This window comes from Rahnella sp. BIGb0603 (genome assembly GCF_024808755.1).
Lineage (GTDB): Bacteria > Pseudomonadota > Gammaproteobacteria > Enterobacterales > Enterobacteriaceae > Rahnella > Rahnella contaminans.
This window is the reverse complement of the sequence record NZ_JANUEX010000013.1, coordinates 57,672-115,342: the sequence shown is the minus strand read 5'-3', so window position 1 is coordinate 115,342 and position 57,671 is coordinate 57,672. Positions and strand designations below refer to the sequence as shown.

The window sequence follows — 57,671 nt, the reverse complement described above, 5'->3', positions numbered from 1 at the left end:
AAACCCGCATGCGTCAGGGTTTCTACGAAAGAAACCAATGCCAGCTGTTCTCCGGCGACGCCAGTTTTGTCGATGCCAATACCATCAACATCCGCTACGCCGATAATACGCACGAACAAATCACCGCCGACAACATCGTGATTGCCTGTGGTTCGCGCCCTTACCGTCCGGCCAATGTCGATTTTGGTCATCCGCGCATTTATGACAGCGACCTGATCCTCGAACTGAGCCATGAACCCCGCCACGTCATCATTTATGGCGCGGGCGTTATCGGCTGCGAATATGCCTCTATCTTCCGTGGTCTGAACGTAAAAGTGGACTTAATCAACACCCGTGACCGGTTGCTATCTTTCCTCGATCAGGAAATGTCAGACGCGTTGTCTTATCACTTCTGGAATAACGGTGTGGTTATCCGCCACAACGAAGAATTCGAGATGATTGAAGGCGTGGAAGACGGCGTGATCATGCACCTGAAATCCGGTAAGAAAGTGAAAGCTGACGCGCTGTTGTACGCTAACGGACGCACCGGTAACACTGACAAACTGGGTCTGGAAAATATTGGTCTGGAAGCCGACAGCCGCGGTTTGCTCAAAGTAAACAGCATGTATCAGACGGCTTTGTCGCATATTTATGCCGTCGGCGACGTCATTGGCTATCCGAGTCTGGCTTCAGCGGCTTACGATCAGGGCCGCATTGCCGCACAGGCGATGATTCAGGGCGAAGCGAAAGTGCATCTGATCGAAAACATTCCGACCGGCATTTATACCATTCCTGAAATCAGCTCCGTCGGCAAAACCGAGCAGGAACTGACGTCCATGAAGGTACCTTACGAAGTGGGCCGCGCGCAGTTTAAGCATCTGGCACGCGCGCAAATCGCCGGAATGAATGTGGGGAGCCTCAAGCTGCTGTTCCATCGTGATACCAAAGAAATTCTGGGTATTCACTGCTTTGGAGAGCGCGCTGCCGAGATTATTCACATCGGCCAGGCAATCATGGAACAGAAAGGCGAAGGCAATACTATCGAGTATTTCGTTAATACCACCTTCAACTATCCGACCATGGCAGAAGCTTATCGCGTAGCGGCACTGAACGGATTAAACCGCCTTTTTTAAGCCCGCGGCTTTATCCATATAAGGTTGCATGTGCTCTTTGATGGCTTCAGCCAGTTGTTCATAGCGCCCACGCAGTGGCGAACCGGGACGATATACCAGCGCGATCGTGCGACGGGGTTCCGGTTTGTCACACGTCAGATACGTGACGCCATCGCGGCTGCGCTCATTCGGCACGGCCAGCGAAGGCAGCAAGGTAATGCCACTTCCCGCCGCTACCATATTACGCAGCGTTTCCAGACTGGTTGCGCGGAAATGCGTATCTTCGTCCGCCCCTGCCTGGAAGCAAAAACCGAGCGCCTGATCGCGCAGACAATGTCCGTCTTCCAGCATCAGCAGTTTTTCACCCGCCAGATCTGCCATCGCCACGCGATCGCGTGATGCCCACGGATGATCGTCGTAGATCGCCAGTTTCATCGGCTCATCAAACAGCGGCACTTCAATAAAAGCTTCGCTCTCTTTGACCAGCGCCAGAATTGCGCAATCGAGTTTTCCGCTGTCGAGCTGAGCCAGCAACTGATGGGTTTGCGCTTCGTGCAGATACATTTCGAGTTTAGGGAATGTTTTATGCAGTGAAGGAATGATTTGCGGCAACAGATAAGGCCCGACGGTAGGAATTAGCCCGATATGCATCGGCCCGGACATCGCTTCGCCCTGCTGGCTGGCCATCTCTTTGAGGACTTTCACTTCACGCAGCACCGTGCGCGCCTGATCCACCAGCAGTAAACCGGCTTGTGTGAACAGCACCTTACGACTGGTTCTTTCAAGCAGCATCACGCCCAGTTCATCTTCCAGCTTACGGATTTGCCCGCTTAACGTCGGCTGGCTGACATGGCAGGAATCTGCTGCACGACGAAAATGGCGGAACTCTGCCAGTGCCACAAGATACTCTAAATCACGAATGTTCATTTTTCCTCCAGTCCCTATAAGGCAATGCGATAGCCGATAACGATAGATAAGATAGCAATCAACGATTATATCTATCAACCATTATCGTGAATAATGCCTTCCAACGAAATGGCAATGCCGAAAATAATTCATATTCTATCGATTAATTAAGAGGTTATTCATGTTTGCAAGCCAGGAAGGGAAACACGTACCGCACGTTACTTTTCACACCCGCCAGGGCGATCAGTGGGTAGATCTCAGCACCGATGAATTGTTCAAAAACAAAACAGTGATTGTCTTTTCACTGCCGGGTGCATTTACCCCGACCTGTTCTTCAAGCCATCTGCCGCGTTACAATGAACTGGCACCGGTGTTCAGACAACACGGCGTCGACAGCATTCTGTGCGTCTCTGTTAACGACACGTTCGTCATGAATGCCTGGAAATCAGAACAGAAGGCATCGAACATTACCTTTATTCCGGACGGCAATGGTGAATTCACCAAAGGCATGGACATGCTGGTCGAGAAAGCGGATTTAGGTTTCGGCCCGCGTTCATGGCGTTATTCCATGCTGGTACGTAACGGCGTGGTCGAGAAAATGTTCGTTGAGCCAAACAAGCCGGGCGACCCGTTTGAAGTGTCAGATGCAGACACAATGCTGAAATACCTGGCACCCGAATACAAAGTGCAGGAATCGGTTTCCGTATTCACCAAACCGGGCTGCCCGTTCTGTGCCAAAGCCAAACAGATGTTGCAGGAACGCGGTATTCAGTATGAAGAAATCGTACTGGGCAAAGACGCCACCACCGTCAGCCTGCGCGCTGTCACCGGCCGCGCGACCGTGCCGCAAGTCTTTATTGGTGGGCGCCACATCGGCGGAAGCGACGATCTGGACGTTTACCTGCATTCAGAAACACAAGAAGTGTGCGAAGTTGCACAATAAGCTTCACCGGAACCAGCTGTAAGAAGTAAGACGATAATCCCTGCATTACCAACAAAAAAGCAAAGTTAGACTACGTGAACTTTCGGCGGGCTTAGTGCCCGCCATTTTTTGTTTCTGCGATCTCAGCCCGTTTTTTCCCGACCTTCTCCTGCAACACTTTGCGGTCAATTTATTCCGTATGGCAGGACGATGACGGCGCAAAAGCCCCGCACAAAAATCACTCAGCAGGATGTCGCGCGTCTGGCAGGCGTTTCCGTTGCTGCGGTTTCGCTGGTGCTTGGCGGCAAAGGACGGATATCCCCCGAAGGCGTGGAGCGTATTTATCAGGCCATCGATCAGCTCGGTTACCGTTTACCGGCCACACCGTCAGTCGCACCTTTCACACGAACGGGCATTCTGCTTTCACCAGATTGCGCTTTCGCCGCCGGTTTACTCCCCGAATTGTCCTGTGCGCTGCAACAAACCGGCTTCACACTTATCCCGGGCTACGCAGACACCTCAACGCTTCTGGAGCACGCCGCGCAGCTTCTGGCGCAGGACGTGCGCGGGATTTTCGTCTGCGGGAAATTACTCAATGCGCAGCCTGATACGCTGAAAGCCCTGCATGCGCGGGCGACGGCGCGGCATGTGGCGCTGACCGGCGTCGGCACGCATTTCCATACCGGTCCGCTCGCGACAATTCATCCCGACAATGCGCTGGCCGCACACATGGCAACGGACGCGTTACTTCAACAACAGCACCTGAATATTGGTTATCTCGGCGGGGAAAATCATTCGCTGGTTCGCGCCGAGCGGCTGGGCGGCCTTTCGCTCGCGCTCGGGAAAGCCGGTCTGGCGTTTTCCGCATCGTTAAGTCAGCCCTGTGCAGCGACATTTGACGACAGCTTCCGCGCAGTCACTCAGCTCATTAAACAAAGCCCCAAAATTTCCGCGATCCTTTGCGACAACCCGACGGTATTACTGGCCGCGCATCACGCGCTGGCCGAAGGTTTGCAAACCTCCCGATGGCGGCTGTTCTCGCGGCGCATCGCTCTGGCTGGTTTCGGCGAGTGCGAACATTCCCTGAAACTGGCTTTGCCTCTGGTTGCCACACGTCATACCGAGATGGCGACACGGGCAGTGGAATGCCTGCATGCGCAACTGGCCGGAGAGTCATTATTGCCTGACGACCCGCGTCTGAAGGTATCTCCGGCGTTTCTCGCTTCTGCTTAAAAAAACCGGCGAAAAATTTTACCCGTTTTATTTATCAATTCTGAACCCTGCCTTTTGACGGTTTTTCCGCCAGCCCCAATGCTGTGAGCATTGTTTTTCGGATGGTTAACGTCAATGACTGACTTCGCAGCGCATGCCCGGGATCGGGCGCAGCATTTTCTCACCTTACTCGCCCAGTGGGTGGCGATCCCTTCGCCGTTCGACGCTGCCAGCCTACAGCCGGATGCGCCTTTTGGCCGCGGCGTTGCCGACGCGCTCAGCTGGTGGCAAAAACTCGGCGACGACGCCGGGCTGAACACACTCAATGTCGACAACCACGCCGTGCATATTGAATACGGCAGCGGCGAGGAAATCGTGTATGTCTTTGGTCACGCTGACGTGGTTCCCGCCGGTGACGGCTGGCATTTTCCGCCGTATCAGCTCTCGCGGCTGGGCGACAATCTGATCGGTCGCGGCGTCGTGGATGACAAAGGCCCGATGATTGCCGCCTGGCTGGCGCTGGATATTCTGCGTGAACTAAATCTTCCTCTCTCACGCCGCATCCGGCTGGTGGCGGGCGGCAACGAAGAGAGTGGTTTCCGCTGCATTCGCCGCTATTTTGAATCGCAGCCGCAACCTGCTTTTGCTTTTACGCCGGACGGAAAATTCCCGGTGATTTACGGCGAAAAAGGCTCTTTGCTGGTCACGCTGACGTCCCCGGTTGAACAGCCTGGTTTGACCGTGTCCTGCGGCAGCGTGCTGAACACCATCCCTGACGTCGCCCGGCTGAACGGATTGTCGCTCTCCTCTGGCGGCTGGACGTTATCCGACGGTTTTACGTTGCTGGCCGAACCGGGACAAATTAATCACTGGCAGCTTTATGGTCGCGGCGGACACTCCTCAAAACCGGAGACCTGCCTTAATCCGATTGCCGGTGCCGCGCAACTACTTCATCAACGTTTCAGCGCACGCTGGACACAACAACTTTGCGAAATCACCGCGCCAGAAACCGGCCAGAGCGGCATGCAATTCGCGCTGAATACGCCGGGAGAATGCGGTCAGATCCTGCTGGTTCCCGTCGTACTGAACATCAAAAACGGGATGGTGTCGCTGACGCTGAACGTCCGTTATCCCGAAAACCTGACCCCGGAATACATCGCTGAACGGCTTACGCTCTGGAATCTCAGCTGGCCCGACAGCCGCATCAGCATTGAGCCGGTCAAATCACCGAGCCTTTATCCGCCGGACAGCGCGCTGGTGAAGACGTTGCACGAGATTTACACCCGTCATACCGGCGATACAAACCACCCGTCGCGCACCACCGGCGCAGGCAGTTACGCCAGCGCAATGCAAAACGCGGTGATTTTTGGCTGCGAATTTCCCGACGGCTCTTCCGGCAATACACACGGCGCGGACGAATACGGCAGCCTGAGCCGTTTTATCAGCGCCATCGGCATCTACGCCGAAGCCCTTTACCGGCTGGCAAATCTGCCCGCCGCTCCTTCCGATAACACGAGGTAATTCACGATGTCTGCAAAAAAACTGATTGCGCTGTGCGCCTGCCCGATGGGTCTTGCTCATACCTTTATGGCAGCCGAAGCCATTGAAGTCGCCGCCCGCCAGCGCGGTTATGACGTGAAAATTGAAACCCAGGGTGCCGACGGTATTCAGAACGAACTGACGGCAGAAGATATCGCGCAGGCCACAGTCATCATCCATGCCACCGGTATTACGCCGCAAAATATCGAGCGTTTTAACGGCGTCGAAGTGTATGAAGTTGAACTGAAAGATGCGGTGAAAAATGCCGGCGGACTGATTGATGAGATTGAGGCCGATCAGGCTCAGTGATCCCACTTTTGCTTTTTTAAGCGCGAGGAGTTTTCCGTGGCGATAAGAAAAAGAGTCATTAATACCGGTCACAGTCAGGCATCCGACACACCGCCTGCGGGGCCTGCAGGCAAAGGCCAGAGCCATGCCTGGAAAGAATTTAGCAAACACATCATGACCGGTATTTCCTACATGATCCCGGTGCTGATCATGGGCGGTCTGATTGGCGCGCTGTCGCAAATCATTCCTTATGTTTTTCTGGGAATGTCGCCGGACGAATCCATTATGGGGGCACTCAACAGCGGGCGATACAGCGGCAGTTCGGTCTGGATGCTGCAAATCGCCAGCATCATGGAAAGCTTCGGTTTCACGCTTTTTGGCTTCGCCATTCCGATGTTCGCAGCATTTACCGCCAACTCCATCGGCGGAAAAACGGCGCTGGCGGCCGGGTTTATCGGCGGTTATGTCTCGATTAAACCTGTCGCCATTCCGGCTCTGATCAATGGTGAATGGGCCGCCGCTGCGCCGGTCGCTTCGGGCTTTCTGGGTGCTATCGTGATCGCGTTTGTGGTCGGGTATTTCGTCCGCTGGCTGAACAACACCATCAAACTGCCGCACAACTGGCTGGCGTTCAAAACCACCTTTTTCATCCCGCTGATTTCCGCCATTGTCGCGATGTTACTGATGGTTTTCCTGATAACCCCAATCGGCGGCTGGCTGAACACGCTCATCCGTGAAGCGTTGCAGGCCGCAGGCGCGGCGGGCACATATTTCTACGCCACCTTACTGGCAGCGGCGACGGCGTTTGATCTCGGCGGACCGGTGAACAAAGCCGCTGGGTTTGTGGCGCTCGGCTTTACGACGGAAAAAGTGTTGCCGATAACCGCGCGCTGTCTGGCGGTCGTTATTCCTTCGTTCGGCCTCGGGCTGTCTACGGTGATCGACAAATGGCTGGTCGGGCGGCGTGTTTACGATCGCCAGTTCAATCAGATTGGCCGCACCGCGATTTTCCTCGGTTTTATGGGGATTTCCGAAGGCTCGATTCCGTTTGCGCTGGAACGTCCGGGGTTTGTCATTCCGGTATACGTGGTGGGGGCAATTATCGGCGCGCTGCTCGGGGTTTCACTGGGTGCCGTGCAATGGTTCCCGGAATCCGCCATCTGGGCATGGCCGCTGATCAGCAACATTCCGGCCTACCTGATGGGTCTGGCGGGCGGTTCGCTGTTTATCGCCGTGACCTGCGTGTTCTACCGTAACCGTTTAATCAAAAAAGGGCTGCTCGACGTCGCCTGAACCCGGAGAAAATAATGAGTCGTCAGCAACGTCTGGGCGTTCTGCGCCAGCTTATGCAGGAACAGCACCTACCCGCCGTGCTTCTGACCGACAGGTTCAGCAAGTACGCGGTAACAGAACTGTACAGCGCGTCGGGGTATGTGCTGGTTACGCCAGCCGACCTGTGGATCCTGGTCGATGGCCGCTACAGCGCCGAATGCCGGCAGAACAATCCGGACGTTGAGGTGCTGACGCTGACCGCCGAAAACCCGCTCGCGGATGTGATTAAACGGCTGATCCCCGGTAAACCGTTGTTTGCAGATGCCAGCCAGTTATCGCATCTTGCGTGGCAGGCGCTGGAAAAACAGTGCAACGTGACGCTGCAACACCGGGATATGTCGTTTTTGCGCGTGCATAAATATCCCGATGAAATCGCCAAAATCCGTGAGGCTGCGGCGATTGCTGACCGCGCGCTGGAAACGGTCATGCCGCTGATCCGGCCAGGTATCAGCGAAAAAACGCTGGCGGATCATCTCGAAATGGCGGTGAGACAAGCTGGCGGCAGTAAAACGTCGTTCGATACCGTGGTGGTTTCTGGCCTGCGCGGCGCGTTGCCACACGGGCGTCCAACCGATAAAAAGCTGATGGCCGGTGAACTGGTGACGATAGATTTCGGCGCGGTGTATCAGCATTACTGTTCGGATATGACGCGCACTTTCGCGCTGGGCAACGTCAGCGCGGAACTGAAAGCAATTTACGACACGGTACTTCTCGCCCAGCAGTCCGCACATGACGCCGTCAGGCCGGGAATTCGTTGTCAGGAACTTGATGCCGTGGCGCGCGATATTATTTCTGCGGCAGGTTTTGGCGGGTACTTCAGCCACAATCTGGGGCACGGTTTAGGGCTGGATGTCCACGAAGCGCCGGCACTCAGCCCGCAAAATGCGCAGCCGCTGGAACCGGGAATGATCATCACCATCGAGCCGGGAATTTATGTGCCGGGTCTGGGCGGCGTGAGAATTGAAGATGACGTGCTGGTGACGGAAACGGGCAGCGAGGTACTGACGCACAGCCCCCGGGCGTGGAAAGACATCTGTTTCTGAAGTGATTTTCTCCCCCTTCACAGGGGGAGAAGCCGGAAGGCTTAAAAACCCAAACGCGCTTTCGCGTCGGCAATGGCCTGCGCCACCTGCTGCGGAGAAACACCGCCTTTGGCCGCACGTTTATCAAGACAGGATTGCAGTTCGAGAATGGCGTAAACGTCATCGCCAATCACGCTGCTGAATTTCTGCAAATCCGCCAGCGGCAATTCTTCCAACGCTTTGCCCTGATGAATCGCTTCGACCACCGCTTCACCCACAATATGGTGCGCTTCACGGAACGGAACACCTTTGGCAACCAGATAATCCGCCAGTTCGGTAGAATTCGCGTAACCCTGCTGCGCGGCTTCTTTTGCACGCGGACGTTTCACCTGAATCCCGTCCAGCACCAGAGATGCCATGTTCAGGCAATCCAGCCAGGTATCGAGCGCGTCGAACAGCCCTTCTTTGTCTTCCTGCATGTCTTTGTTGTACGCCAGCGGCAGACCTTTCATGGTCATCATCATGCCAGTCAGTGCGCCCTGCACACGACCACATTTGCCACGGATCAGCTCCAGCGCATCCGGGTTTTTCTTCTGCGGCATCAGGGAAGAGCCGGACGTCACGCGGTCGGACAAATCAATAAACGCCGCTTCGCCGGTGTTGAAGAAAATCAGATCTTCGGCGAAACGGGAAAGGTGAACCATGCTGATGGCGGCGTTGGACAACAGTTCCAGCACGTGGTCGCGGTCGGAAACGCTGTCGAGGCTGTTGCGGGTCGCTGCAGCAAAACCTAACCAGCCCGCCAGTTGCTCGCGATCCATCGGATACGCTGTACCGGCCAGTGCGCCACAACCCAGCGGGCTGACGTCCAGACGGGTCAGGGTATCTTTCAGGCGGCTTTCATCACGCGCCAGCATTTCCACATATGCCATGCACCAGTGCGCAAAAGTCACCGGCTGCGCGCGCTGCAGGTGGGTGTAACCCGGCATCACGGCGTCCTGATTGGCTTCGGCCGTCGCGACCAGCGCCTGTTGTAAATGATGTAACGCGTCACCCAGTTCGACGACCTGCGCTTTACACCACAGTTTAATGTCGGTTGCGACCTGATCGTTACGGCTGCGGCCTGTGTGCAGTTTTTTGCCAAGATTGCCGACTTTATCGATAAGTTTGCCTTCGACCCAGCTGTGAATATCTTCAGCGTCGCTGGCTAAAATAGCGCGGGGATTGGCACGGACTTCTTCCAGCAAAACGGTCAGGGCTTCTTCCAGCTGGATTTGCTCGTCAGCAGTTAATACGTTGACGGTCACCAGCGCTTTGGACCAGGCAACCGAGCCCACGATATCCTGTTCTGCCAGCCGGTAATCGAAACGCAGTGAGTCATTGAGTTCTTTAAACCGCTGGTCTGCTGCCTGAGTAAAACGTCCGCCCCAAAGTGCCATTTTCCTGCTCCTGAATTAATTATGCAAAAGGGCGCACTATGCTGCGCCCTTGAAAAGCGTATACCGAATGCGCCGCCGTTGCGTTACGCCAGAATACGTGTGCCGATGGCGACGCCGTTAAACAGTGCCGGTAATTGTTCGGCGTGGCGCCAGCTGGCGATGTCCACCGGACGGCCTAGAGAACGTGCGGCGTCCAGCGCGGCGTGAACTTTGACGATCATTCCGTCGGTGATAATACCCTGCTCGATAAGCTGTTCGGCTTTCTCTGCGCTCATTTCCGGAATGCGCTGGCCTTTGCCATCGAGAATGCCGCTGACATCAGATAGCAGGATCAGATCTGCACCCAGCGTGGCTGCCAGCGCCGTCGCTGCCTGATCCGCGTTAACGTTCATCAGTTCGCCCGCAGCGGTAATACCGATTGAGCTGACAATCGGCAGATAACCTGCGCCATGCAGAGTGTTAATCAGCGCCGGATTGCCCGCTTCGGCTTTACCAACGAAGCCCAGAGATTCATCCAGCTGGGTTACGCTGACCGTGCCGCCGTCTGCCAGAGACAGACCAACGGCGTTAATGTGGTTTTTCACCGCCCACGCCAGCAGGGTTTTGTTCGCGCTGCCCGCCAGTGCGCCGGTAATAATGTCAATCTGATCGGCCGGCGTCACACGCAGACCGGCTTTTTTCACGACAGGAAGATTCAGCTTTTTCATCAGCTCATCAACCAGGCAGCCGCCACCGTGAACGATCACCAGCGGGCGATGATATTCCTGACGATAAGCCACGACCGCCATGAACAGGCGCTCAAGTGCTTCTTCATTATCCAGCAACACACCACCTAACTTGATGACTAACGGATTCATAGCTGTTCGTGCCCCGACCGGTTGAGAATGTTAATTAATAACAATGCGTTTAATTTAATCTACCATCCCTGAACGTCTGAATAAACGCTCAGGGACGCGTGTTTTCTGTTTGCTGACAATCTGAGGATTGTTAAAGCAGGGATTGCGTTTCCGGGAAGCCAAAGCGGATATTCATGCACTGCACAGCCTGCGCGGACGCGCCTTTCAGCACGTTATCCTCCGTCGCCACCACAATCAGATGTTCGCCTTTCACCGCGAAGCCGATATCACAGAACGGCAGGCCGACCACGTCTTTCAGCGCCGGAACGCCCTTGGTGTACAGACGCACCAGCGGTTTGTCGTGATACGCATTGTGGAAAGCTTCTGCCACATCCTCCTCCGTCACACCTGCATTCAGACGGCATGTAATAGTCGCCAGAATACCGCGCGGGAAGTTACCCAGATGCGGCGTGAAAATCACCGGCACGCCAAGATGCTCGGCGATTTCCGGCTGATGGCGATGGCTGAAAAGTTTGTACGGCTGAAGGCTGACTTCACAGAAGCTGTTGCCCAGCGTGGCTTTGCGGCCTGCACCGCTGACGCCGCTGGTGGCGTTGATCACCGGCCACTGGCTGTCATTGAGCAAACCGTTTTCGATAAGCGGTTTCAGCGCCAGCTGAGAAGCGGTCGGGTAACAACCTGGCACAGCAATCAGCTGCGCGTCTTTTAATTTGTCAGCCTGCCATTCGGCCAGGCCGTACACGGCTTTATCGAGCAAATCGAGATGCTGATGCTCGAAACCGTAGAATTCGGTGTAAAACTCAGGTTTGCTGACGCGGAAAGCTCCCGAGAGATCGAACACCACGCAACCCGCCGCCAGAAACTGCGGGGTCAGGTCATGGCTGACTTCATGCGCGGTCGCCAGAAACACCACATCGACACCTTTCGCTGCTTCCGCCACGTCTTTGAGCGGCAAAACAGGCAGATCGACGATGCCTTTCAATTGAGGGTGCAAATCGGAAAGCAATTTTCCTGCATCTGCACTTTGCGCTGAAACCGTTAAACCGGTTATGTTCATATGTGGGTGGCGGTTCAGATAGGCCGCGAGTTCGGCTCCGGCATAACCTGTGGCACCAACAATCAGCGTATTCAACATAGGGTCTGTTCACCTTCTCAATTTTGGGTAAGGAGCCGGATAATTATTCTGGTTTCCTTACGCACTGGCTTATTGTATTTTTATTCACAATTATTGCATGAATATGAATACTACCCTAACTAAAGGCTGTCAACAGTGAAGATGAAATTACCTCCTTTTATTGAGCTCTATCGGGCGTTAATCGCAACCCCTTCCATCAGCGCAACGGACGCTGCTTTGGACCAGAGCAATGAGACGCTAATCCATTTACTGGCAGGCTGGTTCGGTGATTTAGGCTTCAAAGTTGAAGTACAGCCCGTCCCAGGTACGCGCAATAAATTCAATATGTTAGCCAGTACCGGCGAAGGTGCCGGCGGCTTACTGCTGGCTGGTCACACCGACACCGTTCCGTTCGATGACGGACGCTGGACACGCGATCCTTTCACCCTCACCGAGCATGAAAATAAGCTCTATGGTTTGGGTACTGCCGACATGAAAGGTTTCTTCGCGTTTATCCTCGATTCACTGCGCGATGTTGAGCTGACCAAACTGACTAAACCGCTGTATATTTTAGCGACGGCGGATGAAGAAACAACGATGGCCGGTGCCAGCTACTTTTCTAAAAATGCGAAAATTCGTCCGGACTGCGCAATCATCGGCGAACCGACCTCGTTGAAACCGGTTCGTGCGCACAAAGGTCATTTGTCGAATGCCATCCGCATCACCGGTCAGTCCGGCCATTCCAGCGATCCGTCGCGCGGCGTGAACGCCATCGAGCTGATGCACGAGTCGATTACCCATCTGATGACGCTGCGCAATACGCTGAAAACCCGTTACAACCACAGTGGTTTTGTGATCCCGTATCCGACCATGAACTTCGGTTATATCAACGGCGGCGACGCGCCAAACCGTATTTGCGCCTGCTGCGAGATGCACATGGATATTCGTCCGCTGCCGGGCCTGACACTGGCTGATATCAACGGTCTGCTCAACGAAGCGCTGGAGCCTGTCAGCCAGCGCTGGCCGGGCCGTCTAGCTATCGAAGAACTGCATCCGCCGATCCCGGGCTATGAATGCCCGCCAGATCACCCGCTGGTTCAGGTGGTCGAAAAGCTTCTGGGCGTGGAAACGGAAATCGTTAACTACTGCACCGAAGCGCCATTTATTCAGGAACTGTGTCCGACGCTGGTTCTGGGGCCGGGTTCTATCGATCAGGCGCACCAGCCAGATGAATATATTGATACCGCGTTCATAAAACCGACACGCGAGCTGATTTCTCAGGTCGTTCATCACTTCTGTTATCACTGATCCTGAATCAGGGTTGATGAAGAAACAATCAGGGCGCTTCCGGGCGCCCTTTGATACTGTACAAATGATGGATTAGCCAAACTGATATCGTCGCGGTTGTAATTAAATTTCAGCGACATCGCCAAAAAGACCATTTTTAACGTGAGTGATCGGGTGTTTTTGGGTTAAAACAGGTGCGGTATTTAAAAAGTATGGCCAGGTTGGCGGGTGAACGGGGCATGAATGCCTGACGGGTGAAAGTTATTTACAGAATATAAAAATCAAACGAGAGAACGGGTCAGAGGTGATATGAACGAACAATATTCCGCAATGCGAAGTAATGTCAGTATGTTAGGTAAATTGCTGGGCGACACGATCAAAGATACGTTGGGAGAACATATCCTGGATCGTGTTGAAAAAATCCGTAAGTTGTCCAAATCCTCACGTGCAGGAAATGATGCAGATCGTCAGGAATTGCTGTCAACGCTGCAAAATCTCTCGAATGATGAGTTGTTGCCCGTTGCCCGTGCTTTCAGCCAGTTCCTTAATCTAGCCAACGTAGCCGAGCAATATCACAGCATTTCGCCACACGGCGAGGCAGCCAGCAACCCTGAAGCTCTGGCACAATTGTTCGATCGTCTGAAATCCAAAAATCTCTCTGAACAACAATTGCGTGACGCCGTTGACCAGCTTTCTATCGAACTGGTGCTGACCGCACACCCGACGGAAATCGCCCGCCGCACGCTTATCCACAAACTGGTGGAAGTGAATAATTGCCTCAAACAACTCGACCATAACGATCTGGCCGATTACGAGCGCAAACAAATTATGCGCCGCCTGCGTCAGTTAATTGCGCAGTCATGGCACACCGACGAAATCCGTAAGAACCGCCCTTCTCCGGTTGATGAAGCCAAATGGGGTTTTGCGGTGGTCGAAAACAGCCTGTGGGAAGGCGTTCCTGCTTTCCTGCGTGAACTGAATGAGCAGCTTGAGACATCACTGAATTACAAAATGCCGGTGGAAGCCGTGCCGGTGCGTTTCACTTCCTGGATGGGCGGCGACCGCGACGGTAACCCGAACGTGACTGCCGATATTACCCGCCACGTTCTGTTGCTGAGCCGCTGGAAAGCCACCGATCTGTTCCTGCGCGATGTCGCTGTGCTGGTTTCCGAACTCTCCATGACCGAATGTACGCCGGAACTTCGCGAGCGGGCCGGTGGCGCGGATATCCTCGAGCCGTACCGCGAAATCATGAAACAGCTGCGTACCCAGCTGACCACCACGCAGGTGTATCTCGAAGCCCGTCTGAAAGGCGAACGCGTTGCGCGTCCTCATGATTTGCTGGTGAAAAACGAACAACTCTGGGCACCGCTTTACGCCTGTTACCAGTCACTGCTGGCCTGCAATATGGGCATCATCGCGAACGGTCAGTTGCTCGATACCCTGCGCCGCGTACGCTGTTTCGGCGTGCCGCTGGTGCGTATCGACGTGCGTCAGGAAAGTACCCGTCATACCGACGCGATCGCTGAAATTACCCGCTATCTGGGGCTCGGCGATTACGAAAGCTGGTCTGAATCTGACAAGCAGGCGTTCCTGATCCGCGAGCTTAATTCTCAGCGTCCGCTGGTTCCACGTCACTGGGAACCGAGCGCTGACACCAAAGAAGTGCTCGATACCTGCCAGGTGATTGCGGAAGCGCCGGAAGGCTCTATCGCCGCTTATGTCATTTCCATGGCGCGTACGCCGTCTGACGTTCTGGCCGTGCATTTGCTGCTTAAAGAAGCCGGTTGTCCGTTCCCGATGCCGGTTGCGCCGCTGTTCGAAACGCTGGATGACCTCAATAACGCCGACGATGTAATGAAGCAATTGCTGAGCATCGACTGGTATCGCGGCTTCATTCAGGGCAAACAAATGGTGATGATTGGCTATTCCGACTCCGCGAAAGACGCGGGCGTGATGGCAGCGTCATGGGCGCAGTACCGCGCACAAGACGCATTGATCAAAACCTGTGAGAAAGCCGGTGTCGCGCTGACGCTCTTCCACGGACGCGGCGGTTCTATCGGCCGTGGCGGTGCGCCAGCGCAAGCTGCGCTGCTCTCTCAGCCGCCGGGCAGCCTGAAAGGTGGCCTGCGCGTGACCGAACAGGGCGAAATGATCCGCTTCAAATTTGGTCTGCCGGAAGTCACCATCAGCAGTCTGGCGCTGTATACCTCCGCCATTCTGGAAGCCAATTTGTTGCCACCGCCTGAGCCGAAAAAAGCCTGGGTGGACATCATGGAACAGCTGTCTGACGTTTCCTGCAAAATGTATCGTGGTTATATTCGCGAGAATAAAGACTTCGTGCCTTATTTCCGTGCGGCGACACCGGAGCAGGAACTGGCGAAACTGCCACTGGGCTCACGCCCCGCGAAACGTAAAGCCAACGGCGGCGTGGAAAGCTTGCGCGCGATTCCGTGGATCTTCGCCTGGACGCAAAACCGTCTGATGCTGCCAGCCTGGCTGGGCGCAGGTGCTGGTTTGCAGGCCGTTGTCGATGACGGGAAACGCGATGAGCTGGAAGCCATGTGCCACGACTGGCCATTCTTCTCTACGCGTATCGGTATGCTGGAAATGGTGTTCGCCAAGGCCGACCTGTGGCTGGCGGAATACTACGATCAGCGTCTGGTCGAAAAAGAACTGTGGCCGCTGGGCGCGAAACTGCGTGAGCAGCTGGCAGGCGATATCAAAGTGGTGCTGGCGATTTCCAACGACGATCATCTGATGGAAGATTTGCCGTGGATTGCTGAATCTATCGCATTGCGTAACGTCTACACCGACCCGCTTAACGTGCTTCAGGCTGAGTTGTTGCACCGTTCACGTGAGTTGGAAAAAGACGGCAAGCAGGATGCGAATGTCGAACAGGCCCTGATGGTAACCATCGCAGGCGTTGCGGCCGGTATGCGCAACACCGGTTAGTTCAGCCGTAAAGCCCAAAGAAAAACCCGCGAATTCGCGGGTTTTTTGCTTTCTGCATTCGGGACATTGTTTACTTATTTACTTAAGCGCGAACCGGAACGGCGATGTCAGGACGCACACCCAGCGTATGGCAAATTGCGTAGCTCATTTCAGCACGGTTCAGGGTGTAGAAATGGAAGTCCTTCACGCCTTCGCGGCTGAGGATTTTCACCATGTCCATCGCGATATTTGCGCCGACCATTTTGCGGGTTTCCGCATCATCGTCCAGCCCTTCAAACTGACTGTTCATCCAGTTCGGGACACGCACGTTAGTCATGGTGGCAAAACGCGTCAGCTGTTTGAAGTTGGAAACCGGCAGAATGCCCGGCACGATTTCAACATCAATGCCCTGACCCGCACAGCGGTCACGAAAACGAAGATAACTTTCTACGTCGAAGAAAAATTGTGTAATGGCACGGCTGGCGCCCGCGTCGATTTTACGCTTCAGGTTGATCAAATCTGCCTGTGCGCTTTTGGCTTCCGGGTGAACTTCCGGGTAAGCCGCCACGGAAATATCGAAATCACCCACTTCCTTCAGCAGATGCACCAGATCTGTGGCATACATATCCGGTTTACCGCCGCCCGCCGGTAAATCCCCGCGCAGCGCGACGATATGACGGATGCCGCTTTCCCAGTAATCCTTCGCAATCTGACGCAGTTCATCACGGCTGGCATCGATACAGGTCAGGTGCGGAGCCGCTTCCAGACCGGTGCGCTCTTTAATGCCTTTGATGATGCTGTGTGTGCGGTCACGCTCGCCGGAATTAGCACCGTAGGTCACGGACAAAAACTTAGGCTTAAGGCTGCTGAGACGGTCGATGGAGCTCCACAACGTATCTTCCATCTCGCTCGTGCGCGGCGGGAAAAACTCGAAAGAAACGTTAATCTGACCCTGCAACTCTGCCAGATTCTGGTTCAGCGCTTCGCGCTGGTTTGCGTGGAAAAAGCTCATAAACACTACCTCATGGATCACTGCGTTTTAATTATTGGCTTATATGGTAAGCGTCTAGACGTCTAAACGTATGGATAGACAATGGAGGAAGTGAGCAAAACTGTCAACTGCAAAAATGCATATGCATGTGATTAATCTTCACTCAAATTGAAAGAATTTCATGTTGGGGGAAAGTGGAGAGGAAGAGATGAGGATAAGTCTGTAAGCCCCCTTCCGGCAGTAGCCGGAAGGGGGTGGGTAATTAAAGCAACTGAGTCAACCGGTTAAGGTCAGATTGCAGTGCGCCAGCGGTAACATCACGCCCGGCACCCGGCCCGCGGATGACCAGCGGGTTGTCGCGATACCAGCGGCTTTCGATGGCAAAAACGTTATCGCATGGCAGCAACGCGGCCAGAGGATGGTCCTCTCGCACCGCTTCGACACCAACGCGCGCTTTACCGTTAGCATCGAAACGCGCAACATAACGCAGCACCAGACCCATTTCGCGGGCGGCTTCCAGACGTTGCAGCATTTGCTGGTTCAGCGCTTCGCCGTCCTCAAAGAACTGATCGACGGAACCCGTTTCACATCCGGCCGGCACCAGCGATTCCACACGGACCTGCGTCGGTTCGATTTCATAACCCGCTTCACGCGCCAGGATCACCAGTTTACGCATCACGTCCTGACCGGATAAATCATCACGCGGATCCGGCTCAGTCAGCCCCTGCTGCCACGCTAAATCCACCAGTTCGGTGAACGGCAGCGTGCCGTCAAATTGCAGGAACAGCCACGACAGGGTGCCGGAGAAAATCCCGCTAATGGCCAGAATGCTGTCGCCACTTTCGCGTAAATCGCGCACCGTATGGTTGACAGGCAAACCGGCGCCGACGGTGGCGTTATACAACCAGTGGCTGTCGGTTTTGGAAAACGCATCACGGATCTGACGGTATTTATGGGTATCCGACGCGCCCGCCAGTTTATTCGCGCTGATCACATGAAAACCGTAGCTGGCGAAATCCAGATACTGATCGGCCAGTTCTGCGCTCGCCGTGACATCCAGCACCACCAGATCATCATAAGGATGCGCACGCATCCACAGGAACAGCGATTCTTCGTCGTGTGTCTGAGACTCATCGTCGAAGAAGGCCAGCGCACGGCTGGCATCCAGACCTTCGTAATTGAGCAGGCTGCGTTTGCTGTCGACCACACCGGCCAGCACAAATTCGAAACCGCTGCGGGCAGAAATATTCTTTTGTTCACGGGCAAACAGTTCCAGCCAGCGTGAACCGATATTGCCTTTACCAAACAGCATCAGACCAATTTGTTTTTCAGCGCGGAACAGGGTTTTGTGCAGCCCCTGAATCAGATGAGCGGTCGGACCGACGCGCAGTACAGCCACCAGGCTGATGCCGTCTTCCGACTGCCAGATGAATTCGATCGGCTGATCTTTCATTTCCTGATAGAAACGGTGGCTGTGCAGCGGGTTTTTACACACGCCCGCACCGACCAGCGCTACCATTGCCAGCCCTTCACGCAGCGTCAGGCGCCCCGGGAATGCGGCATCTTCCAGCACCTGCAAGGCGCTGCCCGCCACTTCGGAGGTATAGCAAAATTGCAGCAGATTGCGGTCAGGATGCACGCCGGTACACAGCGGTTTGATCTGCGCACGCTTGAGCAGCAACTCAACATCTTTTTGTGCCAGCACAAAATCATGCGCAGACGGAATAGCCATTTCGATCAGGCAAATATCATCGTGGCTGGTGACAATTTTTGCGCCCGTGCCGGAAGCCAGCACGCGTTCGATACGCGTCGAGCCCTGCTCCGGTTTGTAGCTACAGCGCAGCTGTAAATCGATATCGCTGCCGGAAACCGGCTGCAAAGTGCGGGTATGCAAGACCGGTGCGGCCAGACGCGCCAGTTCACTGGCTTCATCCAGACGCAGCAGCGGCAACAGGCAGGCATCTTTCACTTTACGGGGATCGGCGCTGTAAACCCCGGCGACGTCACTCCAGATGGTAACGCGGCTGGCGTTCGCCAGTGCGCCAATCTGGGTGGCGGAATAGTCGCTGCCGTTACGGCCAAGCAGAACGGTTTCACCGGCGTCACTGCGGGCGATAAACCCGGTCACCACCAGATATTGCTGGGGATGCTGCGCGATAAGTTGTTGCAGAAGCGGATAAGAACGCCCTTCATCTACCTGAGGCTGGGCCGCGCGTTCAGCACGCAGAAATTCGCGCGCATCCAGCCAGGCGGCAGGCAGCTCCATTTTGCACAACACAGCAGACATCAGTCGTGCAGACCAGATTTCGCCATGACCGACGACTTCTGCGTAAACCGCATCGGTCATCTTGTCATCGAGCAAAACAGCCAGACGTTCGAGGTCATGAATAAAAGAAGCAATAAGCGGTTCTGCCATTTCCGGCGGAAGCAGGCCGGAAATCAAATCACTCTGATACCGGCGCAAGGCCTGCTGAACCTGATGCGCGGAAAGCCGGTCGGTCTGGCTCAGTTTCAGCCAGCTGATCAGCTGGTTGGTTGTGCTGCCCGCCGCCGACACCACCATCATGTCGCCCGGCTTTGCGTACTCAGCCATAATACCTGCGACGCGCAGATAACATTTCACGTCAGCCAGGCTGCTGCCACCAAATTTGTGCAACTGCCGGCTTCCCGCCGGCGCTGCAACCGCTATTGCATTCATACTTACCTCGTTGCCACTGACTGGAATGCGTGTTCCAGATCAGCAATCAAATCTTCGCTGTCTTCAAGACCTACAGAAATACGGAGCAAGCTGTCAGAAATCCCGGCGGCTTTACGCGCTTCCGGCGCCATGCCAGCGTGTGTCATGGTTGCCGTATGAGAAATCAGGCTTTCGACGCCTCCCAGTGATTCTGCGAGGGTAAATAACTTCAATTCTTTCAGGAAATGACGCAGCTGTGCCTCATCTCCGTTAAATTCAAAACTGATCATGGCCCCGAAGCCACGTTGCTGACGGCGGGCAATTTCATGCCCCTGGTTTTCCGGCAGCGACGGATGATACAGCTTTTTGACCTGCGACTGTTTTTGCAAATACGCCACAATCGCCAGCGCATTTTCCTGCTGTTGTTTTACGCGAACCGTCAACGTGCGCAGGCCACGCAACAGCAGATAGCTGTCAAATGCCGCGGCGGTCACACCAATATTGTTCGCCCACCACGCCAGTTCAGTTGCATGCTCTGCGGTCTTAGATATTACCGTACCGGCGACCACATCAGAATGCCCATTCAGATATTTCGTACAGGAATGTACAACTAAATCCGCCCCCAGCTTCAGCGGGTTTTGCAACGCCGGGCTCAGGAACGTGTTATCCACGACGGTTAGCGCGCCAGCCGCGTGAGACGCCGCACAAATCGCCTCGATATCGACCACGCGCAGCAGCGGGTTGCTGGGGGATTCAATCAGCACCAGTTTTGGTTTTTCCTTCAGCGCTTCGGCCAGCGCCTGCGGGTCACCCTGATCGACAAACAGCACGCGGTAAGCACCGCGCTTGCTCAGGCTGTCGAACAGACGGTAGCTGCCGCCGTAGCAATCGTGCGGCGCAACCAGCAAATCACCAGGTTTGAGAAACACCGTACACACCAGATGGATTGCGGACATCCCGCTGCTGGTGAGCACCGCGCCCGCTCCGCCTTCCAGATCGGCCAGCGCACGCTGAGCGATATCACGCGTCGGATTTCCGCGGCGTGAATAGTCATGGGCTCTCGGCTGATTGAAATCTTCAAAGTTGTAAGTGCTGGAAAGGGCGATAGGCGGAACTACACAACCATATTGCTGATCATTGTTCAGGCCACTGCCCACGGCAATGGTGGCTTGCTTGTGCGTCATAGTCGTTTCTTCCTGACGAAATGCGGAGGATGAGGGTGTAAAGAGTAACGCCCGGAATTATAGACGTCAATACATCTGGACATCTAAACTTCTTTGCGTATAGATTGAGCAACAGAGCAATACCCGCTAAAATTATGACGTTAATGAAGATGTCCGGCAGATCCGTTGCGTGAAGCAATTAAGCGCAAGGCGACAAAATGAACAATGCCGCAGGGCAAATCGTGAGGTATCCCTGTAAAATGACGACATTTATTTAGTGAGAACAGTGAAAATCGGGCATAATCACGCGGTTTTCAGTATTTTATTTTTTGATAAATTTAAGGTGTCCCATGGCTGAGTGGAACGGCGAATATGTCAGCCCTTACGCTGAACACGGTAAGAAAAGTGAGCAAGTTAAGAAAATCACGGTATCCATTCCGCTGAAAGTCCTGAAAATTCTCACCGATGAACGCACCCGTCGTCAGGTGAATAACCTGCGTCATGCGACTAACAGTGAATTATTGTGTGAAGCTTTCCTGCATGCGTTCACCGGTCAGCCTTTGCCGAATGACGAAGACCTGCGTAAAGAACGCAGTGACGAAATCCCGGAAGCGGCGAAGATCCTGATGCGTGAACTGGGTGTTGATCCTGATACCTGGGAATATTGAGAAACGCTGAGATTTTCTGACAGCCCTGTGCAATTCATTGTGCGGGCTTTTGACGAGCGGGCGATCAATAGAACGTTTTGAATCACTGAAGGTTTTGTCTGGCGGGAAGTGAAACGACAGGCAACAAAAAAGGCGCCAAAGGCGCCTTTTTTTGCTCTCAAGCGTAAGCTTATTTGCTGCTTGGAACGCTGAAACGCTTGTTGAAGCGGTCAACGCGGCCACCGGTAGCGACTTCACGTTGCTTACCAGTGTAGAACGGGTGACATTCGCCACAAACGTCCAGGTTCAGATCGTGACCCACAGTTGAGTGAGTTTTGATTACGTTACCGCATGAGCAAGATGCAGTAACTTCTACGTATTTAGGGTGAATACCTTTTTTCATGGAAAACCTCTTCTTAAGGCCGCGTCGCTATCCAACCCTGTTCCGTCAGACACCACGCGTAGTGGATGATAGGCTTTAGTACGAAATGCACTAAAGGCGGCGAATCATACAGAATCTCTGAGAACCGCGCAATGATGTTCATGCATTTCGAAGGACACAGTGTACACTATCTCGTCATTTTTTTATAGTCTGGACCCACAATGCCTGTTGCCCACGTCGCGTTACCTGTTCCACTTGCCCGTACTTTCGATTACCTCCTGCCGCCTGGATTGCAGGTTTCTCAGGGTTGTCGGGTCAGTGTGCCTTTCGGTAAACGCGACGCCATTGGCATCGTGACGCGCGTCAGCGACTCGAGCGAATTTGGCCTGGATAAGCTGAAACCCGTGCGTGAAGTCCTCGACTCTTCCAGCCTTTTCACGCCCGATCTGTGGCGCATCCTGCTCTGGGCTGCCGACTATTATCATTTCCCGATTGGCGAAGTGTTGTTTCACGCACTGCCGGTGTTGTTACGTCAGGGGAAACCCGCTGAACTGACGCCGCTCTGGCAATGGTTTGCCACCGAACAGGGGCGCGCCACGCCGCTCGACAGCCTGAAACGTGCGCCAAAACAGCAACAGGCGATGGCGGCACTGATCCAAAAACCGCTGTATCGCCATCAGGTTGCTGACCTCGATCTGACCGATACTGCTTTGCAGGCACTACGGGCGAAAGGACTGACAGATTTACGCAGCATCGCGCCTGCCACACAAGACTGGCGCAAAGATTTCTCCGTCGTGGGCGAACGCCTGCGCCTGAATACCGAACAAGCCACCGCTGTCGGAGCCATCCGCAGTGAAGATCAGCAGTTTTCTGCCTGGCTGCTGGCCGGGGTAACAGGTTCGGGTAAAACCGAAGTGTATCTGAGCGTGCTGGAAAATATTCTCGCGCAGGGCAGTCAGGCGCTGGTGATGGTGCCGGAAATCGGTCTGACCCCGCAAACCATCGCGCGTTTTCGCGAACGTTTCAGCGCGCCGGTCGATGTTTTGCATTCCGGTCTCAACGACAGCGAGCGACTTTCAGTGTGGCTGCGGGCGCGTAATGGCGAAGCCGGAATTGTGATCGGCACGCGCTCGTCGCTGTTCACGCCATTTGCACGTCTGGGCGTTATCATTATCGATGAAGAACACGACAGCTCTTATAAGCAGCAGGAAGGCTGGCGGTATCACGCGCGGGATCTCGCGGTATATCGCGCCCATGCGGAAAACATCCCCATTATTATGGGCTCGGCAACGCCTGCGCTGGAAACGCTGCACAACGTGGAACTGGGCAAATATCGCCAGCTGAAGCTGACCAAGCGTGCCGGTAACGCCAAACTCGCGCGGCAAAATTTGCTGGATTTAAAAGGGTTGCAGCTGAAAGTCGGGCTTTCCCAGCCGCTGATCCAGCGCATGCAGGAACATCTTAAAGCGGACAATCAGGTCATGCTGTTCCTCAACCGCCGCGGCTATGCGCCTGCCCTGCTCTGCCACGAATGCGGATGGATTGCTGAGTGTCAGCGCTGCGACCACTATTACACGCTGCATCAGAACCAGCGCCAGTTACGCTGCCACCATTGCGATAGCCAGCGTGCCGTGCCGCATCAGTGCCCGCATTGCGGTTCGACGCAGCTGGTGTCAGTCGGCGTCGGCACCGAGCAGCTGGAAAACGAGCTGGCGCCGTTGTTCCCCGATACGCCAATCACCCGCATTGACCGTGACACTACCAGCCGTAAAGGTTCGCTGGAACAGCATCTGAACGAAGTCCATCGTGGTGGCGCGCGTATTCTTATCGGCACGCAAATGCTGGCGAAAGGCCACCATTTCCCGGATGTCACGCTGGTCTCGCTGCTGGACGTTGACGGCGCGCTGTTCTCGGCGGATTTCCGTTCAGCAGAACGTTTTGCCCAGCTTTATACTCAGGTTTCAGGCCGTGCCGGTCGTGCAGGCAAACAAGGTGAAGTGGTTCTGCAAACGCATCATCCTGAACATCCGCTGTTGCAGGTTCTGTTGCAGCAAGGCTACGACGAATTCGCAAAACAGACGCTTGCCGAGCGCAAGAGCGTCTTTCTGCCGCCTTACACCAGCCACATTATGATCCGCTCAGAAGACCACGATAATCAGCAGTCGGCGCTGTTCCTGCAACAGTTGCGAAATCTGCTGGAATCCAGCCCGCTTAAAGATGATTCGTTGTGGATTTTAGGGCCGGTGCCTGCGCTTGCGGCCAAGCGCAACGGACGTTTCCGCTGGCAGCTCTTATTGCAGCATCCTTCCCGCCGCGTTTTGCAGCATCTGATCAAAAGTTCTCAACCGCTGATTACCAGCCTGCCGCAGGCTAAAAAAGTGAAATGGACGCTGGATGTCGATCCGATCGATAGCTAATCCGCATAAATAGTCAGGATTTCTGCGTGATGGATCGAAAAAAGCATCTGCATCACACTTTTAATGCAAATTAGGTAACAAATCCTACTCACATTCTGTTTAGAATGTGATGAGCTACACAGCATGGGTAGCCAGGTGAGGAATGTGGATGTTGTTGTGTCAGTTTGATGCTGTTGCAAGGAGAGATGCGTTGGATCACAAGAAAGAATTACCCGCCGCGACAATGAAAGATGTGGCAGAACAGGCAGGCGTTTCAACAGCAACGGTATCCCGCGCGTTAATGAACCCGGAGAAAGTCTCCGCATCTACCCGTCAGAAGGTCGATCAGGCTGTCATGGCCGTAGGATATTCTCCCCATGCCTTGTCCCGAAACCTGAAACGCAATGAATCGCGAACTATTCTGGTGATCGTCCCGGACATCTGCGATCCGTTTTTTGCCGATCTGATCAAAGGGATCGAACGCACCGCCGCCGAAAGCGGTTATCTGGTGCTGATTGGCGACTGCGCTCAGCAAAACCAGCAGGAAAAAACCTTTATCAATCTGATCATCACCAAACAGATTGATGGCATGTTGCTGCTCGGTTCTGATTTACCTTTCGATGCCAGCAAAGAAGAACAACGCAACCTGCCGCCGATGGTGATGGCCAATGAATTTGCGCCCGAACTGGAACTGCCGACGGTTCATATCGATAACCTGACTGCCGCGTTTGAAGCGGTGCATTATCTGCTGAATCTGGGCCACCAGCGTATTGCCTGTATCGAAGGGCCGAAACACATGCCGCTTTGCCAGTATCGCTCGCAAGGTTATGTGCAGGCGCTGCGCCGCAACGGGATCAGCGTCGAAAACGCATTAACCGCTCAGGGCGATTTTACCTATGAATCCGGCGCGCGGGCGGTGAGCGAACTGATGGCGCTGCCTTCTCCGCCAACGGCCATCTTCTGCCATAACGACATTATGGCGATTGGTGCGATGTTCCAGGCGAAGAAAATGGGTTTACGTATTCCGCAGGATTTATCGGTTGTGGGCTTCGATGACATCAAAGCCAGCCAGTTTACCGATCCTCCGCTGACCACCGTCGCGCAGCCAAGATTCCAGCTTGGTCGTCAGGCTATGTTATTATTACTTGAGCAGTTACAGGGAAATCCGGTACAAAACGGTTCGCTTCTGCTTGATAGTGAGCTGGTCGTACGCCAAAGCACGGCCGCCCCGAAAGCGTGAGTCAGTTTTTGATTTGTTATATATGCAGGGTTAAGTAACATGACGCACTTCTTCATTCATCACGACACAGCGAAACGATAGTGGCACAAAGAGACTATGTAAGCCGTGGGCGCTCAGGAGCGCGGCGGAAAAGTACCAGCCGGAGTAAAAAACGCAGTTCCCCAACGATCTCCAAAACCATGGTGGTGTTAGCCGTTGCGGTACTGGTGGTGTTTGTCGGTGGCCTCTATTTTATTGCGCACAATAAACATGAAGAAGCGGCGGTACTGCCGACGCATGTTGTTCGTCCGGGTAACGGATTGCCGCCTAAGCCTGAAGAACGCTGGCGTTATATCAAGGAGCTGGAAAACCGTCAGATGGGCGTCACCACGCCGACAGAACCGACGGCGGGCGGTCAGGTTGAATCCAAAACTCAGCTGACGCCGGAACAGCGACAGCTTCTTGAGCAAATGCAGGCCGATATGCGCCAGACGCCGACACAGCTGTCTGAAGTGCCGTATAACGACCCAAGTCAGGTCGCCACGCGTCCGGCTCAGACGCAGCGTCAGGTTCAGCAACAACAGCCAACTTATGCCCAGCAACAGCCGGTGCAGACACAGCCGCGTCAGGTTCAGCAGCCAACGTACACGCCGCAGACGCAGCCGGTACGCGCGACGCAGGCTCAGGTGCAAACGCAGCCTGTTCAGCCAAAACCTAAGCCACAGGTGAAAGAACCGGTCAGGGAAGTGCCGAAAGAACAACCGAAAGCACAGCAACCGGCTGCCATCACACAGGCAGCGCCAGAAAAACCGAAAGAGCAGGAAAAAACCCAGCGCTTTATGGTGCAGTGCGGTTCATTCAAAGGCGCCGATCAGGCGGAATCCCAGCGAGCCAAGCTGGCATTCGAAGGGTTTGAAGGCCGAATCACCACCGGTGGCGGCTGGAGCCGAGTGGTTATCGGCCCGTACAACAGCCGTTCTGGTGCTGACAGCACACTATCGCGTCTCAAAGGCGCTGGCATCTCCGGTTGCATTCCCGTCGCAACCGGGGGTTGAAAACCCGTAATCCTTCCCCAATCTATACTTTCAATATGCCCCGTAAGTTTGTGAGACACGCGAAGTGTCCCACAAGCCTGCGGGGATCTTTTCCGTCTGCAACGAGGAACCGCTCGTGACAACAATTGTAAGTGTACGCCGTAACGGCAAGGTCGTTATCGGTGGTGATGGCCAGGCCACATTGGGAAATACCGTCATGAAGGGCAACGTCAAGAAAGTACGTCGCCTGTACAACGACAAAGTGATCGCTGGTTTTGCTGGCGGTACCGCTGACGCCTTCACGCTGTTTGAGCTGTTCGAACGCAAACTGGAAATGCACCAGGGTCATCTGGTGAAAGCCGCCGTTGAGCTGGCTAAAGACTGGCGTACCGACCGTATGCTGCGCCGTCTCGAAGCGCTGCTGGCCGTTGCGGATGAAAATGCCTCGCTGATTATCAGTGGTAACGGCGACGTCATCCAGCCTGAAAACGACCTTATCGCGATTGGTTCCGGTGGCCCGTATGCCCAGGCGGCAGCCCGCGCATTGTTGGAAAACTCAGACCTTGGCGCACGCGATATCGTCGAAAAATCGCTGACTATCGCCGGTGACATCTGTATCTATACCAACCATTTCCACACCCTCGAAGAATTGTCTTCTAAAGCGTAAGGATCGAAAATTATGTCTGAGATGACCCCGCGCGAAATTGTCAGCGAGTTAGACAGCTACATCATTGGCCAGGATAAAGCGAAACGCGCTGTCGCGATCGCCCTGCGTAACCGCTGGCGCCGTATGCAGCTTGATGAAGCGCTGCGCCACGAAGTCACCCCAAAAAATATTCTGATGATCGGCCCGACCGGTGTCGGTAAAACTGAAATTGCCCGTCGTCTGGCCAAACTGGCTAATGCGCCGTTCATCAAAGTCGAAGCCACTAAGTTCACCGAAGTGGGCTACGTCGGGAAAGAAGTAGATTCAATTATTCGTGATCTGACCGATGCCGCCGTGAAAATGGTGCGCCTGCAATCCATCGATAAGAACCGCTTCCGCGCCGAAGAAATGGCCGAAGAACGTATTCTCGATGTGCTGATCCCGCCGGCGAAAAACAACTGGGGCCAGGCTGACGAAGCGCACGAGCCTTCTGCCGCGCGCCAAAACTTCCGCAAGAAATTACGTGAAGGCCAGCTCGACGACAAAGAAATCGAAATCAATCTGGCGGCTGCGCCTGTTGGCGTTGAAATCATGTCCCCTCCGGGCATGGAAGAGATGACCAATCAGCTGCAATCCATGTTCCAGAACATGGCCGGACAGAAGCAGAAACCGCGCAAACTGAAAATCAAAGAAGCTTACAAGCTGCTGGTTGAAGAAGAAGCGGCGAAACTGGTGAACCCGGAAGAGCTGAAAGAACAGGCGATTGAAGCCGTTGAACAGCACGGCATCGTGTTCATCGATGAGATCGACAAAATCTGTAAACGCGGCCAGAGCTCAGGCCCGGATGTGTCACGCGAAGGCGTTCAGCGCGATCTGCTGCCGCTGGTGGAAGGCTGTACCGTTTCCACTAAACACGGCATGGTGAAAACGGATCACATTCTGTTTATTGCCTCTGGCGCGTTCCAGACTGCCAGCCCGTCAGACCTGATCCCGGAATTGCAGGGGCGTCTGCCAATCCGCGTTGAGCTACAGGCGCTGTCGACTGAAGACTTCGAACGTATTCTGACTGAGCCAAGTGCATCCCTGACTCATCAGTACAAAGCATTGATGGCGACCGAAGGTGTGACCATTGATTTCACGGCTGACGGCATCCGTCGTATCGCGGAAGCGGCATGGCAGGTGAACGAAACCACCGAGAACATTGGCGCACGTCGTCTGCACACGGTTCTGGAGCGCCTGATGGAAGATATTTCCTACGACGCCAGCGAAAGCAACGGTATCTCCATAAACATTGATGCAGATTATGTTAGAAGCCACCTTGATCAGCTGGTAGCTGATGAAGATCTGAGCCGTTTTATCTTATAATTTGCTCATACGTTCCGAAAGTGATCTTCAGGGAGGCGTTTGCCTCCCTGATTTTTTTTAGATTTCGGACTGACTGTTCACCTGAGCGAAATCACCTATGAGCACAATGACTCCCTGCACCCCGACCACGCCTGCCCGCGCATGGCTTGAAAGCCTGCGTCCTAAAACGCTGCCTCTGGCTTTTGCCTCAATTGTCATGGGTTCGGCGATTGCCAGCCTGCAAGGCGTTTTCCATCCGCTCATCGCGCTGCTGGCGTTGCTGACGGCGGGTTGTCTTCAAATCCTGTCTAATCTGGCCAATGATTATGGCGATGCCGAAAAAGGCAGTGATACGCCCGATCGCGTCGGGCCGTTGCGCGGGATGCAAAAAGGGATGATTACCGCCGCACAGATGAAGCGCGCGATTATCCTGACCATCGCCCTGACGCTCGTGTGCGGTATCGCGCTTATCGCTGTCGCCTGCCACAAACCGAGTGATGTCGTGGGCTTTGTGATCCTCGGCCTTCTCTCTATTGGCGCGGCCATCACATATACCGTCGGCACGCGCCCTTACGGTTATATGGGGCTGGGTGATATTTCCGTTTTGATTTTCTTTGGCTGGATAAGCGTCGCCGGGACATTCTATTTGCAGGCGGGATATTTTGACTGGATTGTGATGCTGCCAGCCACCGCAACGGGATTGCTCTCGACGGCGGTGCTGAATATCAACAATTTGCGCGATATCGAAACCGATCGCGCCAACGGCAAAAACACGCTGGCGGTTCGCCTCGGGCCAGTGAATGCCCGCAATTATCACACGTTTATTTTGGCCGCCGCCACACTGTGCCTGGCCATTTTTTCCGCCGTGTATTTGCGCCACTGGACCGGCTGGTTATTTATTCTGGCCGTACCGATGCTGGTGACTCACGTCATCCGCGTAAGAAAGTCCAAAACATCTTTGGAAGTGCGTCCGCTGCTCGAACATATGGTGAAAACGGCGTTACTGACTAACGTGTTGTTTGCGGTGGGTCTGTTACTCAATTGAATAAAAGTGGCCTGATGTGCGTTTATCGAGCCGCTTTTCACATTTAACAATTGATGATTTTGCCAACATCCGTCCGAAAGGGATATACTGAACACTCATGCAGCAACCAGATGAAATCCTATGAAATACGATACTTCCGAACTTTGCGACATCTACCATGAAGAAGTGAATGTCGTCGAACCCCTGTTCTCCAACTTTGGTGGCCGTACTTCATTTGGCGGGCAAATCACGACAGTGAAGTGTTTCGAAGACAATGGCTTGCTTTATGACTTGCTGGAAGAAAATGGCCGTGGTCGCGTACTGCTGGTCGATGGCGGTGGCTCCGTTCGTCGCGCATTGCTTGATGCCGGTCTGGCACGCCTGGCGTTGCAAAACGAATGGGAAGGCATTGTGATTTACGGTGCAGTTCGTCAGGTAGATGATCTGGAAGAACTGGATATCGGCATTCAGGCGATGGCAGCGATTCCGGCGGGGGCAGGCAGTGAAGGGATTGGCGAAAGCGACATTCGTGTCAATTTCGGCGGTGTCACCTTCTTCTCCGGTGACCATCTTTATGCCGACAACACCGGTATCGTGCTGTCGGAAGACCCGCTCGACATCGAATAACCTTGCGCTTTCAGCAACAAAAAAGGACGCCGTGGCGTCCTTTTTTATTTTCAGGCCGAAGTCATCAGACTTCTTCCATTTTTCCCAGCAATGCACGCAGACGGTCCTGCCACACGTGCTGTTCTTCTTTCAACTGTGCATTTTCACGCACCAGCGATTCATGATTACCACTCGCCTGCTGAACTTCCTGAGACAGGGTATTGTTTTGTTCTTTCAGTTCTTCGATTTCCATCTGCAAAAGAGTAATGGTATCGATCGCTTGCTGAACTTTAGCTTCTAATTTCTCAAATACTTCAAATGACATTTTTCGGTCCCCTTATGTTCGCAAGGCGCACATCTTATGTTCTGCCGCATCATCCGGACACGGCTCAAGAATTCCTGCACTCCGTCGATTTTGATAACGAATACAAACCAAATCCGGGTCTGAATTGCGCCAAAGTCTTGTAAAACCAGCGGGTGTCTTACCGGGTGATTGTATGTAGCCAGCTTTGCCCTGTCTAGCAAGAACCCCTTCCTGCACGCAGTCTGTTGCAATTTTACAGCGCCGGGTATCAGGAAATGCTTAAAAAGCAGCGTCACTCACCAGAAATCCCCGTTAATACCGAATAACCTTATCCGGCCTGTTGTTATGTTCGTTTCAACCGACGCGGCCCAAAAATTGTTAAATCGTGGCCTTTTTTCCGCGCGTGATGGCCTGCGAATACGCGAAATCGCTCATTTTTATGACACGACACACAAAATTTGATTTCGCTATTTCTCGTTTATGCTCGTTAACGATAAATTCACATTACGTTCTCATTTAATGATGAACGTCAAAATCCGATTACGTTCACGTACGACATAACAGAAAAACTATAACCAATCATTAACATCATCCTTAGCAGGATCAAACTATGAGCCAAACCATGAGTTCCACATTAAAAGGTCAGTGCATCGCTGAGTTTCTGGGTACCGGGCTTATCATTTTCTTCGGTGCAGGCTGTGTTGCTGCATTGAAGCTTGCCGGAGCATCCTTTGGCCAGTGGGAAATCAGTATCGTCTGGGGTTTCGGTGTGGCCATGGCCATTTACCTGACTGCGGCGATCTCAGGCGCACACCTGAACCCGGCTGTCACCGTCGCGCTATGTTTGTTTGCAAACTTTGAAGGACGCAAAGTTCTGCCTTACATAATCGCGCAGGTCGCAGGCGCCTTCTGTGCCGCCGCGCTGGTTTACGGCCTTTACTACAATCTGTTCTACGATTTCGAGCAAACTCACAACATGGTACGCGGCAGCGTAGACAGTCTGAGCCTTGCCGGTATCTTCTCGACGTATCCAAACCCGCACATCAGCGTATTGCAGGCGTTCCTGGTTGAAACCGTGATCACCGCCGTTCTGATGTCGCTGATCCTCGGCCTGACCGATGACGGCAACGGCCTGCCACGTGGCCCGCTGGCTCCGCTGCTGATCGGTATTCTGATTGCAGTTATCGGTGCATCCATGGGGCCACTGACCGGATTCGCACTGAACCCGGCGCGTGATTTCGGACCGAAACTGTTCGCTTACTTCGCAGGCTGGGGCAAAGTGGCCTTCACCGGCGCCCGCGATATCCCTTACTTCCTGGTACCGATTTTTGGCCCACTGCTGGGTGCGTGTCTGGGTGCGGTCGGCTATAAAGCATTGATTAGTCGTCACCTGCCACACCAGATTAACGAAACAGCGGCTGACAAAGCGTCACAGCCAACCAAACAGCGCAAGGCCTGATCGGCTAAACTGTTCCACAGCTTACTCATTTGCAGGATGAAAATTATGTCAGCAGATACGACTCACGAAAAAAAATACATTGTCGCACTCGATCAGGGTACGACCAGCTCACGCGCAGTAGTGCTGGATCACGATGCCAACATCATCAGCGTTTCTCAGCGTGAATTTACCCAGATCTACCCTAAATCTGGCTGGGTTGAGCACGATCCGATGGAAATCTGGTCATCGCAAAGCTCGGTACTGGTTGAAGTGCTGGCTAAAGCCGACATCAATTCCGATCAGATCGCCGGTATCGGTATCACCAACCAGCGTGAAACCACCATCGTGTGGGAAAAAGAAACCGGCAAGCCGATTTATAACGCGATTGTGTGGCAATGCCGTCGTACTGCTGATATCTGCGAAAAGCTGAAAAAAGACGGGATGGAAGAGTACATCCGTCACAACACCGGCCTGGTGGTTGACCCGTACTTCTCCGGCACCAAACTGAAATGGATCCTCGATAACGTTGAAGGCTCCCGTGAACGTGCTAAACGCGGCGAACTGCTGTTCGGGACTGTGGATACCTGGCTGGTCTGGAAAATGACTCAGGGACGCGTTCACGTGACGGATTACACCAACGCATCACGTACCATGCTGTTCAATATCCGTGATTTGAAGTGGGATGAACGCATGCTCGAAGCGCTGGATATTCCGCGTGAAATGCTGCCGGAAGTCCGTCCTTCCTCTGAAATTTACGGCCAGACCAACATTGGTGGTAAAGGCGGTACGCGTATTCCAATCGCCGGTATTGCCGGTGACCAGCAGGCGGCGCTTTACGGCCAACTGTGCGTGCAACCGGGTATGGCGAAAAACACCTACGGCACCGGCTGCTTCCTGTTAATGAACACCGGCACCGAAGTTGTTGCATCGAAAAATGGTCTGCTGACCACCATCGCCTGCGGCCCGCACGGCGAAGTAAACTACGCGCTGGAAGGTGCCGTTTTCGTTGGTGGCGCATCTATTCAGTGGCTGCGTGATGAGCTGAAACTGATCAGCGATGCGACTGACTCCGAATATTTCGCGATGAAGGTGAAAGACACTAACGGCGTTTACGTGGTGCCTGCTTTCACCGGCCTCGGCGCCCCTTACTGGGACCCGTATGCCCGTGGCGCAATCTTCGGTCTGAGCCGTGGTGCGAACAGCAACCACATCATCCGCGCAACGCTGGAGTCTATTGCTTATCAGACCCGCGACGTACTGGATGCCATGCAGGCCGATTCCGGTGCCCGTCTGCAATCCTTACGCGTGGACGGCGGCGCGGTCGCCAACAACTTCCTGATGCAATTCCAGTCCGACATTTTGGGTACCCGCGTTGAGCGTCCTGAAGTGCTGGAAGTTACCGCGCTGGGTTCTGCTTTCCTCGCAGGCCTGGCCGTCGGTTTCTGGAACGATCTGGAAGAAGTCCGCAGCAAAGCCACTATCGAACGTGAATTCCGCCCAAGCATTGAAACGACGGAACGTAATGTCCGCTATAAAGGCTGGCAGAAAGCGGTGGCACGCGTTCGTTCGTGGGAAGATCACGACGAGTAATCCCGTCAGTTTTACGCCAACACCTTTTATGAAACTCCCCATCCGGGGAGTTTTTTTATGCGTCCTTCCCACTGTGCTAAAATCTGCGGCACAGATGAGCCTTGCCTCACCGAACTCTTTCTTTTCTTCCAACAGGTTTTCCAATGAAACGTGAATTAGCAATCGAGTTCTCCCGCGTGACCGAAGCTGCCGCGCTCGCCGGTTATAAATGGCTGGGCCGCGGGGATAAAAACCTCGCCGATAACGCCGCCGTGCAGTCCATGCGCATCATGCTTAATAAAGTCGATATCGACGGTACGATTGTGATTGGCGAAGGTGAAATCGATGAAGCACCGATGCTGTATATCGGCGAAAAAGTCGGTACAGGCAACGGCGACGCGGTCGATATCGCGGTGGATCCGATTGAAGGCACGCGCATGACCGCAATGGGTCAGTCCAACGCACTGGCTGTGCTGGCTGTGGGCGATCAGGGTTCTTTCCTCAACGCCCCTGATATGTACATGGAGAAAATTGCCGTCGGTCCTGGCGCGAAAGGCGCTATTAATCTGAACCTGACGCTGGCAGAAAATCTGGCGAATATTGCCAAAGCGCTGAACAAACCGCTGACCGAACTGACCGTTGCCGTGCTGGCAAAACCGCGTCATGACGACGCAATCCGTGAAATGCTGACCGCCGGTGTCCGCGTATTTGCGTTCCCGGACGGTGACGTCGCAGCAACCATTCTGACCTGCATGCCGGAAAGTGAGGTTGACGTGCTTTATGGAATTGGCGGCGCGCCTGAAGGCGTGATATCTGCGGCCGTTATCCGCGCGCTGGATGGCGATATGCAGGGGCGATTACTGGCGCGTCATGACGTCAAAGGAGAAACGCCGGAAAACCGCCGGATTGGCGAAGAAGAGCTGGCGCGCTGTAAAGCGATGGGGATTGAAGCCGGGAAAGTGCTGTTGCTTGATGATATGGCGCGCAACGACAACGTGATTTTCTCCGCGACCGGGATTACCAAAGGCGATCTGCTGGAAGGCATCAGCCGTCAGGGAAATATGGCGACCACCGAAACACTGCTGATTCGTGGCAAATCCCGCACCATCCGCCGCATCCGTTCGACGCATTATCTCGATCGCAAAGACGCCGCGCTGCACGAATTCATTATCTGATCCGCGGCCTTCCGGTCATCAAAAGGCAGGGTTTTTTGCCCTGCCTTTTTTAATGTAAAACAAAACGTTAAGCCGCATGCCCTTCATGCTGACTGCGGTTCGACATCGGCCACCAGCACAGCAAAATCAGCACAGCCATCGCAAACATCAGCAGGCCAAGACTGAACTGACCTGTTTGCGGCAACATCGCTGACATCCACGCCACCAGCCCCGATCCCATATTTTGCAAACCGCCCACCAGCGCCCCTGCAGCCCCCGCCAGATAAGGGAAAGGCTCCATCGCGCCGGTCGTCGCCAGCGGGAATAACATACCCGCGCCGAAGAAGAACAAAGACGCAGGCACGATCAGCGTCCAGATATTCATAATGCCCAGCCAGCCCGGGATCCACATCAATAACCCCGCCAGCAGACAGCTGATGACCGAATGCCACATCAGTTGCTGGAAGCTTTTCTCCGTACGCCCGGCATACCAGGCACCGAAGAATGCCGCAGGGATCGGCAGGATAAACAGGATGCTGACCATCACGCCGCTCAGCCCCAACACGCCGCCCATCAGCACGCCGCAGCTGGCTTCAAAGACCGCCACGCCCGCCAGCGCGCCCACCAGCATTACCAGATAACGGCTGAAATTGGCGTCTGCCAGCAACAAACGCAGGCTGCTGAGCATTTTGCGCGGCGGATGGTCAGCGGTAAATTCCGGGCGGGTTTCCGGCAACCAGCGGTACATCGAAAACGCGACGCCCGCGCACAGAATAAGCAGAAAACCGAAACTCGCCCGCCAGCCTAACCACGCGGCCAGCGCACCACCGATAACCGGCGCTAACAGCGGGCTGACCAGAATCCCCATGTTCAGCAAACTGTTGGCGTGGCGCAAAGCACCGCCGCTGTATAAGTCACGCGGCATGGTTCTCGCCATCACGCCCGCTACGCCGGTGCCCAGCCCCTGCACGGCGCTGGCGGCAATCAGCATATTCAGACTGGATGACACCATCGCGCCCGCCGCACCAATCAGGAAAATCATCAGACCGGTGAGGATCACCGGTTTGCGCCCCACGTTGTCGGACAACGGGCCGTAAATCAGCTGCGAGCCGCCGTAGGTCAGCAAATAAGCGGCCATAACGCGCTGCACTGCCCCCGGTTTGACGGCCAGACTGGTCGCCATATCCGCGATGTTCGGCACATAAATGGTCTGCGCCATCTGACCGACCGCCACCAGCAATATCAGCATCACAAGCAGGTGAATATTTTCCAGATTTTTCATTTTTCAGTTCGTTATCAGATAAGGTGGAAAAAGTTCAGAACAAATAACCAGAAAAACCGCCGATAATACGGCGGCGCATAAGTTAACAAATTCAGATGAATAAGCGAGGGGTGCGGCAAACTCTCCTGTTATTTTGCTGGCAGCGACAGGAGCCAGATCTGTAACGCAGACTGTACAGAAATCGATACTGGCTAACGGACGCAGAACAGGCTGATAACATTTAACCGATAAGGGATCCGAAAAATTTGAAATAAAATCAGCGCATAAATTCGCTATGCATGACGAAATCAGAAACGACAGGAGTTTTTATGGCTGATTGGGTAACGGGAAAAATCAAAAAAGTTGAGCACTGGACGGACAATTTGTTCAGCATCACGGTCAATGCGCCAGTCGACTCTTTTACCGCAGGCCAGTTTGCCAAACTCTCTCTGGAAATCGACGGCGAGCGGGTTCAGCGTGCATATTCCTACGTCAATCCGCCTTCCAGCGCAGACCTGGAGTTTTATCTGGTCAACGTGCCGGAAGGAAAACTCAGCCCGCGTCTGCACGTGATGCAGCCCGGCGACGAAATTCATGTCACCAAAGAAGCCGCCGGCTTTTTCGTGATTGATGAAGTTCCTGAGTGTGACACGCTTTGGATGCTGGCAACCGGTACCGCCATCGGGCCTTATCTGTCAATTTTGCAGGAAGGAGCCGGTCTGGAGCGTTTTAAAAATATCGTACTGGTCCACGCCGCGCGCTTTGCTGCCGATCTCAGCTATTTACCGCTGATGCAGCAATTACAGCGACGTTATGAAGGCAAACTGCATATTCAGACCGTCGTCAGCCGTGAAGAAATTTCAGGCTCACTGACCGGCCGTGTCCCGGCGCTGATTGAAAATGGCACGCTGGAAGGGGCTGTCGGCCTGAAGATCAACGCGGAAGACAGCCACATCATGCTCTGCGGAAACCCGCAGATGGTCCGCGATACCCAGCAGGTGCTGAAAGACCTGCATGGCATGCGCAAGCATCTCAAACGCAAACCGGGTCATATGACCAGCGAACACTACTGGTAAGTATTTTTTGTTATGCAGATTTAAATCTGACGTCTTCGGGCTCCGGGCCAAAACGATTTGTGCCCGGTGTACCGGCGAAAGCGCCGCAGTCGATAATCAGCATGATGAAAATGACCGAAGGCACCAGCCGTCCTAATACCCAGCTCCACGTCTGCGGCATCGCCGCCGCCCAGTTTCCGGCCACCAGCATCCACGCCAGCACAAACAACAATGCCCACCAGGCCGACTTATTGCGGTCATGTAACCTTTTCACCAGCACCGCCGCCGTTGGCCACAACAGGACGACCAGCGCGAAACCCGCGGTCTGATAGGTAATCCATAGCTGTGCGGCAAAGAAGAAATCGGCGGCCATCAGAATCAGCCAGCTGATCATCCAGATCCAAAAATCGCGGCGGCCCAGGCGGCCGTTAAAAGAAAACAGTGCGTGCTGTAACGTCATTGACCGTCGGTTCCCTAAAAAACAATGAGAGGAAAATGTTAAAACAGGGCGAGTGTACCTGATGCACCGTGGCCGGGAGAATGTTTACGCACTCCTTTTGACATTGCCCCCCGATCACCGCTTTAATCGGTCTGTTGAAACAAAATAAGAAACGCCCTATGACTGTTGCTAAATCGATTTTACAACTGGCTTTGCCCGTATTACTGATACTCGCGGGCCAGAACACAGCCCTTGCCGATCCGCCGGCTGACCATTCCGGCGCAGAAGAGATGCCGAAAGCCCCGTATCTTCTGGCAGGCGCACCGACATTCGAAACGACGCTGATTAACTTCCGCGCCAAATACAATGAAGCGAATCCGACCCAGCAGATCGGCGAATTCCGCGCAATCAGTGAATCCGCTAACAGCTCGCTGACCCGCGCGGCCAGCAAAATTAACGAAAATCTTTATGCCTCCACCGCGCTGGAAAAAGGCACAGGCAAAATCAAAACGCTGCAAATTACCTATTTGCCGATTCAGGGCCCTGAAGAGAAAGCCGCCCGCACGCTGGCTGTCAGCTATATGGCGAATCTGATGCGTCAGTTTGATGCCACCCTTTCGCCGGAACAAAGCGTGGCGAGAGTGACGTCCCTGATTGAAAAAGGGAAAGGTCAGCAATTTTATAAACAGGAAGTTGGGGCGGTGCGTTTTGTGATTTCAGACAATGGCGAAAAAGGCCTGACGTTTGCCGTTGAGCCGGTAAAACTGGCGCTGGCCGAGCCCTGAGATGACGGTTTTTAATGACAAAAAGCAAAGCCTTTATGGTCAATGATCTCTATACTGTTGCACAGGTAATCTGCTTGTTTGGCAGAAATTTTAATCGACACTCGCGTCCCCTTTTGGAGGAAAAAACATGCGACATCCATTAGTGATGGGTAACTGGAAGCTTAACGGCAGCACCCACATGGTTAACGAACTGATTGCTGCTCTGCGTACCGAGCTGAGCACCGTTGTAGGTTGTGGCGTTGCAATTGCTCCACCAGAAGTTTACCTGTCACAGGCTAAACACGCTCTGGCCGGCAGCCGTATCGCGCTGGGTGCTCAGAACGTTGATGCTAACCTGTCCGGCGCATTCACCGGTGAAATCTCTGCCGACATGCTGAAAGATATCGGTGCAAAATACATCATCATCGGTCACTCAGAACGCCGCACTTACCACAAAGAAAGCGACGAGTTCATTGCTAAGAAATTTGGCGTGCTGAAAGAAGCGGGTCTGATCCCTGTTCTGTGCATCGGTGAAACTGAAGCAGAAAACGAAGCCGGTAAAACTGAAGCCGTATGCGCTAAGCAACTGGACGCTGTTCTGAACACTCTGGGCGCGAAAGCATTCGAAGGCGCAGTGATCGCTTACGAACCTGTTTGGGCAATCGGTACAGGCAAATCAGCGACCCCAGCTCAGGCTCAGGCCGTTCACAAATTCATCCGTGACCACATCGCTAAACAAGATGCTGCTGTGGCTGAACAAGTTATCATCCAGTACGGCGGTTCTGTTAACGCTGCTAACGCTGCTGAACTGTTCACTCAGCCAGACATCGATGGCGCACTGGTTGGCGGCGCATCACTGAAAGCTGACGCTTTCGCTGTGATCGTTAAAGCGGCCGCAGAAGCAAAACAAGCGTAAGCCTGTTCCTTCTGAGCGCAAAAAACCCCGGCTTGCCGGGGTTTTTTATTGCCTGAAAACAGGATTAACGCTTGCTGATTTGGTCGAAAATCCCGTCAGTCGCGAAGTGATCTTTCTGCGCCTGAGCCCAGGTTCCTGCAACATCACCAATGGTGAACAGTTTCAGTTTAGGGAATTCAGCATCGAATTTTTTCTCAACAACCGGATCACGCGGACGATAGTAGTTTTCAGCTGCAATAGTCTGGCCTTCCGGTGAGTACAGGTACTTCAGATAAGCTTCTGCCACGGTACGCGTATCACGCTTATCGACCACTTTATCCACCACAGAAACCGTTGGCTCTGCCAGAATCGATTCGCTTGGCGTCACGATTTCAAACTTGTCTTTTCCAACTTCTTTGGTGGCCAGCAGCGCTTCGTTTTCCCAGGCAATCAGCACATCACCAATACCGCGTTCCACAAAGGTATTTGTCGCGCCGCGGGCACCGGAATCCAGCACTTCCACGTTTTTATACAGCGCTTTCACAAAATCCTGAGCTTTCGCTTTGTCATTGTTGTTGTGATGCAGGGCATAGCCCCACGCAGCCAGATAGTTCCAGCGCGCACCGCCTGATGTTTTAGGATTCGGGGTGATAATCGATACACCCGGTTTGATCAAATCATTCCAGTCGTGAATTTGTTTCGGGTTGCCTTTGCGAACCAGGAATACGATGGTCGACGTGTAAGGGGCAGAATTGTCTGGCAGGCGGGTGATCCAGTTTTTATCAATACGGCCGCGTTCAGCGATAGCATCTACGTCATACGCCAGGGCGAGGGTCACGACATCGGCTTCAATACCGTTAATGACAGACGTTGCCTGCTTGCCTGAACCGCCGTGTGACTGGCGAACGGTCACGGTATCACCGGTTTTGCCCTGCCAGTATTTACTGAATGCTTTGTTATATTGTTCATAAAGCTCACGGGTTGGATCGTACGACACGTTCAGTATCTGAATGTCTTTGGCAATCGCCCCGGTTGCTACCAACAGTAATGCCAGACCTGCACCCCATTTACGCATACGCATCGCACTCTCTCCCAAAAATAGTTTTTATGGATTTCATTAATTTGATTGGATGAACAGAGCGTGCCAGAGAAAAAGAAAACAACTAAAGAATAAAAGGTTTTTTTCTATTACTTTCTGGAATAACCAGAAACAGGTCGAAAAAAAACCTCCCGTAAAGGAGGTTCTTATATTCAGGCAAGAAGCTGTTTTTAGAACAGTTTTTTAGCTGTGTCGTACCAGTCTTCTTTGAACTTACTTTTCTTGTTCTCAGGAGAAATACACACAGAGATCAGTTCGTGAACCATTTTCTCGTTTTGAACACCGACGCAGTAACCGCCTTTACCGTAGTCACGACCTTCTTCCATCAGCAGGTCTACCGCGTAAGCACCCATGCGGGACGCTAAAATACGGTCATAAGCAACCGGTGCACCACCACGCTGGATGTGACCCAGTACGGTGCCACGGGTTTCACGACAGGTTTCTTTCTCGATGTATTTAGCCAGCTCATCGATATCATCTAACTTTTCAGTGATGGCGACGATAGCGTGCTTTTTACCTTTCGCGATGCCGGCTTTGATTTCAGCAACCAGATCATCACGTTTGAATTCTACTTCTGGGATGGCGATAAATTCGCAACCACCGGCAATGGCCGCAGCCAGAGTCAAATCGCCGCAGTAACGGCCCATCACTTCAACGATAGAGATACGCTGGTGTGAAGAAGAGGTGTCACGCAGGCGGTCGATAGCTTCAACCACAGTACCCAGAGCAGTGAAGAAACCGATGGTGTAGTCAGTACCGGCAACGTCGTTGTCGATGGTGCCTGGCAGGCCGATACAACGAATGCCACCTTCTTTCGTCAGCAGGTCAGCACCGGCATAAGAACCGTCACCGCCGATAACGACGAGGCCGTCGATACCGCGATCTTTCAGGTTTTGCAGGGCAACTTTCCGCATGTCCGGATCGCGGAATTCAGGGAAACGCGCTGAACCCAGGAAAGTACCGCCACGGTTGATCATGTCTGAAACGCTGTAGCGGTCGAGTTCTCGCATGCGATTTTCGTACATGCCGAGATAGCCATCTTCAATACCGAAAACTTCCAAACCTGCGGATAACGCCGAACGCACAACGCCGCGGATCGCAGCGTTCATGCCCGGTGCATCGCCACCGCTTGTCAGTACACCAATTTTTTTGATCATGACTACCTCTGAACTTGTAGATGCAATTTCTTAAGAATCTTGAGCCTGCCCGTCGGCGGATTTAACTTTTGCAGCCAAAGGGCTTATTAGCGTTTGAGCCTATAGTATAACAAAACACCGTAGCTGAATTGATTCAAGTCAGCAAGAACACGCATACAACGCTCTGTACATCGCAATTTACTAATTCATACGGCTTTTACAAGATATTTCCGGTTGGTTACGCGCAGATTTCCATCTTGTTAATTTCCGGTTTTGTGAAACAATTCCAAATTGCGGACAAAAAAAACCCCACCTTTCGGTGGGGGAAGACAGGGATGGTGTCTATGGCAAGGAAAAACAGGGATCTTACTCGGTCGTGCTGGTACTACTCGTCTTCTGGGCAGAAGGGGGTTGTAAACCAGAAAGCTGCGCTTGCATCTCTTTCATGCGTTGCTCGTGCTTCCGGTTAAGTACATCTTTTTGCTCGGGAGACAGAAGATTAAACATCTGGTTGCGGATGCGGGCCATTTCGACCTGGCGGTCCACTTGTTCCTGAGCCATTAATTCGGCTTGAGCCCTTACAGCGGCCTGATTAAATTTTTCAGCGGTCACCAGCCTGTGCATAGTTTCCATCTGTTCTACATTTACATGAGGCAAATCTTTACGGGCCTGATGCATTAGGTCGCGCATTTGTTGGCGCTGTTGCTCGGTCAGATTCACACCATCAAACAGTGTGTTGCGTTCCTGAGGCTTATCCAACAACGTGCTATCATGTTCTGCTGGCATCGCCGACACTGGTTTTGCGCCATCTGCTAAAACGACACCTGAACTCAGCGTCAGAAGCGTGGCCAAACCAATTGAAGCTGCCTTAAACATCACATACTCCTAAAGTCTTTATCGCTCATCGCGAATCATTGAAAAGCAGTCTAAACCTGCTGCTGCAAACAAGCGTCAGTGCTTGTAAAAGTACGTAAAGTCATGGAATAGCGGCAATTGATGACGTATTTTGCGTCTAGAGGTAAATACAATGAATAAAATTTTGTTAGTTGATGATGACCGTGAACTGACTTCACTTTTGAAAGAATTACTCGAAATGGAAGGCTTTAATGTTGTGGTGGCTTACGACGGTGAGCAGGCATTAGAGAAAATCGATAATACCATCGATCTTCTGTTACTTGACGTGATGATGCCGAAGAAGAACGGCATTGAAACCCTTAAAGAATTACGCCAGCGCCACCAGACGCCAGTGATTATGTTAACCGCTCGCGGCAGTGAATTAGACCGTGTTCTCGGCCTCGAACTGGGTGCCGATGACTATCTGCCAAAACCGTTTAACGACCGTGAACTGGTTGCGCGCATCCGCGCCATGTTGCGCCGTTCCAACTGGAGCGAACAGCAGCAAACCAATGAAAATAATGGCTCGCCAACGCTGGAAGTCGACGGGCTGCAACTTAACCCCGGCCGCCAGGAAGCCAGTTTTAACGGTGAAGCGCTGGATCTCACCGGGACTGAATTTACCCTGCTGTATTTACTGGCAAAACATCTCGGACAGGTCGTTTCACGCGAGCATCTGAGCCAGGAAGTACTGGGTAAACGTCTGACGCCGTTTGACCGTGCCATCGATATGCATATTTCTAATTTGCGCCGTAAATTGCCCGACCGTCAGGACGGACATCCGTGGTTTAAAACCTTGCGCGGACGCGGTTATCTGATGGTTTCTGCTTCATGATAAACAGCCTTACGGCGCGCATCTTTGCCATTTTTTGGTTCACATTAGCGCTGGTGCTGATGTTGGTATTGATGGTGCCGAAACTCGATTCTCGCCAGATTACGCCGTTGCTCGATAACGAACAGCGGCAAGGCCTGATGATTGAACAACATGTCGAAGCCGAACTCGCCACGGATCCGGCTAATGACCTGATGTGGTGGCGCAGACTGTTCCGCGCGATCGATAAATGGGCTCCGCCGGGCCAGCGCCTGTTGCTGGTCACCAGCGAAGGCCGCGTCATCGGTGCGCAGCGCAATGAAATGCAGATCGTGCGTAACTTCATCGGGCAGTCTGACAACTCCGATCGTCCGAAGAAAAAGAAATATGGCCGCGTTGAAATGGTGGGGCCATTTTCTGTTCGTGACGGCGAGGACAACTATCAGCTTTACCTGATGCGTCCGGCCAGCAGCTCTCAGTCTGATTTTATCAATCTGATGTTTGACCGCCCGCTTCTTTTGCTCATCGTCACAATGCTCATTAGCGCTCCGCTTCTGCTCTGGCTGGCATGGAGTCTGGCGAAACCTGCACGTAAGTTGAAAAACGCCGCAGATGACGTTGCACGGGGAAATCTCAAACAACATCCGGAACTCGAAGCCGGACCGCAGGAGTTCCTCGCGACTGGCGCCAGTTTCAACCAGATGGTCAGCGCGCTCGAACGCATGGTGACCGCGCAACAACGGCTGATTTCGGATATCTCGCATGAACTCCGTACACCGCTGACGCGACTTCAGCTGGCAACCGCGCTGATGCGTCGTCGCCACGGTGAAGGCAAAGAGTTGCAGCGCATCGAGAATGAGGCGCAGCGTCTGGACGGTATGATCAATGACCTGCTGGTGTTATCGCGCAGTCAGCACAAAAATGAGCTGTCGCGGGAAACCCTGAAGGCCAACGAATTGTGGGCTGGCGTGATTGATGATGCACAGTTTGAAGCTGAGCAGATGGGCAAAACCCTTGAGGTGACCTCGCCTCCGGGCCCGTGGAAACTCATCGGCAATGCGGCAGCGCTCGACAGCGCACTGGAAAACATTGTGCGCAACGCCCTGCGCTATTCACATCATCACATCGCGCTGAACTTCGCTCACGATAACGAAGGTATCACCATTACCGTGGATGACGACGGCCCAGGCGTCAGTGAAGAAGATCGCGAACAGATTTTCCGTCCGTTCTACCGGACTGATGAGGCTCGCGATCGTGAATCAGGCGGAACTGGCCTCGGGCTGGCGATTGTGGATACCGCCGTTCAGCAGCACAGAGGTAAGGTTAAAGCCGAAGACAGCCCGCTGGGTGGCCTTCGCCTGATTATCTGGCTGCCGCTGCACCAGCGTTGAGTTTCTGCTATTCTGCGTCCCTCTATCAGGGGGACGCATGCTTAACATCGTTTTATTTGAACCAGAAATCCCGCCAAATACCGGCAATATTATCCGTTTGTGTGCCAACACCGGATGTCAGCTTCACCTCATCGAACCGCTGGGTTTCGGCTGGGACGATAAGCGCCTGCGCCGTGCCGGGCTCGATTATCACGAATTCGCTCACATCAAACATCACCCAAACTACGACGCTTTTCTCAGCAGCGAAAATCCGCAGCGTCTGTTCGCTTTGACCACAAAAGGCACGCCCGCTCACAGCGGCGTCAGCTATCAGGATAATGATTTTTTGCTGTTCGGCCCGGAAACGCGCGGCCTGCCCGCTACAATCCTGGATGCACTGCCTGCCAGACATAAAATCCGTATTCCGATGCTCGCAGAAAGCCGCAGCATGAACTTGTCGAATGCTGTTTCTGTGGTGGTTTACGAGGCCTGGCGCCAGCTGGGATATCCGGGTGCTTTACTCAAAGAGTAAACCGGAAGAGAAAAAATGAAATGAACGATGGCATGCAAGAACATGCCATCGGAAATCTGTCAGATACCGTCGCCAAATTCAAAACCCTGCGCGATACCGTTGAAATGCTGATCCATATCCATTGAAGGTCGTTCGCTTTCTGGCCGCCCGACGATGCGTGCAGGAACGCCTGCCGCCGTGGTGTGCGCCGGAACAGATTGCAATACCACAGAACCCGCCCCGATTTTTGCCCCTGCACCCACTTCGATATTGCCGAGAATTTTCGCTCCCGCGCCAATCATCACGCCTTCACGAATTTTCGGATGGCGATCGCCGACCGTTTTGCCCGTCCCCCCAAGCGTGACCGATTGCAGAATCGATACATCGTTTTCAACCACGGCGGTTTCACCGATGACAATCCCGGTGGCGTGGTCAAACATGATGCCGCAACCAATACGCGCCGCCGGGTGAATATCCACGCCGAAGGAGACAGAAATCTGATTCTGGAAATAAATCGCCAGCGCTTTGCGATCCTGCTTCCACAACCAGTTGCCGATGCGGTAAGCCTGAAGCGCATGAAAACCCTTGAGGTAAAGCAATGGCGTGGAGAATTTGTCGACCGCTGCATCTCGCTGATGCACCGCCAGAATATCGCGGGCAGCGGAGAGGATCATTTGCTCGTCATTGCGGTAGGCTTCTTCGACCACTTCACGAATCGCCATCGCCGGCATGATTGGGTTGCCCAGCTTGTTAGCCAGAATGTAGCTCAGCGCGCTGCCCAGCGTTTCATGTTTGAGTAACGTCGCGTGGAAAAAGCTGGCCAGCATCGGTTCACACTCAGCCAGTGCTCTCGCCTCTGATTTAATGTTATTCCAGACCAGTTCTAATTCTTCTAGCGACATCACTTTTCCTTACGACTTAGCAGGTTTTGATAATAAAAAGCCGCCCTGTCGGGAAACCCAACAAGGTGGCTATGCTTCATGTCGCCTTTCAGTGGCTGTGTTTTTCGTCCTTGCTCGCACGGGCAAGCAGACTGATGGCCGCTTCACGGGCATCTTTACCGCAGTACAACACCTGGTAAATCTGTTCCGTAATAGGCATCTCAACGTTATTACGCTGAGCCAGCGCCCGTACTTCTTTCGTGTTGCGATAGCCTTCAACAACCTGACCGATAGTGTCCTGAGCAGTCTGAACATCTTTGCCCTGTCCCAGCATAATGCCGAAACGACGGTTACGTGACTGATTGTCCGTGCAGGTTAACACCAAATCGCCCAGCCCCGCCATGCCCATAAATGTCGCAGGATCAGCACCCAGTGCGGAGCCGAGACGGGTCATTTCGGCCAGACCACGGGTGATCAGCGCAGTTCGGGCATTCGCACCGAAGCCAATCCCATCGGACATACCGGCACCAATAGCGATGACGTTTTTAATCGCGCCGCCAAGCTGTACTCCGATAAAATCAGGATTGCTGTAAACCCGGAAACTCTTGCCGCAATGCAGCAACTGCTGAAGATCTTCAGCGAAGCTCGCATCGGTGGCAGCCAGCGAAATCGCTGTCGGCATCCCGGCAGCCAGCTCCTTGGCAAACGTCGGCCCGGAAACTACGGCCAGCGGAATGGCATCACCCAGCTCTTCACGCGCAACATCCTGCAACAAACGTCCGGTTTCCGCCTCAAGCCCTTTCGTCGCCCACACTACGCGCGCATCGGCCCGCAAATGCGGTTTCAGCTGACGCAATACGTCGCCAAATACATGGCTCGGCACGACAACCAGCACATTGCGGCTGGCCGCTAATGCGACAGACAGATTGGTTTCGAGCAGAAGATTATCGGGGAACGGAACATCAGGAAGGAATTCCTGATTACAACGGGCTTGTTGTAAGGCATTGATGTGGTCGGGATTGTGTCCCCAGAGCACAACGGGATGGCCATTTCTGGCGAGAGTAATCGCTAAAGCGGTGCCGTAAGATCCGGCACCGATAACAGTCATTGACGCATTGACGGTTTTCATCAGGCATCCTGATGCGGTTCAGCACCTTCGCCTTCAGCTTGCTGTTGCAGATAGTTCATGAACAGAGCGTCGAAGTTAACAGGTGCCAGGTTCAGTTGCGGGAAGGTACCGCGTGAAACCAGGCTGGTGATGCACTCACGCGCATACGGGAACAGGATGTTCGGGCAGTACGCACCCAGGCAATGTGCCATCTGGTTGCCATCGATACCGGAGATAGTGAAGATACCACCCTGTTGAACTTCGCACAGGAATGCAGTTTCGTCACCCAGTGAAGAAGTTACGGTCACACGCAAGACGACTTCGTATACGCCTTCAGCGAGCTGGCTGGAAGCCGTATCAAGATCCAGTTTCACTTCCGGCTGCCAGTCCTGCTGGAAAACCTGAGGAGCATTTGGCGCTTCGAAAGAAATATCTTTGGTGTAAATACGTTGGATCTGGAAAGCCATCTCGGTGTTGTTTTGTTCTGACATGTGAGTAGTACCCTCGGGTTAATAGTCCTTTTAAACACTTAATGAAAATACGCGGCTTGCGGCATTAACCCAGTAACGGGTCAAGGCCACCACGCGCATCAAGTGCATGTAAATCATCGCAACCGCCCACGTGCTGCCCGTCGATAAAAATCTGAGGAACAGTCGAATGACCGCTGCGGGCGATCATTTTTTCACGCGTATCTGCGTCACCATCAATAGCGATTTCATCAAATGAAGCGCCTTTGCTATTGAGCAGGGCTTTCGCACGATGGCAGTAAGGACAGGTTGCCTTGGTATAGATTTCAATTTTAGCCATGGGTTCCACCTCTGGGTCGTAGATTTTAGTGCCGTTGCGACGGGGTCTGAATCTTACTTACCGCGAACTAAAGGCAGGTTTTCACCGCTCCAGCCGCTGATACCTTCTTTCAACGTGAAAACACGTTCGAAACCTGCTGCGATCAGGCCTTCTGCCGCCGTGCGGGAAGTCTGGCCGGTGGCACAGACAACGATAACCGGTTGCGCTTTGTGCTTGCTCAGTTCGCCCAGATTATTGTTTTTAATGTCTGCACTCAGCACATTTTGGGATTCTGCGATGTGGCCTTTGCGGAATTCTTCACGCGCGCGAACATCGACAACAACAGCATCTTCTTTGTTGATCAGGCGGGTAGCTTCGCCACGCGTGATCTCTTTCACTTTAGAAAAACGTGTTTTAAAGGTGGTCACAATTACTGCAATCAGTAACGCAACCCACGCCAGGCTGAGAACCGGATGCGCACTGATGAATGGCATAATATCTTGCATGGGGTGTAGCAACTCCCGTCAGTTGGGGGAAAATTCAAGGCTTCAGAGTATACCTGCGCGTCGGCGCAAATACAGCCAGTATGCGCGGGCTAATGCCACAAACTGCGGCACATCCCGAAAAATTAACACGCCTTTATGCCGAAAGTTAACTCCCGCCGCGCTCCATCTTTGATCTCCCACGGCTATTCCCCTTTCAGCGCTGGGGTAAAATCAGCCCGCTTAAATGCACTTAGCCACGCCTGTTTTTTCACATCGAGCTGGCGAGCCTATTGAGCATTTCATCTTTCAAATTGAGGTCAATTGACATGTCGAGCAATAAAAAACCGATGGTTCTGGTTATTCTTGATGGCTACGGATTTCGCGAAGAACAACAAGATAACGCGATTCTGAATGCAAAAACCCCGGTCATGGATAAGCTGTGGGCGACTCAGCCTCACACCCTGATTGCTGCGTCAGGCCTTGACGTAGGCTTGCCTGATGGTCAGATGGGCAACTCCGAAGTGGGCCATGTTAATTTAGGCGCAGGCCGTATCGTTTATCAGGATCTCACCCGCCTTGATAAAGAAATCAAAGAAGGCGACTTCTTTAATAATAGCGTACTGACCGGCGCGGTTGATCGCGCAATCAGCGCGGGCAAAGCCGTTCACATTATGGGTCTGCTGTCCGCGGGTGGCGTTCACAGCCACGAAGATCACATTATGGCGATGGTCGAACTGGCTCACCGCCGTGGCGCAAAAGCCATATATCTGCACGCATTCCTGGATGGCCGCGACACGCCTCCGCGCAGCGCTGAAGCCGCGTTAAAACGTTTCTCAGAGAAGTTTGCAGAAATCGGCACCGGACGCATCGCATCTATCGTCGGTCGTTATTATTCAATGGACCGCGACAACCGCTGGGATCGTGTGCAACTGGCTTATGACCTGATGTCTCAGGCCAAAGGCGCATTCACCGCAGATAACGCTCTGGCAGGCTTACAGGCCGCTTACGCCCGTGACGAAAATGATGAGTTCGTGAAACCGACTGTGTTGCAGGCTGCCGGCGAAGAAACCGCGGCAATCAATGACGGCGACGCGATGATCTTCATGAACTTCCGGGCTGACCGTGCGCGTGAAATCACCCGGGCCTTCATCAACACCGACTTCGACGGTTTTGCCCGCGAAAAAGTGATCAGCTTCGGCGATTTCATCATGCTGACGGAATACGCCGCTGATATTAAAGCTGCATGCGCGTATCCGCCTGCATCATTGAAAAACACGCTGGGCGAATGGCTGATGGCGCATAAGAAAACTCAGCTTCGTATCTCCGAAACTGAGAAATATGCGCACGTAACCTTCTTCTTCAATGGCGGCATGGAAGATGCGTTTGAAGGTGAAGACCGCATACTGGTGAAATCACCAAATGTCGCGACCTATGACCTGCAACCGGAAATGAGTTCAGCAGAACTGACCGATAAATTGCTGGGTGCGATCGCCAGTGGCAAATATGACGCGATTATCTGTAACTACCCGAACGGCGATATGGTCGGACATACCGGCGTTTATGATGCTGCCGTCAACGCAGTAGAAGCACTGGATCATTGTGTTGCCCAGGTTGTTGATGCCGTGAAAGCCGCCGGTGGCCAGTTGCTGATCACCGCCGACCACGGTAACGCGGAACAGATGCGTGACCCGGCAACCGGCCAGGCGCACACAGCACATACCAGTCTGCCGGTTCCGCTGATTTACGTGGGTGGCAACGCGCAAGCAATCGAAGGCGGGAAATTGTCTGATATTGCGCCGACTATGCTCTCCCTGATGGGGATGGAAATCCCGGCCGAAATGAGCGGCAAACCGCTGTTTATTGCGCGTTAATTTCCGTTAAGAAAGCGAATTTAAGGCGTATCAGCGCAGGCTGGTACGCTTTTTTTGTTTGTGCATCAGCCGGTTGATTAGTGTTACGATAAGATAAGGGACAGCCATATTGTCTATCATCCACGGTCGACAAGCGGAAAAAAGTTTGAGCAAATTCATTCATTTCAGCCTGATGAGAACCCGCCTTTCCGCTCAGGACAAGGCCGTATCTGCCTTCCCATCTCCAGCCTTATTACTTTGCGCTTCATTGTTAACCCTCTCCGTGAGTGTGCACGCTGACGAAAACAAAGATCAGCTCAAAACCATTCAGCAGAACATTGCGGAAAAAGAGAAAAGCGTAAAGCAGCAGAAACAGCAGCGCGGAACGTTGCTGCAACAGTTGCAGGCTCAGGAAAAAACCATTGCTTCCGCCAGCACTCAGTTGCGCGGGACACAGTCGACACTGGCGACGCTGAACAAAGATATCGCCGGGCTGAATGCCTCTATCGATAAATTGCAAAAACAGCAGAAAACGCAGGAAGCTATACTTGCAAAGCAGCTGGATGCCGCATTCCGAATCGGCCAGCATAAAGGCCTGCAACTGCTGTTAAGCGGTGAAGAGACCGAGCGCAGCGAACGCATCATGGCCTATTTTGGCTATCTGAATGAAGCCCGCCAGAAAACCATCGAAGAACTCAAACAAACGCGTACAAAACTGGCAGAACAGCGGGTTTCCCTGCAATCGAAAGAAACTCAGCAAAAAAGCCTGTTAGGCGAGCAGCAGGCGCAGCAACAAAAACTTGAGCAGGCTCGTTCTGCGCGAAAACAAACGCTGACGGCGCTGGAATCCTCATTGCAAAAAGATGAGCAAAGCCTGACAGAGTTGCGCGCCAACGAAGCCAGTCTGCAGAATAAAATTGCCGCCGCTGAACGTGCAGCAAAAGCCCGCGCCGAGAAGGAAGCGCGCGAAGCCGCCGCCGTCCGGGCGAAAGAACAGCAGGCGAAGAAAACTGGCACCACCTATAAACCGACCCAAAGTGAGCAATCACTGATGGCGCGTACCGGCGGCCTGGGAAGACCATCCGGACAGAATATGTGGCCAGTTAACGGTTCGTTGATACATCGCTTCGGCGAACAACTACAGGGTGAACTACGCTGGAAAGGCATTGTCATTTCAGCTCGCGAAGGCAGTGATGTCCGGGCTATCGCCGACGGACGTGTCATTCTGGCGGACTGGTTACAAGGCTACGGTCTGGTTGTGGTTATCGACCACGGCAAGGGTGATATGAGTCTGTACGGTTACAACCAGGACGCACTGGTCAGCGTCGGCGATCAGGTGAGAACCGGTCAGGCCATCGCGAAAGTGGGAAACAGTGGCGGACAAGGCCAGCCATCGCTGTATTTTGAAATTCGTCGTCAGGGCCAGGCAGTCAATCCACAGCCGTGGTTGGGAAGATAGCATTGCGATATAAAAAGTCCGTTTTAGCTGCCCTTTGTGGTACTGCGTTTTTCGTTTGTCAGGTTCAGGCAGCGAAATTATCCATCCTGATTGATGACTTTGGTTATCGCCAGCATGAGGAAAACCAGGTACTTCAGATGCCTAAAGCGGTATCGGTCGCGATTTTCCCCAATGCGCCAGATTCGCAAATGATGATGAACAAGGCACATCAGCAGGGCCGCGAAATTCTGATCCACCTGCCGATGGCGCCGCTCAGTAAGCAGCCACTGGAAAGAAATACGCTGACACCGTCCATGAGTGCCGCAGAGGTGAAGCGTATTGTCGATCAGGCCATCAGTAACATTCCGTACGCGATTGGTATCAACAATCATATGGGTAGCGCAATGACCTCAAGCCTGACGGGGATGGAAAACGTCATGCAGGCGATGAATGCTCATAACCTGTTCTTTCTCGACAGCATGACCATCGGCAACACGCAGTCCATGAAAGCCGCTCAAGGCACCCGCGTGAAAGTCATCAAGCGCAACGTCTTTTTAGATGATGTGCAAAATGAAGCCGAAATCCGCCGCCAGTTCGAGCGCGCGATTCAGTTAGCCCGCAAAAATGGTTATGCCATTGCCATCGGCCACCCGCATCCGACGACGGTAAAAGTGCTGCAACAAATGCTGCCAAATTTACCGTCAGATATTGTGCTGGTGCGCCCAAGTGATTTGTTAGATGAAGCCCAGCGCAGCGCGCCTTCGGGCAAACCGGTGAATATCCCGTCTGCCAAACCATCACGCAAAGGCATCAGCCAGTGCAAGATCAAACATCCTGTCCAACCCGTTTACGCCGGCAGCCTGTTTAACGCCGTGGGAGAAAGCCTGCAATCGCTGCCAGCCATTCAGTTCGTAGAGCGGCAATATGGGGTTTGGGTCAGCTTTGTTGAGAAACCAACCGCTGCGCCGGTGGTAGCAGAGCCAACTATTGCGCCTCAAAAATAACACTTCAGGGCCTCTTTGACACAAGAGGCCCCGCACATCAGTACGACCAACCCATACTACCAGTCCAAAATCACTTTTCCTGAGTGGCCGGACCGCATTGCATCAAACCCTTTCTGGAATTCGTCTATCGGGAAATGGTGAGTAATCAACGGCGTGAGATCTAACCCTGACTGAATTAGCGCCGCCATTTTGTACCAGGTTTCAAACATTTCCCGGCCATAGATCCCTTTGATAAACAGCCCCTTGAAAATCACCTGATTCCAGTCGATGGCCATTTCTGTGGAAGGAATGCCGAGCATGGCAATCCGTCCGCCATGATTCATGGCACTGAGCATGCTGCGAAACGCCGCCGGTGCGCCGGACATTTCCAGTCCGACGTCAAACCCTTCTGTCATTCCGAGTTCTTCCATGACGTCCGGCAGGCTTTGCTGACTGACATTGACCGCCCTTGTCACGCCCATTTTTCGCGCCAGCTCCAGCCTGTATTCATTCATGTCGGTGATCACCACATGGCGCGCGCCTACGTGTTTGCAAATCGCGGCGGCCATAATCCCAATAGGACCGGCACCGCTTATCAGCACATCTTCACCGACGAGATCAAAAGACAGCGCGGTATGCACCGCATTGCCCAGCGGGTCGAAAATAGCCGCCAGATCATCAGAAATATTGTCCGGAATTTTGAACGCATTGAATGCAGGCAAAACCAGATATTCCGCGAAAGCGCCCGGACGGTTGACCCCGACGCCCTGCGCATTTCGGCATAAGTGCGTGCGACCGCCCCGGCAGTTACGGCAATGCCCGCAGGTGATATGGCCTTCACCGGAAACCCGATCGCCGATGCTGAAGCCTTTAACTTCCTGGCCAATGCCGACAACTTCGCCAACGTATTCATGCCCTACCACCATCGGTACGGGGATCGTTTTCTGCGACCATGCATCCCAGTTATAAATATGGACATCCGTTCCGCAGATAGCGGTTTTGCGGATTTTGATCAGCAAATCGTTATGGCCCATTTCCGGTACCGGCGCATCCGTCATCCAGATGCCTTCTTCACGTTTGAGTTTTGCTAAGGCTTTCATGAAAACTCCTCAGGCGATCACGCCAAGTTTTTTGCCAATACGGGTAAAGGCTTCAACCGCCTTTTCGATTTGTTCCGTGCTGTGCGCCGCAGACATCTGAGTACGGATACGCGCCTGCCCTTGCGGCACTACCGGATAAAAGAAACCGGTGACATAGATGCCTTCCTGCTGCAAAAGCGCGGCAAATTCTTGCGCTAAACGGGCTTCGCCGAGCATGACAGGAATGATGGCGTGATCGGCGCCGGCCAGCGTGAAGCCTGCTGCGGTCATTTTTTCACGGAACAGTTTGGCATTACTGAGCAACCGTTCGCGCAGTTCACTGCCTTCCTCGAGCATGGAGAGGACTTTCAGCGAGGCGGAAACAATCGAAGGCGCTAAAGAATTGGAGAAAAGATAAGGACGTGAACGCTGGCGTAACCAGTCAATGACTTCCTGACGTGCTGCGGTATAACCGCCGGAAGCGCCGCCCAGCGCTTTGCCGAGCGTACCGGTGATGATATCTACCCGCCCCATCACGTCACAATATTCATGAGTACCGCGTCCTTCGGTACCGACAAAACCGACAGCATGGGAATCATCGACCATAACCAGCGCATCAAAACGTTCCGCCAGATCGCAAACACCTTTCAGGTTAGCAATTACACCATCCATGGAAAATACGCCGTCGGTTGCGACCAGAATATGCCGGGCACCGTCATCTTTCGCCTGCTGTAAGCGGGCTTCGAGTTCGTCCATATTATTGTTGGCATAGCGATAGCGTTTCGCTTTGCACAACCGGACGCCATCGATTATTGATGCGTGGTTAAGTGCATCCGAAATAATGGCGTCTTCCTCACCCAGCAGCGTTTCGAATAAACCACCATTAGCATCAAAACAGGAGGAATAGAGGATTGCGTCGTCCATACCGAGAAAATCAGCCAGACGATGTTCGAGTTCTTTATGGGCATCTTGTGTACCGCAGATAAAACGCACCGACGCCATACCAAAACCATGGCTGTCGAGCCCCTCTTTCGCGGCCCGGATCAGCTCCGGATGATTCGCTAATCCAAGATAGTTATTCGCACAGAAATTGATGACCGGCTTACCGCCCGCGACAGACACTTCGGCTTGCTGAGGCGTCGTTAAAATGCGTTCTTCTTTAAACAATCCATCAGCCCGCGCCTGATCAAGCTGGTCTTCCAACTGCCGATAAAACGAAACAGACATACAGTATTCTCCTGAAATGACTCATTCACGGAATACATTACTGATCTGGATATGAAATAACGATGGAACTGCTCACAATATCTTTGTTTTGCAGCATAGTTCACGCCTTACGGTCTGAAACACAAGAATGCGTGTTATCGGACACCTTCCCAATGTGAGCTTCATAATGAAGTGTTATGATATTACCCAATTACAGGCTGCGCATGGTGCGCGGTTCTTAAAATGATTAAAGGTGGATCCCATGATTATCGTCACTGGCGGTGCTGGTTTTATCGGCAGCAATATTATTAAATCGCTCAATGATATGGGATACCGCGATATTTTGGTGGTTGATAACCTGAAAGACGGCACCAAATTCGTCAATCTGGTTGATCTGGATATTGCGGATTATTGTGACAAAGAAGATTTTATTGCCAGCATCGTAGCAGGCGACGATTTGGGTGATATTGACGCCATTTTCCACGAAGGCGCCTGTTCGTCCACCACCGAGTGGGACGGCAAATACATGATGGATAACAACTATCAGTATTCAAAAGATATCCTGCACTATTGCCTGGATCGCAGCATTCCTTTCCTTTACGCCTCTTCTGCCGCCACTTATGGCAGCCAGAGCACCAGCTTTGTAGAAGACCGTAAATACGAACAACCGCTGAACGTCTACGGTTACTCCAAGTTCCTGTTTGACCAGTATGTTCGCGAAATCCTGCCTCATGCGGATTCACAAATTTGTGGTTTCCGTTACTTCAACGTCTACGGGCCGCGTGAAGGCCATAAAGGCAGTATGGCCAGCGTTGCGTTCCACCTGAACAATCAGATCAAAGCCGGTGAAAATCCGAAATTGTTCTCAGGCAGCGAAGGTTTCAAACGCGATTTCATCTACGTGGGTGACGTAGCCGCCGTGAACCTGTGGTTCTGGCAGAACGGTATTTCCGGTATTTTCAACTGCGGGACGGGCCGTTCAGAATCCTTCCAGGCCGTTGCGGATGCCGTCGTTGCTTACCACAAATCTGGCGATATCGAATACATTCCTTTCCCGGAAAAACTGAAAGGCCGTTATCAGTCCTTTACACAGGCCGATATGACCGCGCTGCGTAACGCCGGTTACGACAAACCGTTCAAAACGGTTGCTGAAGGCGTAACGGAATACATGAGCTGGCTTAACCGCACAGTATAAGTCCGCTGATTGAGGAATGGATTAACGGTATGAAAATACTGGTAATTGGGCCGTCATGGGTCGGTGACATGATGATGTCACAAAGTCTCTACCGCACGCTGAAAGCAGCGCATCCGGAAGCGCAAATCGACGTGATGGCACCTGCATGGTGCCGTCCTTTACTCGACCGGATGCCGGAGGTGCGTCAGGCTCTGCCGATGCCGTTAGGCCACGGTGCTCTGGAACTCGGTGAGCGTCGCCGTCTGGGCATTTCACTTCGTGGCGAACAATATCAGCGCGCCTTCGTGCTACCTAACTCGTTCAAATCAGCACTGGTTCCGTTCTTTGCCCGCATTCCTCAGCGTACCGGCTGGCGTGGCGAAATGCGTTATGGCCTGCTCAATGACCTGCGTGTTCTCGATAAAGCCGCCTTTCCTCTGATGGTTCAGCGCTATGCCGCGCTGGGCTACGACGCGCAACAAATCCGCACCGCTGCCGACCTGCCGCAGCCGATTCTCTGGCCGAAATTACAGGTGTCAGAAGCGGAAGTGGCGGCGGTTAAAATCTCATTTGCCGTCAGCGATAACAGGCCGCTTGTGGGCTTTTGTCCGGGTGCAGAATTTGGCCCGGCAAAGCGCTGGCCGCACTATCATTACGCCGCTCTTGCCGAAAAACTGATTGGCGAAGGCCAGCAGGTGGTGCTCTTTGGTTCTGCGAAAGACCATCAGGCGGGCGAACAAATACGCCAGTCTCTGACGGAAGGCGCCCAGCCTTTCTGCCTGAATCTGGCGGGTAAAACGTCGCTGGATCAGGCTGTTGTAATGATTGCCGCCTGTCAGGCCGTCGTCAGCAATGACTCAGGGCTGATGCATGTAGCGGCCGCGCTGGATAAACCGCTGGTTGCTCTGTACGGGCCGAGCAGCCCGGATTTCACCCCGCCGCTCAGTCATCGGGCCAAAGTTATCCGCCTCATCACCGGCTATCATAAAGTCCGCAAAGGCGATGCCGAAGAAGGCTACCACCAGAGTCTGATCGATATTCAGCCAGAACAGGTCTATCAGGAATTAAGTCAGCTACTGAATTCAGGGAAGGAGCAGTAATGCGGGTTCTCATCGTCAAAACATCGTCAATGGGTGACGTCCTGCATACTCTCCCGGCACTGACGGATGCCATGCAGGCTATCCCTGGGATCCGGTTTGACTGGGTCGTGGAGGAAGGTTTCACTCAAATTCCCGGATGGCATCCGGCGGTAGACCGCGTTATCCCGGTAGCCATCCGGCGCTGGCGCAAAAACTGGTTTGGTTCCGAAACCCGCCAGCAACGTTGTGATTTCAAACGTGAAGTGCAGTCACGAACTTACGATGCCGTCATCGACGCACAAGGCCTGATCAAAAGCGCGGCACTGATTACCCGTGTCGCAAAAGGCGAAAAGCACGGTCAGGATTGCAAAAGTGCCCGCGAGCCTTTTGCCAGCTGGTTTTACAATCAACGTCACGAGATCGATAAAAAACAGCATGCTGTCGAACGCACCCGTGAGCTTTTCGCAAAAAGTTTGGGCTATCAAAAGCCGGCGACTCAGGGCGACTACGCCATCGCCGCACGCTTCCTTTCACATCCATCGCAAGATGCTGGTCAGTATCTGGTCTTCCTTCACGCCACTACTCGCGCTGATAAACACTGGCCTGAAGAGCACTGGCGCGAACTGATTGGCCTGCTCAGTACGCAGAATATCCGTATCAAACTGCCGTGGGGCGCGGAACACGAATATCAGCGTGCGCTGCGACTTGCAGAAGGTTTCCCTTTCGTTGAAGTATTACCCAAATTAAGCCTGCAAAATGTGGCCGAAGTGTTGGCAGGGGCAAAGGCTGTCGTTTCAGTCGATACCGGCCTGAGTCATCTGACTGCCGCA

The 57,671-nt window shown here is 53.4% G+C and carries 53 protein-coding genes (2 of these 53 cut by a window edge); 32 read left to right on the top strand and 21 right to left on the bottom strand.

Annotated features, from left to right (window positions below; genetic code table 11):
• Positions 1-1,112 carry the 3' portion of a Si-specific NAD(P)(+) transhydrogenase gene (sthA, locus tag M2403_RS24360; protein ID WP_152325046.1) on the top strand. The gene continues 289 nt to the left of window position 1, outside the view, so 1,112 of the gene's 1,401 nt are visible here — the last part of the coding sequence; the start codon falls outside the window, past its left edge; its stop codon occupies positions 1,110-1,112.
• Here the strand turns inward: sthA and oxyR are convergent.
• A complete protein-coding gene (gene oxyR, locus M2403_RS24355; protein WP_152325045.1) occupies positions 1,095-2,018 on the bottom strand; it encodes a DNA-binding transcriptional regulator OxyR in 924 nt (307 codons plus the stop codon). The two genes, sthA and oxyR, sit on opposite strands and share 18 nt — an antisense overlap.
• Before the next feature lie 160 nt (positions 2,019-2,178).
• Here oxyR and M2403_RS24350 point away from each other — a divergent pair, with 160 nt between their 5' ends.
• The 6 genes from M2403_RS24350 (at position 2,179) to M2403_RS24325 (ending at position 8,333) form a co-directional block, all read left to right on the top strand.
• Positions 2,179-2,940, top strand: a complete 762-nt coding sequence (locus M2403_RS24350; RefSeq protein ID WP_152325044.1) for a glutathione peroxidase — start codon at positions 2,179-2,181, stop codon at positions 2,938-2,940.
• Between the two features lie 189 nt (positions 2,941-3,129).
• Positions 3,130-4,152, top strand: coding sequence for a LacI family DNA-binding transcriptional regulator (locus tag M2403_RS24345; protein WP_217153315.1), 1,023 nt, complete (start codon positions 3,130-3,132; stop codon positions 4,150-4,152).
• A 114-nt stretch (positions 4,153-4,266) separates the two neighbouring features.
• A complete protein-coding gene (locus M2403_RS24340; protein WP_259231217.1) occupies positions 4,267-5,652 on the top strand; it encodes a Sapep family Mn(2+)-dependent dipeptidase in 1,386 nt (461 codons plus the stop codon).
• 6 nt (positions 5,653-5,658) lie between these two features.
• On the top strand, positions 5,659-5,979 hold the full coding sequence (locus M2403_RS24335) for a PTS fructose transporter subunit IIB (protein ID WP_152325041.1): 321 nt from the start codon (positions 5,659-5,661) through the stop codon (positions 5,977-5,979).
• Positions 5,980-6,015: 36 nt separating this feature from the next.
• Complete coding sequence (locus M2403_RS24330; protein ID WP_204902584.1) at positions 6,016-7,251, top strand: PTS fructose transporter subunit IIC; 1,236 nt, start codon at positions 6,016-6,018, stop codon at positions 7,249-7,251.
• A gap of 14 nt (positions 7,252-7,265) precedes the next feature.
• A complete protein-coding gene (locus tag M2403_RS24325) occupies positions 7,266-8,333 on the top strand; it encodes an aminopeptidase P family protein (protein ID WP_259231214.1) in 1,068 nt (355 codons plus the stop codon).
• A 41-nt stretch (positions 8,334-8,374) separates the two neighbouring features.
• Here M2403_RS24325 and argH read toward each other — a convergent pair whose 3' ends face one another.
• From argH to argC, 3 genes are all read right to left on the bottom strand, one after another.
• The gene (gene argH / locus M2403_RS24320; protein ID WP_259231213.1) at positions 8,375-9,751 is read right to left on the bottom strand and encodes an argininosuccinate lyase; all 1,377 of its coding nucleotides are present in this window, start codon (positions 9,749-9,751) and stop codon (positions 8,375-8,377) included.
• An 83-nt stretch (positions 9,752-9,834) separates the two neighbouring features.
• Positions 9,835-10,608 carry an acetylglutamate kinase gene (gene argB, locus M2403_RS24315; protein ID WP_152325038.1) on the bottom strand — a complete coding sequence of 258 codons (774 nt, stop codon included), beginning with the start codon at positions 10,606-10,608 and terminating at the stop codon, positions 9,835-9,837.
• Between the two features lie 130 nt (positions 10,609-10,738).
• The gene (argC, locus tag M2403_RS24310; protein ID WP_259231211.1) at positions 10,739-11,743 is read right to left on the bottom strand and encodes an N-acetyl-gamma-glutamyl-phosphate reductase; all 1,005 of its coding nucleotides are present in this window, start codon (positions 11,741-11,743) and stop codon (positions 10,739-10,741) included.
• Positions 11,744-11,878: 135 nt separating this feature from the next.
• Between argC and argE the strand changes: the two genes are divergently transcribed.
• Both argE and ppc read left to right on the top strand, forming a co-directional pair.
• On the top strand, positions 11,879-13,030 hold the full coding sequence (gene argE / locus M2403_RS24305; RefSeq protein WP_259231210.1) for an acetylornithine deacetylase: 1,152 nt from the start codon (positions 11,879-11,881) through the stop codon (positions 13,028-13,030).
• A 288-nt stretch (positions 13,031-13,318) separates the two neighbouring features.
• Positions 13,319-15,964 carry a phosphoenolpyruvate carboxylase gene (gene ppc / locus M2403_RS24300; protein WP_152325035.1) on the top strand — a complete coding sequence of 882 codons (2,646 nt, stop codon included), beginning with the start codon at positions 13,319-13,321 and terminating at the stop codon, positions 15,962-15,964.
• Between the two features lie 82 nt (positions 15,965-16,046).
• Here the strand turns inward: ppc and metF are convergent, their stop codons facing one another.
• From metF to metB, 3 genes are all read right to left on the bottom strand, one after another.
• On the bottom strand, positions 16,047-16,955 hold the full coding sequence (gene metF / locus M2403_RS24295; RefSeq protein ID WP_152325034.1) for a methylenetetrahydrofolate reductase: 909 nt from the start codon (positions 16,953-16,955) through the stop codon (positions 16,047-16,049).
• 241 nt (positions 16,956-17,196) lie between these two features.
• Positions 17,197-19,632: a bifunctional aspartate kinase/homoserine dehydrogenase II gene (locus M2403_RS24290; protein WP_259231209.1), complete on the bottom strand. Its 2,436-nt coding sequence runs from the start codon at positions 19,630-19,632 to the stop codon at positions 17,197-17,199.
• 2 nt (positions 19,633-19,634) lie between these two features.
• Positions 19,635-20,795, bottom strand: a complete 1,161-nt coding sequence (metB, locus tag M2403_RS24285; protein ID WP_152325032.1) for a cystathionine gamma-synthase — start codon at positions 20,793-20,795, stop codon at positions 19,635-19,637.
• A gap of 329 nt (positions 20,796-21,124) precedes the next feature.
• Here metB and metJ point away from each other — a divergent pair, with 329 nt between their 5' ends.
• Positions 21,125-21,442 carry a met regulon transcriptional regulator MetJ gene (metJ, locus tag M2403_RS24280; protein WP_004392248.1) on the top strand — a complete coding sequence of 106 codons (318 nt, stop codon included), beginning with the start codon at positions 21,125-21,127 and terminating at the stop codon, positions 21,440-21,442.
• A 169-nt stretch (positions 21,443-21,611) separates the two neighbouring features.
• Here metJ and rpmE read toward each other — a convergent pair whose 3' ends face one another.
• The gene (gene rpmE / locus M2403_RS24275; protein ID WP_152325030.1) at positions 21,612-21,824 is read right to left on the bottom strand and encodes a 50S ribosomal protein L31; all 213 of its coding nucleotides are present in this window, start codon (positions 21,822-21,824) and stop codon (positions 21,612-21,614) included.
• 200 nt (positions 21,825-22,024) lie between these two features.
• Between rpmE and priA the strand changes: the two genes are divergently transcribed.
• The 7 genes from priA (at position 22,025) to rraA (ending at position 30,093) form a co-directional block, all read left to right on the top strand.
• Positions 22,025-24,220 (top strand): primosomal protein N', encoded by a 2,196-nt coding sequence (gene priA / locus M2403_RS24270; protein ID WP_152325029.1) that lies wholly within the window; start codon positions 22,025-22,027, stop codon positions 24,218-24,220.
• A gap of 190 nt (positions 24,221-24,410) precedes the next feature.
• Entirely contained in the window at positions 24,411-25,439 is a 1,029-nt protein-coding gene (gene cytR / locus M2403_RS24265; protein ID WP_152325028.1) for a DNA-binding transcriptional regulator CytR, read from the top strand.
• 80 nt (positions 25,440-25,519) lie between these two features.
• Positions 25,520-26,473, top strand: a complete 954-nt coding sequence (ftsN, locus tag M2403_RS24260) for a cell division protein FtsN (RefSeq protein WP_259231203.1) — start codon at positions 25,520-25,522, stop codon at positions 26,471-26,473.
• A gap of 115 nt (positions 26,474-26,588) precedes the next feature.
• Positions 26,589-27,119 (top strand): ATP-dependent protease subunit HslV, encoded by a 531-nt coding sequence (gene hslV / locus M2403_RS24255; protein ID WP_152325026.1) that lies wholly within the window; start codon positions 26,589-26,591, stop codon positions 27,117-27,119.
• A gap of 12 nt (positions 27,120-27,131) precedes the next feature.
• Complete coding sequence (gene hslU, locus M2403_RS24250; protein ID WP_152325025.1) at positions 27,132-28,463, top strand: HslU--HslV peptidase ATPase subunit; 1,332 nt, start codon at positions 27,132-27,134, stop codon at positions 28,461-28,463.
• Positions 28,464-28,560: 97 nt separating this feature from the next.
• A complete protein-coding gene (locus tag M2403_RS24245; RefSeq protein ID WP_152325024.1) occupies positions 28,561-29,487 on the top strand; it encodes a 1,4-dihydroxy-2-naphthoate polyprenyltransferase in 927 nt (308 codons plus the stop codon).
• A gap of 120 nt (positions 29,488-29,607) precedes the next feature.
• Entirely contained in the window at positions 29,608-30,093 is a 486-nt protein-coding gene (rraA, locus tag M2403_RS24240; protein WP_152325023.1) for a ribonuclease E activity regulator RraA, read from the top strand.
• Between the two features lie 64 nt (positions 30,094-30,157).
• Here the strand turns inward: rraA and zapB are convergent, their stop codons facing one another.
• The gene (zapB, locus tag M2403_RS24235; protein WP_013577585.1) at positions 30,158-30,397 is read right to left on the bottom strand and encodes a septal ring assembly protein ZapB; all 240 of its coding nucleotides are present in this window, start codon (positions 30,395-30,397) and stop codon (positions 30,158-30,160) included.
• Positions 30,398-30,986: 589 nt separating this feature from the next.
• Between zapB and M2403_RS24230 the strand changes: the two genes are divergently transcribed.
• From M2403_RS24230 to glpX, 3 genes are all read left to right on the top strand, one after another.
• A complete protein-coding gene (locus M2403_RS24230; protein WP_152325022.1) occupies positions 30,987-31,835 on the top strand; it encodes an MIP/aquaporin family protein in 849 nt (282 codons plus the stop codon).
• A gap of 45 nt (positions 31,836-31,880) precedes the next feature.
• Positions 31,881-33,404 carry a glycerol kinase GlpK gene (glpK, locus tag M2403_RS24225; RefSeq protein ID WP_259231201.1) on the top strand — a complete coding sequence of 508 codons (1,524 nt, stop codon included), beginning with the start codon at positions 31,881-31,883 and terminating at the stop codon, positions 33,402-33,404.
• Positions 33,405-33,547: 143 nt separating this feature from the next.
• On the top strand, positions 33,548-34,558 hold the full coding sequence (glpX, locus tag M2403_RS24220; RefSeq protein ID WP_208951169.1) for a class II fructose-bisphosphatase: 1,011 nt from the start codon (positions 33,548-33,550) through the stop codon (positions 34,556-34,558).
• 67 nt (positions 34,559-34,625) lie between these two features.
• On the opposite strand, the gene emrD is transcribed toward glpX, so the two are convergent.
• Complete coding sequence (gene emrD, locus M2403_RS24215; protein WP_259231200.1) at positions 34,626-35,819, bottom strand: multidrug efflux MFS transporter EmrD; 1,194 nt, start codon at positions 35,817-35,819, stop codon at positions 34,626-34,628.
• Positions 35,820-36,127: 308 nt separating this feature from the next.
• On the opposite strand from emrD, the gene fpr reads away from it, so the two are divergent.
• A complete protein-coding gene (gene fpr, locus M2403_RS24210; protein WP_152325019.1) occupies positions 36,128-36,874 on the top strand; it encodes a ferredoxin--NADP(+) reductase in 747 nt (248 codons plus the stop codon).
• Positions 36,875-36,884: 10 nt separating this feature from the next.
• Here fpr and M2403_RS24205 read toward each other — a convergent pair whose 3' ends face one another.
• On the bottom strand, positions 36,885-37,313 hold the full coding sequence (locus M2403_RS24205) for a DUF805 domain-containing protein (protein ID WP_152325018.1): 429 nt from the start codon (positions 37,311-37,313) through the stop codon (positions 36,885-36,887).
• A 158-nt stretch (positions 37,314-37,471) separates the two neighbouring features.
• Between M2403_RS24205 and M2403_RS24200 the strand changes: the two genes are divergently transcribed.
• A complete protein-coding gene (locus tag M2403_RS24200) occupies positions 37,472-38,077 on the top strand; it encodes a DUF1454 family protein (protein WP_152325017.1) in 606 nt (201 codons plus the stop codon).
• 127 nt (positions 38,078-38,204) lie between these two features.
• Positions 38,205-38,972 carry a triose-phosphate isomerase gene (tpiA, locus tag M2403_RS24195; RefSeq protein WP_104923984.1) on the top strand — a complete coding sequence of 256 codons (768 nt, stop codon included), beginning with the start codon at positions 38,205-38,207 and terminating at the stop codon, positions 38,970-38,972.
• Between the two features lie 64 nt (positions 38,973-39,036).
• Here the strand turns inward: tpiA and M2403_RS24190 are convergent, their stop codons facing one another.
• The 3 genes from M2403_RS24190 to cpxP form a co-directional block, all read right to left on the bottom strand.
• Positions 39,037-40,026: a sulfate ABC transporter substrate-binding protein gene (locus M2403_RS24190; RefSeq protein WP_165062058.1), complete on the bottom strand. Its 990-nt coding sequence runs from the start codon at positions 40,024-40,026 to the stop codon at positions 39,037-39,039.
• Positions 40,027-40,220: 194 nt separating this feature from the next.
• The gene (gene pfkA, locus M2403_RS24185) at positions 40,221-41,207 is read right to left on the bottom strand and encodes a 6-phosphofructokinase (protein WP_152325016.1); all 987 of its coding nucleotides are present in this window, start codon (positions 41,205-41,207) and stop codon (positions 40,221-40,223) included.
• Positions 41,208-41,552: 345 nt separating this feature from the next.
• Positions 41,553-42,062 carry a cell-envelope stress modulator CpxP gene (gene cpxP, locus M2403_RS24180; protein ID WP_152325015.1) on the bottom strand — a complete coding sequence of 170 codons (510 nt, stop codon included), beginning with the start codon at positions 42,060-42,062 and terminating at the stop codon, positions 41,553-41,555.
• A 151-nt stretch (positions 42,063-42,213) separates the two neighbouring features.
• On the opposite strand from cpxP, the gene cpxR reads away from it, so the two are divergent.
• The 3 genes from cpxR to trmL are packed head-to-tail and all read left to right on the top strand — an operon-like array spanning position 42,214 to position 44,793.
• A complete protein-coding gene (gene cpxR / locus M2403_RS24175) occupies positions 42,214-42,915 on the top strand; it encodes an envelope stress response regulator transcription factor CpxR (protein WP_013577597.1) in 702 nt (233 codons plus the stop codon).
• The gene (gene cpxA, locus M2403_RS24170; protein ID WP_152325014.1) at positions 42,912-44,282 is read left to right on the top strand and encodes an envelope stress sensor histidine kinase CpxA; all 1,371 of its coding nucleotides are present in this window, start codon (positions 42,912-42,914) and stop codon (positions 44,280-44,282) included. The genes cpxR and cpxA overlap by 4 nt, the downstream gene beginning before the upstream one ends.
• Before the next feature lie 37 nt (positions 44,283-44,319).
• Positions 44,320-44,793 carry a tRNA (uridine(34)/cytosine(34)/5-carboxymethylaminomethyluridine(34)-2'-O)-methyltransferase TrmL gene (gene trmL / locus M2403_RS24165; protein ID WP_152325013.1) on the top strand — a complete coding sequence of 158 codons (474 nt, stop codon included), beginning with the start codon at positions 44,320-44,322 and terminating at the stop codon, positions 44,791-44,793.
• Positions 44,794-44,852: 59 nt separating this feature from the next.
• Here trmL and cysE read toward each other — a convergent pair whose 3' ends face one another.
• The 5 genes from cysE to M2403_RS24140 all read right to left on the bottom strand — a co-directional run bounded on the left by cysE (position 44,853) and on the right by M2403_RS24140 (position 48,053).
• The gene (gene cysE, locus M2403_RS24160) at positions 44,853-45,674 is read right to left on the bottom strand and encodes a serine O-acetyltransferase (protein WP_101079904.1); all 822 of its coding nucleotides are present in this window, start codon (positions 45,672-45,674) and stop codon (positions 44,853-44,855) included.
• Positions 45,675-45,762: 88 nt separating this feature from the next.
• Positions 45,763-46,782, bottom strand: a complete 1,020-nt coding sequence (gene gpsA, locus M2403_RS24155) for an NAD(P)H-dependent glycerol-3-phosphate dehydrogenase (RefSeq protein WP_152325012.1) — start codon at positions 46,780-46,782, stop codon at positions 45,763-45,765.
• Complete coding sequence (secB, locus tag M2403_RS24150) at positions 46,782-47,252, bottom strand: protein-export chaperone SecB (protein ID WP_013577602.1); 471 nt, start codon at positions 47,250-47,252, stop codon at positions 46,782-46,784. Before secB ends, gpsA begins: the two co-directional genes overlap by 1 nt.
• Before the next feature lie 64 nt (positions 47,253-47,316).
• Positions 47,317-47,568, bottom strand: coding sequence for a glutaredoxin 3 (grxC, locus tag M2403_RS24145; RefSeq protein WP_152325011.1), 252 nt, complete (start codon positions 47,566-47,568; stop codon positions 47,317-47,319).
• Between the two features lie 53 nt (positions 47,569-47,621).
• Entirely contained in the window at positions 47,622-48,053 is a 432-nt protein-coding gene (locus tag M2403_RS24140; protein ID WP_152325009.1) for a rhodanese-like domain-containing protein, read from the bottom strand.
• Positions 48,054-48,358: 305 nt separating this feature from the next.
• Between M2403_RS24140 and gpmM the strand changes: the two genes are divergently transcribed.
• The 3 genes from gpmM (at position 48,359) to M2403_RS24125 (ending at position 52,324) form a co-directional block, all read left to right on the top strand.
• A complete protein-coding gene (gpmM, locus tag M2403_RS24135) occupies positions 48,359-49,903 on the top strand; it encodes a 2,3-bisphosphoglycerate-independent phosphoglycerate mutase (RefSeq protein ID WP_259231196.1) in 1,545 nt (514 codons plus the stop codon).
• 172 nt (positions 49,904-50,075) lie between these two features.
• Positions 50,076-51,341: a murein hydrolase activator EnvC gene (gene envC / locus M2403_RS24130; RefSeq protein ID WP_206739029.1), complete on the top strand. Its 1,266-nt coding sequence runs from the start codon at positions 50,076-50,078 to the stop codon at positions 51,339-51,341.
• Between the two features lie 2 nt (positions 51,342-51,343).
• Complete coding sequence (locus tag M2403_RS24125) at positions 51,344-52,324, top strand: divergent polysaccharide deacetylase family protein (protein WP_152325003.1); 981 nt, start codon at positions 51,344-51,346, stop codon at positions 52,322-52,324.
• Positions 52,325-52,380: 56 nt separating this feature from the next.
• Here the strand turns inward: M2403_RS24125 and tdh are convergent, their stop codons facing one another.
• Together tdh and kbl are read right to left on the bottom strand one after the other, a co-directional pair.
• The gene (tdh, locus tag M2403_RS24120) at positions 52,381-53,403 is read right to left on the bottom strand and encodes an L-threonine 3-dehydrogenase (protein WP_152325001.1); all 1,023 of its coding nucleotides are present in this window, start codon (positions 53,401-53,403) and stop codon (positions 52,381-52,383) included.
• Between the two features lie 9 nt (positions 53,404-53,412).
• On the bottom strand, positions 53,413-54,609 hold the full coding sequence (kbl, locus tag M2403_RS24115) for a glycine C-acetyltransferase (protein WP_152325000.1): 1,197 nt from the start codon (positions 54,607-54,609) through the stop codon (positions 53,413-53,415).
• 241 nt (positions 54,610-54,850) lie between these two features.
• Here kbl and rfaD point away from each other — a divergent pair, with 241 nt between their 5' ends.
• The 3 genes in view from rfaD to rfaC are tightly spaced (at most 29 nt apart) and all read left to right on the top strand, a layout consistent with a single transcriptional unit that may run on beyond the window.
• Complete coding sequence (gene rfaD, locus M2403_RS24110; protein ID WP_259231192.1) at positions 54,851-55,783, top strand: ADP-glyceromanno-heptose 6-epimerase; 933 nt, start codon at positions 54,851-54,853, stop codon at positions 55,781-55,783.
• Between the two features lie 29 nt (positions 55,784-55,812).
• Entirely contained in the window at positions 55,813-56,862 is a 1,050-nt protein-coding gene (gene rfaF, locus M2403_RS24105; RefSeq protein ID WP_208950127.1) for an ADP-heptose--LPS heptosyltransferase RfaF, read from the top strand.
• Positions 56,862-57,671, top strand: the 5' portion of a protein-coding gene (gene rfaC / locus M2403_RS24100; protein WP_165062011.1) for a lipopolysaccharide heptosyltransferase RfaC. It continues 159 nt past the right edge of the window; only the first 810 of its 969 coding nucleotides appear in the window; it begins with the start codon at positions 56,862-56,864; its stop codon lies off the right edge, out of view. Before rfaF ends, rfaC begins: the two co-directional genes overlap by 1 nt.

Excerpts from the sequence above, each read along its gene's own strand:
- oxyR (WP_152325045.1), bottom strand. The coding sequence starts at position 2,018 with ATGAACATTCGTGATTTAGAGTATCTTGTGGCACTGGCAGAGTTCCGC.
- M2403_RS24350 (WP_152325044.1), top strand. The coding sequence starts at position 2,179 with ATGTTTGCAAGCCAGGAAGGGAAACACGTACCGCACGTTACTTTTCAC.
- M2403_RS24345 (WP_217153315.1), top strand. The coding sequence starts at position 3,130 with ATGACGGCGCAAAAGCCCCGCACAAAAATCACTCAGCAGGATGTCGCG.
- M2403_RS24340 (WP_259231217.1), top strand. The coding sequence starts at position 4,267 with ATGACTGACTTCGCAGCGCATGCCCGGGATCGGGCGCAGCATTTTCTC.
- M2403_RS24335 (WP_152325041.1), top strand. The coding sequence starts at position 5,659 with ATGTCTGCAAAAAAACTGATTGCGCTGTGCGCCTGCCCGATGGGTCTT.
- M2403_RS24325 (WP_259231214.1), top strand. The coding sequence starts at position 7,266 with ATGAGTCGTCAGCAACGTCTGGGCGTTCTGCGCCAGCTTATGCAGGAA.
- argH (WP_259231213.1), bottom strand. The coding sequence starts at position 9,751 with ATGGCACTTTGGGGCGGACGTTTTACTCAGGCAGCAGACCAGCGGTTT.
- argB (WP_152325038.1), bottom strand. The coding sequence starts at position 10,608 with ATGAATCCGTTAGTCATCAAGTTAGGTGGTGTGTTGCTGGATAATGAA.
- argC (WP_259231211.1), bottom strand. The coding sequence starts at position 11,743 with ATGTTGAATACGCTGATTGTTGGTGCCACAGGTTATGCCGGAGCCGAA.
- ppc (WP_152325035.1), top strand. The coding sequence starts at position 13,319 with ATGAACGAACAATATTCCGCAATGCGAAGTAATGTCAGTATGTTAGGT.
- metF (WP_152325034.1), bottom strand. The coding sequence starts at position 16,955 with ATGAGCTTTTTCCACGCAAACCAGCGCGAAGCGCTGAACCAGAATCTG.
- M2403_RS24290 (WP_259231209.1), bottom strand. The coding sequence starts at position 19,632 with ATGAATGCAATAGCGGTTGCAGCGCCGGCGGGAAGCCGGCAGTTGCAC.
- metB (WP_152325032.1), bottom strand. The coding sequence starts at position 20,795 with ATGACGCACAAGCAAGCCACCATTGCCGTGGGCAGTGGCCTGAACAAT.
- metJ (WP_004392248.1), top strand. The coding sequence starts at position 21,125 with ATGGCTGAGTGGAACGGCGAATATGTCAGCCCTTACGCTGAACACGGT.
- rpmE (WP_152325030.1), bottom strand. The coding sequence starts at position 21,824 with ATGAAAAAAGGTATTCACCCTAAATACGTAGAAGTTACTGCATCTTGC.
- priA (WP_152325029.1), top strand. The coding sequence starts at position 22,025 with ATGCCTGTTGCCCACGTCGCGTTACCTGTTCCACTTGCCCGTACTTTC.
- hslU (WP_152325025.1), top strand. The coding sequence starts at position 27,132 with ATGTCTGAGATGACCCCGCGCGAAATTGTCAGCGAGTTAGACAGCTAC.
- M2403_RS24245 (WP_152325024.1), top strand. The coding sequence starts at position 28,561 with ATGAGCACAATGACTCCCTGCACCCCGACCACGCCTGCCCGCGCATGG.
- rraA (WP_152325023.1), top strand. The coding sequence starts at position 29,608 with ATGAAATACGATACTTCCGAACTTTGCGACATCTACCATGAAGAAGTG.
- zapB (WP_013577585.1), bottom strand. The coding sequence starts at position 30,397 with ATGTCATTTGAAGTATTTGAGAAATTAGAAGCTAAAGTTCAGCAAGCG.
- M2403_RS24230 (WP_152325022.1), top strand. The coding sequence starts at position 30,987 with ATGAGCCAAACCATGAGTTCCACATTAAAAGGTCAGTGCATCGCTGAG.
- glpK (WP_259231201.1), top strand. The coding sequence starts at position 31,881 with ATGTCAGCAGATACGACTCACGAAAAAAAATACATTGTCGCACTCGAT.
- glpX (WP_208951169.1), top strand. The coding sequence starts at position 33,548 with ATGAAACGTGAATTAGCAATCGAGTTCTCCCGCGTGACCGAAGCTGCC.
- emrD (WP_259231200.1), bottom strand. The coding sequence starts at position 35,819 with ATGAAAAATCTGGAAAATATTCACCTGCTTGTGATGCTGATATTGCTG.
- fpr (WP_152325019.1), top strand. The coding sequence starts at position 36,128 with ATGGCTGATTGGGTAACGGGAAAAATCAAAAAAGTTGAGCACTGGACG.
- M2403_RS24205 (WP_152325018.1), bottom strand. The coding sequence starts at position 37,313 with ATGACGTTACAGCACGCACTGTTTTCTTTTAACGGCCGCCTGGGCCGC.
- M2403_RS24200 (WP_152325017.1), top strand. The coding sequence starts at position 37,472 with ATGACTGTTGCTAAATCGATTTTACAACTGGCTTTGCCCGTATTACTG.
- tpiA (WP_104923984.1), top strand. The coding sequence starts at position 38,205 with ATGCGACATCCATTAGTGATGGGTAACTGGAAGCTTAACGGCAGCACC.
- M2403_RS24190 (WP_165062058.1), bottom strand. The coding sequence starts at position 40,026 with ATGCGTAAATGGGGTGCAGGTCTGGCATTACTGTTGGTAGCAACCGGG.
- pfkA (WP_152325016.1), bottom strand. The coding sequence starts at position 41,207 with ATGATCAAAAAAATTGGTGTACTGACAAGCGGTGGCGATGCACCGGGC.
- cpxP (WP_152325015.1), bottom strand. The coding sequence starts at position 42,062 with ATGTTTAAGGCAGCTTCAATTGGTTTGGCCACGCTTCTGACGCTGAGT.
- cpxR (WP_013577597.1), top strand. The coding sequence starts at position 42,214 with ATGAATAAAATTTTGTTAGTTGATGATGACCGTGAACTGACTTCACTT.
- cpxA (WP_152325014.1), top strand. The coding sequence starts at position 42,912 with ATGATAAACAGCCTTACGGCGCGCATCTTTGCCATTTTTTGGTTCACA.
- trmL (WP_152325013.1), top strand. The coding sequence starts at position 44,320 with ATGCTTAACATCGTTTTATTTGAACCAGAAATCCCGCCAAATACCGGC.
- cysE (WP_101079904.1), bottom strand. The coding sequence starts at position 45,674 with ATGTCGCTAGAAGAATTAGAACTGGTCTGGAATAACATTAAATCAGAG.
- gpsA (WP_152325012.1), bottom strand. The coding sequence starts at position 46,782 with ATGAAAACCGTCAATGCGTCAATGACTGTTATCGGTGCCGGATCTTAC.
- secB (WP_013577602.1), bottom strand. The coding sequence starts at position 47,252 with ATGTCAGAACAAAACAACACCGAGATGGCTTTCCAGATCCAACGTATT.
- grxC (WP_152325011.1), bottom strand. The coding sequence starts at position 47,568 with ATGGCTAAAATTGAAATCTATACCAAGGCAACCTGTCCTTACTGCCAT.
- M2403_RS24140 (WP_152325009.1), bottom strand. The coding sequence starts at position 48,053 with ATGCAAGATATTATGCCATTCATCAGTGCGCATCCGGTTCTCAGCCTG.
- gpmM (WP_259231196.1), top strand. The coding sequence starts at position 48,359 with ATGTCGAGCAATAAAAAACCGATGGTTCTGGTTATTCTTGATGGCTAC.
- envC (WP_206739029.1), top strand. The coding sequence starts at position 50,076 with ATGAGAACCCGCCTTTCCGCTCAGGACAAGGCCGTATCTGCCTTCCCA.
- tdh (WP_152325001.1), bottom strand. The coding sequence starts at position 53,403 with ATGAAAGCCTTAGCAAAACTCAAACGTGAAGAAGGCATCTGGATGACG.
- kbl (WP_152325000.1), bottom strand. The coding sequence starts at position 54,609 with ATGTCTGTTTCGTTTTATCGGCAGTTGGAAGACCAGCTTGATCAGGCG.
- rfaD (WP_259231192.1), top strand. The coding sequence starts at position 54,851 with ATGATTATCGTCACTGGCGGTGCTGGTTTTATCGGCAGCAATATTATT.
- rfaF (WP_208950127.1), top strand. The coding sequence starts at position 55,813 with ATGAAAATACTGGTAATTGGGCCGTCATGGGTCGGTGACATGATGATG.